Source organism: Halodesulfurarchaeum sp. (assembly GCF_036626455.1).
In the GTDB taxonomy this organism is placed as follows: domain Archaea; phylum Halobacteriota; class Halobacteria; order Halobacteriales; family Halobacteriaceae; genus Halodesulfurarchaeum.
This window is the reverse complement of record NZ_JAZKRK010000003.1, coordinates 56,886-112,018: the sequence shown is the minus strand read 5'-3', so window position 1 is coordinate 112,018 and position 55,133 is coordinate 56,886. Positions and strand designations below refer to the sequence as shown.

Annotated in this window: 54 protein-coding genes (1 of these 54 only partly in view); 27 read left to right on the top strand and 27 right to left on the bottom strand. The window is 60.1% G+C overall.

The features are described 5' to 3' along the window. Positions 1-69: 69 nt before the first annotated feature. A complete protein-coding gene (gene engB / locus V5A26_RS02055; RefSeq protein ID WP_332320384.1) occupies positions 70-690 on the bottom strand; it encodes a GTP-binding protein EngB in 621 nt (206 codons plus the stop codon). A 98-nt stretch (positions 691-788) separates the two neighbouring features. Here engB and V5A26_RS02050 point away from each other — a divergent pair, with 98 nt between their 5' ends. Continuing rightward, entirely contained in the window at positions 789-2,210 is a 1,422-nt protein-coding gene (locus V5A26_RS02050) for a TIGR00341 family protein (RefSeq protein WP_332322191.1), read from the top strand. Here V5A26_RS02050 and V5A26_RS02045 read toward each other — a convergent pair. The 4 genes from V5A26_RS02045 to V5A26_RS02030 form a co-directional block, all read right to left on the bottom strand. Further along, complete coding sequence (locus tag V5A26_RS02045) at positions 2,093-3,073, bottom strand: NOG1 family protein (protein WP_332320382.1); 981 nt, start codon at positions 3,071-3,073, stop codon at positions 2,093-2,095. The two genes, V5A26_RS02050 and V5A26_RS02045, sit on opposite strands and share 118 nt — an antisense overlap. A 67-nt stretch (positions 3,074-3,140) precedes the next feature. Continuing rightward, on the bottom strand, positions 3,141-3,434 hold the full coding sequence (gene hisE / locus V5A26_RS02040) for a phosphoribosyl-ATP diphosphatase (protein WP_332320381.1): 294 nt from the start codon (positions 3,432-3,434) through the stop codon (positions 3,141-3,143). Beyond that, on the bottom strand, positions 3,431-3,880 hold the full coding sequence (locus tag V5A26_RS02035) for a bifunctional nuclease family protein (protein WP_332320380.1): 450 nt from the start codon (positions 3,878-3,880) through the stop codon (positions 3,431-3,433). The genes hisE and V5A26_RS02035 overlap by 4 nt, the downstream gene beginning before the upstream one ends. A gap of 43 nt (positions 3,881-3,923) precedes the next feature. After that, positions 3,924-4,088: a preprotein translocase subunit Sec61beta gene (locus V5A26_RS02030; protein ID WP_332320379.1), complete on the bottom strand. Its 165-nt coding sequence runs from the start codon at positions 4,086-4,088 to the stop codon at positions 3,924-3,926. A gap of 91 nt (positions 4,089-4,179) precedes the next feature. On the opposite strand from V5A26_RS02030, the gene V5A26_RS02025 reads away from it, so the two are divergent. Beyond that, a complete protein-coding gene (locus tag V5A26_RS02025) occupies positions 4,180-4,452 on the top strand; it encodes a thioredoxin family protein (RefSeq protein ID WP_332320378.1) in 273 nt (90 codons plus the stop codon). Here V5A26_RS02025 and npdG read toward each other — a convergent pair. Genes npdG through V5A26_RS02010 form a run of 3 tightly spaced genes read right to left on the bottom strand, consistent with a single transcriptional unit; the run spans position 4,449 to position 6,532 of the window. Continuing rightward, positions 4,449-5,117: an NADPH-dependent F420 reductase gene (gene npdG, locus V5A26_RS02020; RefSeq protein WP_332320377.1), complete on the bottom strand. Its 669-nt coding sequence runs from the start codon at positions 5,115-5,117 to the stop codon at positions 4,449-4,451. The two genes, V5A26_RS02025 and npdG, sit on opposite strands and share 4 nt — an antisense overlap. Before the next feature lie 46 nt (positions 5,118-5,163). Beyond that, positions 5,164-6,069 (bottom strand): TIGR01548 family HAD-type hydrolase, encoded by a 906-nt coding sequence (locus V5A26_RS02015; protein ID WP_332320376.1) that lies wholly within the window; start codon positions 6,067-6,069, stop codon positions 5,164-5,166. 52 nt (positions 6,070-6,121) lie between these two features. Further along, positions 6,122-6,532, bottom strand: coding sequence for a UPF0146 family protein (locus V5A26_RS02010; RefSeq protein WP_332320375.1), 411 nt, complete (start codon positions 6,530-6,532; stop codon positions 6,122-6,124). A 39-nt stretch (positions 6,533-6,571) separates the two neighbouring features. Here V5A26_RS02010 and V5A26_RS02005 point away from each other — a divergent pair, with 39 nt between their 5' ends. Then, positions 6,572-7,093: an archaemetzincin family Zn-dependent metalloprotease gene (locus tag V5A26_RS02005; RefSeq protein ID WP_332320374.1), complete on the top strand. Its 522-nt coding sequence runs from the start codon at positions 6,572-6,574 to the stop codon at positions 7,091-7,093. 145 nt (positions 7,094-7,238) lie between these two features. Continuing rightward, the gene (acs, locus tag V5A26_RS02000) at positions 7,239-9,236 is read left to right on the top strand and encodes an acetate--CoA ligase (protein WP_332320373.1); all 1,998 of its coding nucleotides are present in this window, start codon (positions 7,239-7,241) and stop codon (positions 9,234-9,236) included. Between the two features lie 141 nt (positions 9,237-9,377). Here acs and V5A26_RS01995 read toward each other — a convergent pair whose 3' ends face one another. Then, complete coding sequence (locus tag V5A26_RS01995) at positions 9,378-11,207, bottom strand: ribosome biogenesis/translation initiation ATPase RLI (protein WP_332322190.1); 1,830 nt, start codon at positions 11,205-11,207, stop codon at positions 9,378-9,380. A gap of 1 nt (position 11,208) precedes the next feature. Next, entirely contained in the window at positions 11,209-11,511 is a 303-nt protein-coding gene (locus V5A26_RS01990; RefSeq protein WP_332320371.1) for an EMC6-like membrane protein, read from the bottom strand. A 101-nt stretch (positions 11,512-11,612) separates the two neighbouring features. Between V5A26_RS01990 and V5A26_RS01985 the strand changes: the two genes are divergently transcribed. Then, positions 11,613-11,879 carry a helix-turn-helix domain-containing protein gene (locus V5A26_RS01985; RefSeq protein ID WP_332322189.1) on the top strand — a complete coding sequence of 89 codons (267 nt, stop codon included), beginning with the start codon at positions 11,613-11,615 and terminating at the stop codon, positions 11,877-11,879. Between the two features lie 3 nt (positions 11,880-11,882). Here the strand turns inward: V5A26_RS01985 and V5A26_RS01980 are convergent, their stop codons facing one another. Continuing rightward, complete coding sequence (locus tag V5A26_RS01980) at positions 11,883-13,715, bottom strand: PINc/VapC family ATPase (RefSeq protein WP_332322188.1); 1,833 nt, start codon at positions 13,713-13,715, stop codon at positions 11,883-11,885. Positions 13,716-13,792: 77 nt separating this feature from the next. Here V5A26_RS01980 and V5A26_RS01975 point away from each other — a divergent pair, with 77 nt between their 5' ends. The 5 genes from V5A26_RS01975 (at position 13,793) to V5A26_RS01960 (ending at position 18,511) form a co-directional block, all read left to right on the top strand. Continuing rightward, positions 13,793-15,298 (top strand): carboxypeptidase M32, encoded by a 1,506-nt coding sequence (locus tag V5A26_RS01975; protein WP_332320368.1) that lies wholly within the window; start codon positions 13,793-13,795, stop codon positions 15,296-15,298. A gap of 163 nt (positions 15,299-15,461) precedes the next feature. Continuing rightward, complete coding sequence (locus tag V5A26_RS01970; protein WP_332320367.1) at positions 15,462-15,632, top strand: HVO_0416 family zinc finger protein; 171 nt, start codon at positions 15,462-15,464, stop codon at positions 15,630-15,632. A gap of 189 nt (positions 15,633-15,821) precedes the next feature. After that, positions 15,822-15,980 (top strand): DUF7563 family protein, encoded by a 159-nt coding sequence (locus V5A26_RS11405; RefSeq protein ID WP_442908731.1) that lies wholly within the window; start codon positions 15,822-15,824, stop codon positions 15,978-15,980. Between the two features lie 48 nt (positions 15,981-16,028). After that, positions 16,029-17,861: an ATP-dependent helicase gene (locus tag V5A26_RS01965; RefSeq protein WP_332320366.1), complete on the top strand. Its 1,833-nt coding sequence runs from the start codon at positions 16,029-16,031 to the stop codon at positions 17,859-17,861. A 53-nt stretch (positions 17,862-17,914) separates the two neighbouring features. Then, positions 17,915-18,511 carry a riboflavin synthase gene (locus V5A26_RS01960; RefSeq protein WP_332320365.1) on the top strand — a complete coding sequence of 199 codons (597 nt, stop codon included), beginning with the start codon at positions 17,915-17,917 and terminating at the stop codon, positions 18,509-18,511. 1 nt (position 18,512) lies between these two features. Here the strand turns inward: V5A26_RS01960 and V5A26_RS01955 are convergent, their stop codons facing one another. After that, positions 18,513-19,283, bottom strand: coding sequence for a TrmB family transcriptional regulator (locus V5A26_RS01955; RefSeq protein ID WP_332320364.1), 771 nt, complete (start codon positions 19,281-19,283; stop codon positions 18,513-18,515). 127 nt (positions 19,284-19,410) lie between these two features. Here V5A26_RS01955 and V5A26_RS01950 point away from each other — a divergent pair, with 127 nt between their 5' ends. Together V5A26_RS01950 and V5A26_RS01945 are read left to right on the top strand one after the other, a co-directional pair. Further along, on the top strand, positions 19,411-20,934 hold the full coding sequence (locus V5A26_RS01950; protein ID WP_332322187.1) for a COG1361 S-layer family protein: 1,524 nt from the start codon (positions 19,411-19,413) through the stop codon (positions 20,932-20,934). 3 nt (positions 20,935-20,937) lie between these two features. After that, a complete protein-coding gene (locus tag V5A26_RS01945; RefSeq protein ID WP_332322186.1) occupies positions 20,938-23,478 on the top strand; it encodes an efflux RND transporter permease subunit in 2,541 nt (846 codons plus the stop codon). Between the two features lies 1 nt (position 23,479). Here V5A26_RS01945 and V5A26_RS01940 read toward each other — a convergent pair whose 3' ends face one another. Beyond that, a complete protein-coding gene (locus V5A26_RS01940) occupies positions 23,480-24,481 on the bottom strand; it encodes a PrsW family intramembrane metalloprotease (protein ID WP_332320361.1) in 1,002 nt (333 codons plus the stop codon). A gap of 102 nt (positions 24,482-24,583) precedes the next feature. Here V5A26_RS01940 and V5A26_RS01935 point away from each other — a divergent pair, with 102 nt between their 5' ends. Continuing rightward, on the top strand, positions 24,584-26,050 hold the full coding sequence (locus V5A26_RS01935; protein WP_332322185.1) for a DUF402 domain-containing protein: 1,467 nt from the start codon (positions 24,584-24,586) through the stop codon (positions 26,048-26,050). 11 nt (positions 26,051-26,061) lie between these two features. Here V5A26_RS01935 and V5A26_RS01930 read toward each other — a convergent pair whose 3' ends face one another. Beyond that, positions 26,062-26,421 carry a NifU family protein gene (locus tag V5A26_RS01930; protein WP_332320359.1) on the bottom strand — a complete coding sequence of 120 codons (360 nt, stop codon included), beginning with the start codon at positions 26,419-26,421 and terminating at the stop codon, positions 26,062-26,064. 112 nt (positions 26,422-26,533) lie between these two features. On the opposite strand from V5A26_RS01930, the gene V5A26_RS01925 reads away from it, so the two are divergent. Then, positions 26,534-27,430: a DMT family transporter gene (locus V5A26_RS01925; RefSeq protein WP_332320358.1), complete on the top strand. Its 897-nt coding sequence runs from the start codon at positions 26,534-26,536 to the stop codon at positions 27,428-27,430. 6 nt (positions 27,431-27,436) lie between these two features. On the opposite strand, the gene V5A26_RS01920 is transcribed toward V5A26_RS01925, so the two are convergent. After that, positions 27,437-28,831, bottom strand: a complete 1,395-nt coding sequence (locus V5A26_RS01920; protein WP_332320357.1) for an aminomethyl transferase family protein — start codon at positions 28,829-28,831, stop codon at positions 27,437-27,439. Between the two features lie 361 nt (positions 28,832-29,192). Here V5A26_RS01920 and uvrA point away from each other — a divergent pair, with 361 nt between their 5' ends. Next, positions 29,193-32,141 carry an excinuclease ABC subunit UvrA gene (gene uvrA / locus V5A26_RS01915; protein WP_332320356.1) on the top strand — a complete coding sequence of 983 codons (2,949 nt, stop codon included), beginning with the start codon at positions 29,193-29,195 and terminating at the stop codon, positions 32,139-32,141. On the opposite strand, the gene V5A26_RS01910 is transcribed toward uvrA, so the two are convergent. Continuing rightward, positions 32,138-32,821, bottom strand: a complete 684-nt coding sequence (locus tag V5A26_RS01910) for an RNA ligase partner protein (protein ID WP_332320355.1) — start codon at positions 32,819-32,821, stop codon at positions 32,138-32,140. The two genes, uvrA and V5A26_RS01910, sit on opposite strands and share 4 nt — an antisense overlap. A 75-nt stretch (positions 32,822-32,896) precedes the next feature. Between V5A26_RS01910 and V5A26_RS01905 the strand changes: the two genes are divergently transcribed. The 3 genes from V5A26_RS01905 (at position 32,897) to V5A26_RS01895 (ending at position 35,179) form a co-directional block, all read left to right on the top strand. Continuing rightward, positions 32,897-34,003, top strand: a complete 1,107-nt coding sequence (locus V5A26_RS01905) for an RNA ligase (protein WP_332320354.1) — start codon at positions 32,897-32,899, stop codon at positions 34,001-34,003. Positions 34,004-34,303: 300 nt separating this feature from the next. Next, a complete protein-coding gene (locus V5A26_RS01900; RefSeq protein WP_332320353.1) occupies positions 34,304-34,510 on the top strand; it encodes a hypothetical protein in 207 nt (68 codons plus the stop codon). 198 nt (positions 34,511-34,708) lie between these two features. After that, positions 34,709-35,179 (top strand): FKBP-type peptidyl-prolyl cis-trans isomerase, encoded by a 471-nt coding sequence (locus V5A26_RS01895; protein ID WP_332320352.1) that lies wholly within the window; start codon positions 34,709-34,711, stop codon positions 35,177-35,179. Positions 35,180-35,210: 31 nt separating this feature from the next. Here the strand turns inward: V5A26_RS01895 and V5A26_RS01890 are convergent, their stop codons facing one another. Both V5A26_RS01890 and V5A26_RS01885 read right to left on the bottom strand, forming a co-directional pair. Further along, complete coding sequence (locus V5A26_RS01890) at positions 35,211-36,539, bottom strand: sulfite oxidase (protein WP_332320351.1); 1,329 nt, start codon at positions 36,537-36,539, stop codon at positions 35,211-35,213. 213 nt (positions 36,540-36,752) lie between these two features. After that, on the bottom strand, positions 36,753-37,190 hold the full coding sequence (locus V5A26_RS01885) for a plastocyanin/azurin family copper-binding protein (RefSeq protein WP_332320350.1): 438 nt from the start codon (positions 37,188-37,190) through the stop codon (positions 36,753-36,755). A 176-nt stretch (positions 37,191-37,366) separates the two neighbouring features. On the opposite strand from V5A26_RS01885, the gene V5A26_RS01880 reads away from it, so the two are divergent. Next, positions 37,367-37,813, top strand: coding sequence for a Tfx family DNA-binding protein (locus V5A26_RS01880; protein ID WP_332320349.1), 447 nt, complete (start codon positions 37,367-37,369; stop codon positions 37,811-37,813). Between the two features lie 86 nt (positions 37,814-37,899). Then, positions 37,900-38,910: an aldo/keto reductase gene (locus V5A26_RS01875; RefSeq protein ID WP_332322184.1), complete on the top strand. Its 1,011-nt coding sequence runs from the start codon at positions 37,900-37,902 to the stop codon at positions 38,908-38,910. Between the two features lie 24 nt (positions 38,911-38,934). Here the strand turns inward: V5A26_RS01875 and V5A26_RS01870 are convergent, their stop codons facing one another. Next, positions 38,935-40,686 (bottom strand): DEAD/DEAH box helicase, encoded by a 1,752-nt coding sequence (locus V5A26_RS01870; protein ID WP_332320405.1) that lies wholly within the window; start codon positions 40,684-40,686, stop codon positions 38,935-38,937. Positions 40,687-40,863: 177 nt separating this feature from the next. Here V5A26_RS01870 and V5A26_RS01865 point away from each other — a divergent pair, with 177 nt between their 5' ends. After that, positions 40,864-41,940, top strand: coding sequence for a geranylgeranyl reductase family protein (locus V5A26_RS01865; RefSeq protein WP_332320347.1), 1,077 nt, complete (start codon positions 40,864-40,866; stop codon positions 41,938-41,940). 1 nt (position 41,941) lies between these two features. Here V5A26_RS01865 and V5A26_RS01860 read toward each other — a convergent pair whose 3' ends face one another. Next, positions 41,942-42,238 carry a DUF6432 family protein gene (locus tag V5A26_RS01860; RefSeq protein WP_332320346.1) on the bottom strand — a complete coding sequence of 99 codons (297 nt, stop codon included), beginning with the start codon at positions 42,236-42,238 and terminating at the stop codon, positions 41,942-41,944. Between the two features lie 108 nt (positions 42,239-42,346). On the opposite strand from V5A26_RS01860, the gene V5A26_RS01855 reads away from it, so the two are divergent. Together V5A26_RS01855 and V5A26_RS01850 are read left to right on the top strand one after the other, a co-directional pair. Beyond that, on the top strand, positions 42,347-43,567 hold the full coding sequence (locus V5A26_RS01855) for a DUF7093 family protein (RefSeq protein ID WP_332320345.1): 1,221 nt from the start codon (positions 42,347-42,349) through the stop codon (positions 43,565-43,567). Between the two features lie 37 nt (positions 43,568-43,604). Beyond that, complete coding sequence (locus V5A26_RS01850; RefSeq protein WP_332320344.1) at positions 43,605-43,997, top strand: DUF5611 family protein; 393 nt, start codon at positions 43,605-43,607, stop codon at positions 43,995-43,997. Positions 43,998-44,032: 35 nt separating this feature from the next. Here the strand turns inward: V5A26_RS01850 and V5A26_RS01845 are convergent, their stop codons facing one another. From V5A26_RS01845 to V5A26_RS01835, 3 genes are all read right to left on the bottom strand, one after another. Further along, the gene (locus V5A26_RS01845) at positions 44,033-44,383 is read right to left on the bottom strand and encodes a cell division protein SepF (protein ID WP_332320343.1); all 351 of its coding nucleotides are present in this window, start codon (positions 44,381-44,383) and stop codon (positions 44,033-44,035) included. Between the two features lie 72 nt (positions 44,384-44,455). Then, positions 44,456-46,225: a PAS domain S-box protein gene (locus tag V5A26_RS01840; protein WP_332320342.1), complete on the bottom strand. Its 1,770-nt coding sequence runs from the start codon at positions 46,223-46,225 to the stop codon at positions 44,456-44,458. Between the two features lie 89 nt (positions 46,226-46,314). Beyond that, the gene (locus V5A26_RS01835; RefSeq protein ID WP_332320341.1) at positions 46,315-46,794 is read right to left on the bottom strand and encodes an RNA-binding protein; all 480 of its coding nucleotides are present in this window, start codon (positions 46,792-46,794) and stop codon (positions 46,315-46,317) included. Positions 46,795-46,889: 95 nt separating this feature from the next. Here V5A26_RS01835 and V5A26_RS01830 point away from each other — a divergent pair, with 95 nt between their 5' ends. Next, positions 46,890-48,173 carry a ribonuclease R family protein gene (locus V5A26_RS01830; RefSeq protein WP_332320340.1) on the top strand — a complete coding sequence of 428 codons (1,284 nt, stop codon included), beginning with the start codon at positions 46,890-46,892 and terminating at the stop codon, positions 48,171-48,173. Here the strand turns inward: V5A26_RS01830 and V5A26_RS01825 are convergent, their stop codons facing one another. Then, the gene (locus V5A26_RS01825; RefSeq protein WP_332320339.1) at positions 48,174-49,085 is read right to left on the bottom strand and encodes a prenyltransferase; all 912 of its coding nucleotides are present in this window, start codon (positions 49,083-49,085) and stop codon (positions 48,174-48,176) included. A gap of 237 nt (positions 49,086-49,322) precedes the next feature. Here V5A26_RS01825 and gdhB point away from each other — a divergent pair, with 237 nt between their 5' ends. After that, positions 49,323-50,618 (top strand): glutamate dehydrogenase GdhB, encoded by a 1,296-nt coding sequence (gene gdhB, locus V5A26_RS01820; protein ID WP_332320338.1) that lies wholly within the window; start codon positions 49,323-49,325, stop codon positions 50,616-50,618. 15 nt (positions 50,619-50,633) lie between these two features. Here gdhB and V5A26_RS01815 read toward each other — a convergent pair whose 3' ends face one another. The 3 genes from V5A26_RS01815 to rimI all read right to left on the bottom strand — a co-directional run bounded on the left by V5A26_RS01815 (position 50,634) and on the right by rimI (position 52,153). Continuing rightward, the gene (locus V5A26_RS01815) at positions 50,634-51,167 is read right to left on the bottom strand and encodes an NUDIX hydrolase (RefSeq protein WP_332320337.1); all 534 of its coding nucleotides are present in this window, start codon (positions 51,165-51,167) and stop codon (positions 50,634-50,636) included. Further along, positions 51,164-51,589 carry a DUF5809 family protein gene (locus tag V5A26_RS01810; RefSeq protein WP_332320336.1) on the bottom strand — a complete coding sequence of 142 codons (426 nt, stop codon included), beginning with the start codon at positions 51,587-51,589 and terminating at the stop codon, positions 51,164-51,166. Before V5A26_RS01810 ends, V5A26_RS01815 begins: the two co-directional genes overlap by 4 nt. 63 nt (positions 51,590-51,652) lie before the next feature. Continuing rightward, positions 51,653-52,153: a ribosomal protein S18-alanine N-acetyltransferase gene (gene rimI / locus V5A26_RS01805; protein ID WP_332320335.1), complete on the bottom strand. Its 501-nt coding sequence runs from the start codon at positions 52,151-52,153 to the stop codon at positions 51,653-51,655. Positions 52,154-52,269: 116 nt separating this feature from the next. Here rimI and V5A26_RS01800 point away from each other — a divergent pair, with 116 nt between their 5' ends. After that, entirely contained in the window at positions 52,270-52,773 is a 504-nt protein-coding gene (locus V5A26_RS01800) for a deoxyuridine 5'-triphosphate nucleotidohydrolase (protein WP_332320334.1), read from the top strand. A gap of 65 nt (positions 52,774-52,838) precedes the next feature. Continuing rightward, a protein-coding gene (locus V5A26_RS01795; protein ID WP_332320333.1) for a right-handed parallel beta-helix repeat-containing protein crosses the window boundary here: on the top strand, positions 52,839-55,133 show its 5' portion. Its footprint extends 153 nt past the window's final position; 2,295 of the gene's 2,448 nt are visible here — the first part of the coding sequence; its start codon is at positions 52,839-52,841; its stop codon lies beyond the right edge, outside the window.

The window sequence follows — 55,133 nt, the reverse complement described above, 5'->3', positions numbered from 1 at the left end:
GGCGACAGTGACGAGGAGTTACCCCCTCCGAGCCCCTTGTGACGAGGTTTTCTCCCGAGTCGCCCGCTCTTAGGTGAAAAACTGCTTGAGTTCTTCGACCCGTTCGGCTTCGAGATGCGTACAGACAGCCTCCTCCAGGGCCTTGATCCGTCCCTGTTTGGCCGAGATCGGGGCGATGACATCCTGCCACTGGGTCCACGGTGGCATCATCCCCAGTCGCTCAGCGATTTCGTCCAGTCGTTTGTCAGTAGTATCGACCTTGTCGATCTTGTTCACGGCCACGACGGGCTGAATCCCGAACTCCTCCAGGAGCGAGAAGAACTCCACGACGTGGGGGAGGTTTCCAGCCTCCGTGTGGCGGTCAATGATGTCGACTGCAGCTTTGCCATCCAGGACTAAAACCCCGACAAGGATCTGGTCGGCGTAGGCCTCCAGATACTGGACGACGTCGGTTTTGATCTGCTCGCGGGTCTCTTCGGCCACCCCGGACATGAATCCGAAACCCGGCAGATCGCTGATCATGAAGTCCTCGCTGGCCCAGTCGTAGTGGTTGGGCGAGCGGGTGACACCCGGGCTCCGGCCGGTATTGAAGGAGTGTCCGGTGAGCTCCCGCATGAGCGTGGACTTCCCGACGTTGGACCGGCCCACGAGAACCACTTCCCTGGAACGGTCCGGACGCGTGTCGAACATGCCCTCACTTGTCGGTCCGTCGATATACGGGTTGTGACCCTGCGGACAGTCCAGAGGCTGCGCCAATGCTTATGTCCCTGACCGTCGAAATCCGGTGCATGCGGCTGGTTCAAGTCACAGTACCGACTGGCAAACAGCAGGCGGTCCTCGAGACTCTCGACTCCTTTGACGTGGACTACGTGGTTTCAGAGGAAACCAGCAACCGTGCAGTCGCAGCGGTGGTTTCGTTTCCGCTCCCGACCGAGGCCGTCGAAGACGTTCTTTCCGCGCTGCGTGAGGCCGGGGTTGACGAACAATCCACCACTGTCGTTCTCGACGCCCAAACCATCGTCTCCCGAAAATTCGACGCCCTCCAGGAGCAGTACGCAGAAGAGACGAATGAGGACCCGGCGAAAATCGCCCGGGAGGAACTCGTGACGACTGTCGAGGACCTCGCTCCCAACCTCGAGAATTACGTGGTGCTGTCGGTCATCAGCGCCGTGGTCGCCACGGCGGGGATCCTGCTTGACTCGCCGGCTATCGTGGTCGGGTCGATGGTTATTGCACCGCTCATTGGTCCCGCGATGGCAACGAGTGTCGGGTCAGTTGTCGCCGATCAGGACCTGTTCGTCGAAGGGGTGACTCGGCAGGCGATCGGATTCGCCGTGGCAATCGCTGCGGCAGCGATCTTTGCGATGTTCGCCAGAGCCGTGAACCTCGTCCCACCGGGGATCGATCTGCTGGCGATCGAACAGGTGAGCGGTCGCCTCTCCCCCGATTTCCTCGCGTTGGCGGTCGCGCTCGGCGCGGGCGTCGCAGGGGCTTTGAGCCTTTCCACGGGGGTTTCGACCGCCCTCGTGGGCGTCATGATCGCAGCGGCGTTGGTCCCGCCGACGGCCGTCATCGGCATCGGGATCGCGTGGGCAATGCCACAGGCGGTGGTCGGTGCGTCAGTGCTCGTGCTGGTGAACGTCCTCTCGATCAACCTCGCCGCGCTCCTCGTCCTGTGGTACGAAGGCTACCAACCCGAGGAGTGGTTTCAACTCTCGGAGGCCCGCAGTGCGACGCTCAAACGGGTCGCAGTTCTGGCCGTCGCGATCGCTGCCCTCTCAGTGTTTCTCGGGGCGACGACCTATGCGGCGTATCAGACATCGACCTTCGAAGAACAGGCCCAAATGACGGTTGAGGGGACCCTTGCGGAGTACGGGGAGGCCGAACTCCTCGAGGTCGACTTTCAGTACCAACAGACGATGCTCTACCGGGACGTCGACCGCGTCGTCGTGACTGTTGGGGTTGCGAAGGGCGTCACGAAACCATCGGACCTTGCTGCCGTGCTCGAATCCCAGATAGCCGAGGCTGCAGCGGGTTCGGCCGACGTCGAAGTTCGGTATCTGACTGTCGACGTGAGCGAGGCCGACCGGAGTTACTCCTCAAAGGGGAGTTCGATCTCTACGTCGAGGGTCTCGATCGCTGCTTCGATGACGACGTCCGGCGTGTCGCCGACGACCTCCGTTTCGGTTTCTGACGGAATCGTCATGTAAAAGTCCGCCTCGATCTCCTGTGACACGTCGGCTTTACTACAGACGATCAGCATCGGGGCGTCGAGGGTCGCTTCGATATCCGCCCGCAAGGACTCCTGTGCCGTGAGTTGGTAGCCACAGGTTTCGCTCGGGTCGAAGAAATACAATACAAGATCGGCGACGTGTGAGAGTGCACTGGTCGCCTGGGACTCGATCTCGTTTCGCTCTTCTGTGGGTCTGTCGAGGAGCCCCGGCGTATCCACGACCTGGTACGTGATGTGGTCGCGTTCGAGATGGCCCACATTGATTCCGGTCGTCGTGAACGGATAGGCGGCTGTTTCGTTGTGGGCTCGAGTGACCGCATTGACGAAGGCTGTTTTCCCGACGTTGGGGTAGCCAGCTACGACGATGGTGGGTGCGTCCGGGTCGATGTCGGGGAGGGTTTTGAGTGTGTCACGGGCCTCGCTGATGGCCTCGAGATCCTCGGCCACCTCGTTCAAGACTGATCCCATGCGGGCAAAGCCCTGTTTGCGGATCTTCCGGGCCGCGTCGGCGTCCCCTTTGGGGAGCCGTCCGATATATTCCCGGCCCAGTTCGTGGGTCTTGTGGCCCGCCCAGGAGACTTCGGAGAGGTGCTGGCGGAGGTCATCGACACCGACGAGCGCATCTGCGAGTTCGTAATAGAAGGGATCGACCGTCTCGAAGTCCGGCCAGTCCCGAACGACGTACTCGAGGTTGTCGCTGAGGACGTTCGAGGCCGTTTGAAGCATCGACTGTTGTGCCTCGACGCCGTGTTTGGACCGGCCGGCTCTGGCCGCTCGCGAGAACGCGGTGTCGAGGAGCTCCGGGGCGGTGGGCGTGGTCTGGAGATCCTCAAAAATCATATCCTTCGGTAGTTTGTGGGCACGTAAAAGGCCGTTTATCGGCGTCGGGCGCGGCCTCGACTCCTTCTCACTCGCCGTGTCGGGCTTCGAGTTCCGCCAGCAGGTCATCGACCTCCATGTCCTGCATGGCAAGGAGAACGAGGAGATGATAGACTAGATCCGCCGCTTCGTGGGCTACCTCTTCCCCTTGGTCGTCTTTTGCGGCCAGAACGAGTTCGGTCGTTTCCTCACCGAGTTTCTCCAAGACCGCGTTTTCCCCCTTCTCGTGGGTCAAAAGATCTGCCGTGTAGGAGTCCTCGGGGAGCGTTTCCTTGCGGGATTCGATCGTCTCGAATAGGTCAACCAGGATATCCTCACTCATAGCTCCGTGACCTCCCTGATGTCCTCGAGGTCCTCGAATTCCTCGCCTGGCCGACCGCCTTCTTCAAACACGTCCTCGACGACGGCGATGGAGGCATTGGTTCGGGACGCGAGGGCCAGCGAGTCGCTCGGGCGGGCATCGATGACGGCCCCGGAGCGTGGGGTATCGAGGTGGAGGTCGGCCACGAAGGTCCCCTCCTCGAGGCCGCTCACGACGACCTGATCGATCCGGCCACCAAGTTCCTCGATGATGTCCAGCATGAGGTCGTGTGTCAGCGGCCGACCGATGTCCCTGGCGTCCAAGCCACGGGCGATGCTCACCGCTTCGTCGAAGCCAATGAAAATTGGGAGGAGGCGCGAATCCTTATCGTTGACCCCGATGAGGACCACGGGTACGGGGCCGTCGGTGGTGCCGGCCACCCGGACTCCGTCGATATATGCGTCCATACTACCGCTGGGAGTTGCAGGTAGAAAGGATGCCCGCTCCTGGTTAGAAGGAGACGATGGTCAGGATACGCACGAGGATGCCAAAGAGCCCACCGAACGCGATCACCGTCTTCGGATCCATAGTGAGTGCGTTCGTGCTCTCCGAGTCGAAGTACCGGACAAGGCCGGCACTGGACATCAGCCCGCCCGAGTTCTTGCCGCTGCTCATGTTCGACCGAAGGATGGAGACGCGCCTAAACCTTTCGGGCGAGCCCCGAGAGCAACCCTTATGCGAGACGCGGGGGTAACCTGCGTACGCGATGACTGACGTCACTCTCATCGACTTTCACGCGGACTGGTGTGGGCCCTGCAAGACACAGGACCCGATAATCGAGGAAATCGAGGACGATTACGAGGAGGAGGTCACCTTCGAGTTCATCGATGTGGACACGAACCCCGACATGGCAAACGAGTATTCGGTTCGTTCGATTCCGACCGTCATCGTCACGGCCGGCGACGAGGTCGTCGAACGGTTTGTCGGCGTGACCCAGCGCGAACCTATCGAAGCGGCCCTGGAAACGGCCGGCGCCTAATCTGTTAGTTTGAGCCCGAGTCCCGTGGTGTTGTTTTGTTGCCCGAGTGTCAGCAAAAGCGGCGTGATTGACTCCACCGCCGGGGCGTTTTCGAGCGGGCCAGCCAGGAGTGTTTCGAGCCCCGTGATTTCCCCAGCAAGCGATCGGACCCGTTCTATCGCCGCTTCGTCGTCGCCGAAAACGAGTGTGTGCATGTCGAGTGACTCTTCGAGGGACTGCAGACGATCGGCCGGAAGGGTGTGAAATGCCCCGACGACTGGATTCCTCGCGGGTGTTTCCTCCCGGACGAGGGCCGCGACGCTCCCCTGTGGTGGTGGCTCGTAGGTCATTCCGTTCTCTCCGTCCCCAATACTGACAGCCGGCGTCACGACGATGGCATCGCTGGGAAGTCGCGGCCCGATGTCCCCAAACACGTCCGAGAGGTGACACGGAGCGACGGCAAGCACGACGACGTCGCCGCGCTCTGCTGCCATGCCATTCTCGAACCCGGTGATTGACCGTTCGACCCCGTGAGCATCGAGGATTGCTTCATACGTCCCAGCCGCTTTGCGGGCTCGCTTGGGATCCCGTGAGCCGATGACCAGGTCGTGCTGAGAGTCACGCCCCCATCGGAGGGCAAGCCCGCCACCAAGGGCACCGGTGCCACCGAGAAGTGCAATTCGCATGGCCACTGAGAGGGTCCGGCGGGCGTTAAGGATTGTGCGGGGAGCCTCAGAGCGGGTGCAATCGGTCCGGGAGTTCGGTGACCGACTCGAGGACTAGTTCCGCTCCGACAGCCTCGAAGGCCGTCCTCCCCTCCTCATCTGAGAGCCCGCCCGTGAGAACACCGATCCCCTCGTACCGTCGCTCCGAATCGTTCGAGTCGGCGTTTGTGGCAGTCCGAATGTCATCTTGGGTGTCTCCAGCGAAGGCGACCGCTGTGCCACCTGCCCGCTCTGTAACAGTGATTAGCCCGGCTGGATCCGGCTTTCCGGGCCAGTCCCCCATCGCGAAGAGCCGCTCGGGCGGGACCGGGAGGCCTACTCGGTCAATGGCGAGTTTTGCTTCGGCCCGTGGACGTCCGGTGACGACTCCGAGTTCGAAGTTCTCATCCAGCGCCTCGATCGTGTCGTGATCGATGAGCACTGGTTCGTTTGCCATGTACCCGTCGGGTGGCAACTCGATACTGGTGTCCCTCCCCGATTCGTCATACAAGTCCGGCTCTCCGCCTTCCAGGTCACGGTAGGCCTTTGGCCCGAGATAGAGTTGCTGAAAGACCGTTCGCAGCCGGTCGGGCTCCCACCTATCGAGTACAGTCGCTGCCGTTTCGGCATCGAGTCGCTCCCGGACCACCGATTTGGCCCCCTCGAGTCCGCCTCCGGCGTGTTCGATTGCCGCGGTGAACGCCTCAAGTTTCGAATCAAGACTGGCGGACCGTGCCAGAACGAACAGCGCTACCGCGTCCGTCACGAGCCAGTCGTTGTTAAATCCGCCTGCATCTTTGAACAACTGGACCCGGGCCTTTGGGATCGTCTTACCGTAGACCACCTGAACGCTATCGACGATTGCGCGTCGATAGGAGTTCGAGACGTCCACGAGCACCCCGTCGATGTCGAGAACCACAGTGTCGACCTCCATAGTTGCCTAGCCCGGCCCCGCCCCAATGAAACGTGTGTTGTTCTGGCCAGGGTCACTGATCGGGGCCCGAACCACCGCGGTCGCTGAGAACATAAAGTGCCCCCTCCTGAATCGTCCGAATCTCGGTCGGGACGACCGACGGATCGGCGCCGAGCGTCGTGAAATACAGCGGGACCGAGAGTGTCTTTGCCAAGTCGGCAACCGGCACCTGGAGATCCGGCGGCAGTCGTAGCGCGTAAATCGCATCGACGTCATCGTAGCGCTCTGGATCTGGATCGGTCACGTCCTCGATCAGAAATCTGACCGCAGCGGGGACATCTCGCTCGGTGACGTCGAGTGCGGTTACATCGGCGTCAGCCGCTGCCAGAGTCGCTGCGACGTTAGTTCGGTGCCCGATCCCCACCTCGAGGAGCTGCTCGTAGGGTGCAAGCACCTCGAGAAGGCTGGGTGGCGAGCGGTTCACGGCGAGATGTTTATGCCCGATGGGACGAAAAGGTGTCTCATGCGCGTCGACCTGGTTCCGATCGGGGACATCCCTCCACCGGTCAAACGCGAAGCCTCTGCCGTGCTTCGTTCCGTCTATGATGCCGAGGTGTCTGTCGCCCACGATCAGGACCTCCCACAAGATGCCTATGACTCCGGTCGCGGCCAATATCATGCGGAGTCATTTATCGAACTCGCTGCCGATATCACCCGCGGCGCGAAATCGATCGGTTTGACCACTGCGGACCTGTATTACCGCCGCCGGAACTACGTCTTCGGACTCGCGTATCTCGACGGGCGGAGTTGTGTCGTATCCACGAATCGTCTCAGCACCTCTTCTGATGGTGGGTTCTCGCGTCTTTCGGCCGAAGAGGTGTTCACGGACCGCCTGCGGAAAGAGGTCATCCACGAAGCGGGACACATGCTCGGGCTGGATCACTGTGAGAACAATCGATGTGCGATGAGTTTCTCCCCGACGGTCCAAGAAGTCGACCGAAAGGAAGAGACCCTGTGTGGCTCCTGTCAGCGCGAACTGTTCTGACCTGACCCAAACTGTTGGTTAGCCCGACCTCCGAACTGTTGGTTAGCGGGTTTTCCGAACTGTTGGTGCCCTACTTTTTCCGGTGGCGAGTCTTGGCTCGGGCAACAAGACCTAAATGATCGCCTCGAATCAATGAGAGAGAAGCATGTCTGAGGAAGCGGATACGGGCGACATCGAAGCCCGACTGGACGAACAGGAGTACTTCCGACCGCCACCCCAGTTTGTCGGGCAGGCCAACGAGACCAACCCCGACGTCTACGACCGATTCGAGGACCAGTATCCCGAGGCCTACGAGGAGTGGGCCGAGCTGCTGGACTGGGACTCTCGATGGGACACCGTTCTCGACGATTCGGACCCCCCCTTCTACAAGTGGTTCACGGGCGGGACGCTCAACGCCTCGGCCAACGCCGTCGACCGCCATCTCCCCGAGCGCAAGGACCAGACGGCCCTGCTATGGGAAGGCGAACCCGGTGATACCGAGCGAATCGCCTATCAAGACCTCTACCGCCGCATCAACGAGATGGCGGCGGTGTATCGTGAGGTCGGGGTCCGAGAAGACGACATCGTCTCCCTGCACCTCCCAATGGTTCCGGCGCTGCCGGTATCGATGTTGGGGGCGGCCAGGATCGGTGCCCCACATTCCGCCGTCTTCGGAGGCTTTTCGGCCCAGGCGCTCGCGGATCGGATCGACGACGCCGACTCCAAGGTTGTCGTCACGATAGATGGCTACTACCGCCGGGGCGAGTTTCTCGATCACAAAGCCAAAGCTGACGAGGCGCTGGAACTCGCCGAGACCGACGTCGAGACAGTTTTGCTGTTCAAACGGAACGACGAACTTCATCCGGATGTGGAGATCACGAGTGAGGATCCCTACGTCCTCGTCGACGAGGTCAAAGAGCAGAAGAAGGGCGCGGAGGTGGACCCGGTCGAACGGTCCGCCGAAGACCCGCTCTTTTTGATGTATACGTCAGGAACCACCGGCCAGCCGAAGGGGACCCAGCACCGCACGGGCGGGTACCTGGCCCACGCAGCGGCTACCTCGAAATACGTTCTCGACATCGAACCCGAGGACACCTACTGGTGTTCGGCGGATATCGGGTGGATAACGGGCCACTCCTACATCGTCTATGGCCCGCTGGCTCTCGGGACGACCAGTGTCATGTTCGAAGGGGCTCCCGACGCCCCGCACAAGGGTCGAATCTGGGAGATCGCGGAGAAATACGATGTGGATATCTTCCACACGTCACCAACCGCCGTGCGCATGTTCATGAAGTGGGGCGAAGACATTCCCGCGCAGTACGATTTTGACTTCCGGCACATGACGACGGTCGGCGAACCGATCCAACCCGAGGCCTGGCTCTGGTACTACGAACATATCGGTGGGGGTGACGCGGTAATCGTCGACACGTGGTGGCAGACCGAAACCGGCGGGCATCTCATCACTAACTTGCCGGCGCTGGAAGAGATGAAACCGGGTTCGGCTGGCCGACCGGTACCGGGTGTCAAACCTGCCATCTATGATGACCAGGGACACACAATCGAGGCAGGCACGGCCAGGGCCGGCAATCTTGTAATCGAGCGCCCGTGGCCTGGGATGCTCCAGACTGTCCACGGGGACGATGATCGGTTCATTGAGGAGTATTGGCGGGAGTTCTCAGATATCGACAGTGATGACCCCGAGGATTGGGTCTATAAGGCGGGCGATGGGGCCGTGGAAGCTGATGACGGCTATTTCCGGATTCTCGGACGGCTCGACGACGTCATGAACGTCGCGGGTCATCGGCTCGGGACGATGGAACTGGAAAGTGCTGTCGCTGAGGTCGAGTCCGTTGCCAAAACCGCGGTCGCGGGCCGCGAAGACCCACAAAAGGGGACCGTTCCGGACGTGTATGTCACGTTGCGTGACGGCTATGAGCAAAGCGAGGAGCTTGAGGACGCGGTCGTCACGGCCATCGAGGAGCAGATCGGGAAATTCGCTCGCCCGGCAAACGTCTGGTTCGTCGACGAACTACCCCAGACCAGGTCGGGCAAGATCATGCGGCGGCTCCTTGAGGACATATCGAATGACGAGGAACTGGGTAACACCACCACGCTTCGAGATCCGAGTGTTCCCGAGCGGATTCGGGAACACATCGATCACTGAGCCTGGCAAAACACCCAAAAACGACCGTATTCTCCGTTTTATCAGCGGCCAAGGCGAATACCCCGGGGTCGTACGGCAATCAAAGATTTCCGTGATGACGAAAGGCCGAAGGCCTTTCGAACCACATGACCCCGAGGTGATTCACTGTGTGTAGTAGTATTCGCCGTCCCGGCGCTGTTGCCGGTCGAGCTGACTGCCTGGTTTGTTGATCCGGGGACGTCCCATCCGTTCGTCACGACGGAAGGTTACGCCGAGGTTCTGGAGGAACTCGTTCATCCCGTCCCGCATGCTCATCGCGGGACTGGCGTGACCCTTGACCGCGGGTTCGCCGTCGAAGACCAGGAGCCGATCGGCCAGCAGGTCGATCACGTAGATGTCGTGGTCGATGACCATGACCGTCGTTTCGTGGTTCTCGGCGTAACGACGGATCGCTCGTGTCGCGAGCACCCGCTGTTCTACATCGAGGTGGGCTGATGGCTCATCGAGCAGGTAGAGATCAGCATCTCTCGAGAGCGTGGCCGCGATGGCGACCCGCTGGCGCTCCCCGCCCGAGAGGTCCGTGAGCAACTGGTCCATGATGTCACCGAGTTTGAGTGGCTCGCCGATCTCGGTCTGCCAGTAGGAGGTGCCGACGTCCTTCGAGATGTCCCGGAGGAACGTTTCGACCGGGAGGGCTTGCTCGGCCTCGACGTACTGGGGTTTGTACGCGATTTCGAGACCGAGATCCACGTGCCCGCCATCGGGTTCGAGCTGTCCGGCTAGCAACTTGGCAAAGGTCGATTTTCCGATGCCGTTCGGGCCGAGGATTCCTAAGACCTCGTTCTGGTGGACCGCACCACCTTCGACTTGGAGTGAGAACTCCCCGTCGCCGTAGGACTTCTCGATCTCGGGGTACTCCACGAGCACGTCCGCGTTCGTCACCGGACGAGGCGCGTGGGACTCGAATTCGATGGCCTCCGGCCGGATTCGCATGTTCTCGTTCTCCAAATAGCCCTCCAGATATTCGTTGATCCCGTTTCGGACGGGTTTGGGCGGTGTCACCACCCCGAAGACGGCGGGTTCGCCGTACGCTACATGAAGATTATCACCCAGCAGGTCGAGGACGGCCAGATCGTGTTCGACCACGAGAACGGCCCGGCCCTCCTCCTCAGCCAGTTCCCGAACCAGTCGGGCCACCGCGATACGCTGTGTGATGTCGAGATAGGGCGTGATCTCGTCGAGGAAGTAGAAATCCGCGTCCCGAAGCAGTGCCGCGGCGATTGCCACCCGCTGGAGTTCACCCCCAGAGATGTCCCCGATCGGCTGGTCGAGCACCGGTTCGATGGAGAGCCGTTTGGCCATCGATTCGAGGGCATCCCGTTCGTCCGTCGTCGCGAGGAGGTCTCGGGTTGTTCCCTCGAACTGCTCCGGGATACGGTCGATATACTGGGGTTTGCGGGAAACCGAAAGCTCGCCATCCCGCACAGCAACGAGATAATCCTGGAGTGCAGTCCCGCGATACTCGTCGATGACGGCGTCCCAGTCCGGTGGGTCAGTTGTGCGGCCCAAATTCGGGGTAATCTCCCCGGCCAGTGCCTTCACGGCGGTCGACTTTCCGATCCCGTTAGGACCGAGGAGGCCGGTTACCGTCCCTGATTCGGGCATCGGCAGGCCATAGAGTGCGAAGGCGTTTTCGCCGTATCGGTGGGTCGGTTCATCGGAGAGTTCCTGTGGGAGGTTGATGATCTCGATCGCATCGAAGGGACACTTCTGCACGCAGATGCCACAGGTCTCACCCAGACAGATCTCCTCGGAGATCCAGACCTGATCGAGAGCGCCGTCGAACGGTTCGTCCTCGTCGTAGCGATCCTCCCGCGGGATGATACAATCCTTTCCGGTGCGGTTCGGGGGACAGTAATTGATGCACTCGTAGTTGCACCGGTCGGGCTGACATCGCTCGAGATCGACGGTAGCGATACTATCGTCGGCCATTTTACAAGGTGACGCCGGTGGTCAGCAGTACCCCCCAGGTTACATACCAAAGCGAGAACGTCATGAACGCGTTGAACAGGTGATCTTTCGCCCCAAAGTCGGAGATGTCGATGCCGATCGCTCGCAAGATCGCGAGATTGACCAACAGCATCCCGACCATAATCGCCAGGCCGAGTTGGTCCGTGGCGCTGACGGTGATCCGTGCTGACGCCACGCCTGCGACCACGCCGCCCAGCGCGGTCACTGACGTGATCGCGACAGACCTGACGTGCCCGGTCAAACCACTGTCCGTCTCGGTTGCCATGTCTGTGTTCTCGGTGTGGCGGCCCAAAAGCCGTTCGTTCCCGCTTGATACCCAACTGATTGCCCCTGTTACTTACCCTCAAAAGGCGGGTTCGGTTTAGTATGTCACCACCAAGCTGCCTCGACGACATGCCCCCAAGTGCCAAGCTCATTTACAAAGTCCTGGAACACGACGGTCCGCTCACCCAGAAACGCATCGTTGAGGAGTCGATGCTCTCGGCTCGGACGGTCCGATATGCCCTTGATCGGCTTGACGAGTGTGAAATCCTCAAGGAACAGGTGTACTTCCAAGACGCCAGACAGAGCCTCTACCGTCTCCAGACCCCAGCCGAAGAGACGGCGGAGGAGCCAGGCGTGGAAGCGGCCTGAGGCTTATCGGATTGTAATCATCGATTCGCGATCGATCGCTCGCTCCAATTCCTCCGCGATAGCGCTGCCACGCGAGACCTGAACTTCCCCGCCTCGGCCGACTGTGGCCGTGAAGAGATACTCCCCGTTTGCTTGCACTTCGACGGTTTCCCCGGCCCGTTCCTCTTCGACCGGCACGATGATATGCTGGGTCGTAATTTCGGGAGTGACGATCTCACCCTGTTCTTGGGTCTCCGATTGGGACTGTTCGTTTTGGGGACGGTCCTCCAGGGTTCGGACGTCGATGTCGATCCCCAACTGATCCTCGATCTGCCTGATGCGCTCCCCGTTTCGCCCGATAACATGCGAAATATCCTCGGAGTCGACGTAGACAATCGCCGTGTTCGGGCCCTGAACGTCGACCTCGACTGCTCCCTTCGCGGCCGACCTGACTTCTCGTTTGATCTCGGCCTCGGCGAGTTGATCGACGCCTGAGTCCACGCTTTCCGAGCCGTCAAGGGGGACCGTGACGACCTGCCGATTGAAGGTGTAGATCTCGTAGGCCGGGGTGCCGGTTTCGAAGTCACGGATCATAATGACGGGCCGGGCGAGATCCTGTTCCATCAACCCTTCGGGTACTTTGACCTCCGTCGTTACGTCATAAACCGTTTCGATAGCACCGGCCTCGATGAACACGACGGTGTCCACGACTTGCGGGATCATCCCGAGTTCCACGCGCCCAACCAGTCGCTGGAGCGCATCGATGGCCCGGGTGGCGTGAACGACCCCGACCATGCCAACGCCCGCCAGTCGCATGTCGGCAAAGACCTCGAAATCCTCGGTCTTTCGTACTTCGTCATAGATCGTGTAATCCGGTCGGACCATTAACAACGAGTCCGCGGTCGCGGCCATGTCGCCGTCCAGGGCCGTATATTGGGTAATCTCCGGCCCGACCTGGAGGTCACGGGGCCGTTCCATGGTCTTAACGGCGTTGTCATTATCGACCAAAAACTCAGCGATCGCCTGGGCGAACGTCGACTTTCCGGCTCCCGGGGCACCAGCCACCAGCATTCCTCGCTGTTTTTCGAGCAGGCGGGATTTGAGTTCCTCGGAGTGTTCATACTCCTCCAGTGCGGTTTTCACGATCGGTCGGACTGCTGTGATTTCCCAGCCGTCCGCAAAGGGGGGTCGGGCCAGAGCGATCCGGTAATCGCGGTATTGGACGATCTTCATCCCGATCTCGTCGATTTCGATGAACCCCTCGGGACTGGCTCGGGCGGTCTCTTCGACGTCGTGGCTCCACTCCTTGAGTTCCGTTTCGGTCGCCTCCTCCTCTCGGATGACCTCGTAATGCATGTCACCGATGTCGCCTCGTTTGGCCATCGGTTTGGCCCCTGCCTTGAGGTGGACTGACATCGTTTCGTCTGTGAACAACGACTCGATTGCGAGAGCGTCGGTGTCTCGTCCCTTGGGCTCGACGTACTCAGCGTCGATACCTTTGGCCTTGGCTACCTCGGCCTGAACCAGGTCGGAGGTGAACAACTTCCCATCCCGATCCTGGGCAACATCCCGGATGATCGCGTCGATGGCACCCGCCCCGGCCCGTTTGATGTCTGACTCCGCGGCTCGGTCACCCACGTACTCCACGTCGATCGTTTCCTCGTCCGCGAGTTCGACCAGTGTTTCGAGCTCCCTGAGGCCTTCCCAGCCTGTATCACGGCCGCTGTTGGCTTGGCTCTCAAGTTCTCCGACGACTGCCTCCGGGACGACGATCGTTGCCCCGGCGTACTCCCCAGAGCGAACCCGCTCGGAGACCCGTCCGTCGATAATCACGCTCGTATCCGGGACGATTTCCATACTAGCCGATATCGGCGGCGCGTTGAAAAGGATGTCCAACCCCGGTTTTTGATATGATCGCCGCGTGTTTGTAGCCCATGGACGAACCAGGGAGTGCGGCCTACGAGGATCTCTGTGAGCAGTACGGGCAGGTCGTTGCACTCCAGGATGCTGGGGAGGTTCTTGGCTGGGATCAGCAGGTCATGATGCCACCTGCTGGAACACCGGCCCGAACCAAACAACGATCGACGTTGTCCACACTCGAACACGACCTGTTGACCGATCCACAGCTCGAGGACTGGTTGGAGACGCTGGAACGCGAGAACCTGTCCGAGGAGCGAGCAGCTGAAGTTCGTGAAATCCGACGGGTGCAAACCAGACAAGCGGCTGTTCCTCGCGATCTCGTCGAAGCCCGGTCAGAGACGAGTTCGGAAGCACTGGACGTCTGGCAAGAAGCGCGCAGTGAAGAGGATTTTTCGATTTTCGAACCCGTTTTGGAACGGCAGGTCGAGCTGGCTCGCGAGTACGCCGCCCAGATAGATCCAGACCGGGACCCGTACGCGGTGCTTTTCGAGGAGTACGAACCGTATCTTGGTCTGGAGACCGCCGAACAAATTCTGACGCGGCTGCGTGAGGCTCTCGTCCCCCGTATCGAGGCCATACGGGAAAGCGATGTGACACTTCCTGATCCCTTTACAGAGCCAGTCGATGCGGCCACACAGGAAGCTCTCGCCAGGGATGCGCTCGACGTGTTGGGGTATGACTGGGATCGGGGACGACTCGACACCGCGCCCCACCCATTCTCGACAGGGACGCAGTTTGACGCCCGGGTTACGACCCGGTTCGACGAAGCTGAGCCGCTCAGTTCGTTGCTGAGCACGATTCACGAGTTCGGGCACGCACGGTACACACTGGGACTGCCGGATGATGCCTACGGCTCTCCACTCGGTCAAGACCGTGGGTTGACCGTCCACGAATCTCAGTCACGGCTCTGGGAGAACCACGTCGGCCGATCACGTTCGTTCTGGCAGCATTTTGCCGAGCGGGTGGCGGACCGGGTTCAGGCTATCGATCCTGATGAAGGGGAGACGCTGTACCGAGCCGTCAATCGCGTCGAGCCGGACTCGCTGATCCGTGTCGAGGCCGACGAACTTACCTATCATCTTCACATCGTGTTGCGCTTCGAGATCGAGCGGGACCTGATCGCTGGCGAACTCGACGTCGCGGACGTGCCGGCGGTCTGGAACGAAAAGATGGAGCACTATCTCGGCGTTCGCCCCGAGCAGCCGTCAGAAGGTGCTTTGCAGGACATTCATTGGAGCCATGGCAACTTCGGGTATTTCCCCACCTACTCACTAGGGAGTGTCCTCGCGGCCCAACTTCACGGCGCGGCCACGGCCGATATACCTGACATGGGGGCGTCGATTGCGAGCGGTGAGTCGGAACCCTTGGCGGAGTGGCTCGAAACAGCGATTCATCGTCACGGGCGACACTACCGGACTGGCGCGCTCATTGAACAGGCGACCGGTCGTGCATTCACCGTCGATCCGTTCATCGAGTATGTGGACGGGAAGTTCGGGGACCTGTACGGCATCGAGGTCTGACTTTCAGGGCTCTGTTCGGCAGAGAATCGAAGAATCGGCCGGTTTTCGACGCGAACATCGCAATTCATGAACCGACTGAAAAACCCCTTGTTTGGCCTGCTACCGGCATTTTTGTCCGAGGCCCGGTACAGTTAAGTGGATGGTAGACCTTAACACACCTTGTATGTCGAAGGCAGCGGCTCCCGACGACAGTCTCATTGACCAGTTCCTAGAATCTCGCGGTCACGAAACGGCAACCTGGGACCAGAGCTATAACAAGAAGCAGTGCCCGAAGTGTGGGGGCCTTCACGACGTATCGGCGACAGAGTGTTCGGTTTGTGGTTGGTCGCCGTAACCAGCCTGGCGGTTGACGCGAACTCCGTTCTTCGTTTCCGTCGGTCGAAATCTCGAGTGACCAGCCAGTCCGTTTTGGAGAACCAAACAGAGTGGTGCTTGAGAGCGCCGATCGGGTTGGTTCGCTTCGAAAACCGGTCAAATAGTCGGCACATCTAAGTCAAGAGATTCACAATACTTCCATGAACACATGCCCCAGTGCCAAAACTGTGGATCCTTCGTAACCGAGGCGTATGTGCGGGTATTTACTCCCGACGAAGTGGCCCAACCACGTGTCTGTCCGAACTGTGAGGACAAGATACGGGACGGGGCGGAGGTGCGCGAGGCTCGTTCGACGCGGCGGTCATAACGATTGAAGTCAGGACACTTATAGGGCTCTCGGCCGTGTTATTGTGTGATGAGTCATACGGAACCGGTGGTCACCCGTCTCTTCGGTGGCCCCGGGAGCGGTAAGACGACGGCACTCCTTGACCGGGTGGAAGACCTGCTCGAGCGAGACGATGTAACAATGCGGGATATTCTCGTGGTTTCGTACACCCGAGCGGCCGCCGCCGAAGTTCGGGAACGACTGGCCGAACGACTGGACGAGAACCCCAGGGCCCTCCGTGGAAACGTCTCGACGATGCACGCGAAAGCCTACGACCTTCTCAACCTGTCCCGTGGGGACGTCGTGGGCGAATCCGAGAAGGAGGAGTTCTGTGAGGACTACGGCCTCCCCTACGAGGACGAGTATTCCTCGGGCTCGCGTCGGACGGCCCGATCGACAACGCTTGGGAACAAGATCATCGCGACGAGTCAGTGGCTCCAGCGCACTCAGCGTGAGGTCGCTGACTGGTACGACATCCCGTTTCAGTGGAACGAGGACGAAGTTCGCCTGCCGCCGGACATCGATTCCACCGCCCAGGTCGGGAACAAGTACACGCCGACATGGCCGACTGACGATGACCGGATCGATATTCCCGAAGCGATACGAGGTTGGCGTTCCTACAAGGGATCTGAGGGGAAGGTCGGCTTTGCCGACATGCTCGAACGCGTGTCAGACCGATCCCTCCTTCCGAACGTGGACCATCTGGTCATCGACGAATTTCAGGACATTACCCAACTCCAGTATGCGGTCTATGACGAGTGGAAACCCCACATGGAGACGGTGTTCATCGCCGGCGACGACGACCAGGTCGTCTACGCCTGGCAAGGCGCGGACCCGAAACTCCTCCTCGAAGAAGAGGGCGAGGACGTCATTCTCGACACCTCCCACCGCCTCCCCTCGAACGTGCTGGAGGTTGTCCAACAGGAAGTCGAACATATCTCGGAGCGCCAGGAGAAGAACCTGCTCCCTCGCACAGAAGGCGGCTCCGTCGAGGCTATCGAGAGTCCCTCGGTGTTGGATTTAGTCCGAAACGTCAGAGGGGCCGTCGACTCCACCGAGGACGAGACTGTGATGGTTCTGTTTCGGGCCCGGTACCAACTCTTCGAGTTCGTCGAAGAGTTCATTGACGAGGGCATCCCGTTCAAGGCGCTGACGGACCAGCGCCTCTGGACTGATCGACTGTCCGATTACGTCCGGGCCGTCGAAGCCCTGAACGAAGACGATCCTATTGATGGGTTACAGGCCAGACGACTCGTGGATATGCTGCAAGATTCGGCCTTTGGCACGAGTGATCGGAACGAGATGCGAGATGCGCTCGACGAGCGCGAGGAGGAGGCCGGGGTTGAGGACATCAAAACCCTCGACATCGAACCCGGATTCGTCAGCGAATACGCCCCGTTCATGCCCCAACCGCCGGCTGCCGCTGACATGCTTCGGAAGGTCACGCGATTACAGCGCCAGTCAATTGATGCCTACTTCCAGGGGGACTACCTCGGCGCTGATCCGAACCGCGTTCGGGTGGGGACTATTCACAGCGCTAAGGGACGCGAGGCAGATCACGTCTACGTGGCGACGGACCTCACGGAGAAGGTCGTCGAGCAGATGGCCGCGAGTGTGGGCGATGACTTGCCTGAAGGGTTGGAGTTCCCGAACCGAGGTGGAACGGTTCCATACCTCACTGATAACGAGCGACGGGTCTTTTACGTCGGGATGAGCCGGGCGCGAAACCGCTTGGTGATGCTGCAGAACCTCATCGGCGGGGCTCCGACACTTCCGATAGACGTCCTCCTTCACGGCCAACCAACCGAAGAGACCCTCGAGGACGCGATGCAGGAAGCCTCGACGGTCACGTTGACCCAGTAGCGATTTCATCGAGAAAGGACAGGGCTTTGGTTCTGACAATTTCATATTTTCGTATGTTCACAGGGATCGTTGCAGCGACTGGGACGGTCACGGACGTCACCACGAACGAAGACGGTCGCCGCATTCGGGTCGAGACGACCGATTTCGGGTCCTTCGAAAAGGGCGAAAGCATCGCCGTCAATGGCGTTTGTCTCACGGTCGAGGAGTACGGTGCCGATTGGTTTACGCTGTTTACCGCGAGCGAAACCCTAGATAAAACGACACTCGACGCGGTCGCGGTTGGGGACCGGATGAATCTCGAAAGACCGCTGCCAGCCGATGGGAGCTTTGACGGACACATCGTTCAGGGGCACGTCGACACGACGACCACCGTCGAAGCCATCGAGCAGGTTGGGGAGGATTGGACGTTTACCGTCGCCCAGCCCGAGGGCTATGAACAGTACATTGCGGAAAAAGGCTCAGTGAGTATCGACGGCGTGAGCCTGACCGTCGCAGACTTGGACGATGAGGCCAGGACCTTCGACATCGCCATCATCCCGACGACCTACGATGAGACTCGCTTTGGCGAGTATGTGGTCGGTGACCGGGTCAACGTCGAAGTGGACGTGATCGCGAAGTACGTCGAACGGCTCGCCGAGATCGGGGAGTAACTCAGCCGGGTGGCTCCTGCCCCTCTATTCCCGACTGCATCCCGGATTTCATGAACTGGGCAAGGATATGCCCGAGTGTCGTTCCGGCCGTCCAGAGGGCCTGCTCTGAATCGTTTTCATCGGTCGGTTCGACGGCCAGTAAGACGGTGGACCCGTCGACCATCACGCCTCGTCCCGCGAAATCGGCCGGGTTGTCCTCGTCCATCACGTAGACCTCGATCGGATCGTCGGCGAACGTGTCGGCAATCGACGGCTCGGCGGTCATCACCCGAACTGTCACACCTTTGTGCCCCCGATCGCGCAGGGCTTGAACGATCGATTCGGACAGCGCTGTATTCGCCGGAGCAGCCATCGCGATGATGTGGTCCGCGGTTTCGATCAAATCGGTCGTCCGATCGGTAATCGGTGCCCGACCCCGGACCGTCGAGATCGCCTCGTTCGAATCATCTCGAGTAGGCGTTGACTTGCGCAACATTTCGAGGTGCTCGAAGGCCCGCTCTTGCTCGCGTTCGAGACGGGACCGAAGCTGTTCGCGTGCGGCCTCGAGCCCGACTGGCCGGTACGCTTTTGGTGAGGACTCGATCACTTCGACGAGGCCACGGTCAGCGAGTGCCTCGGCTGCACCGTAGACTTGCGATCGTGGGACCGACGACTGCTCGTTCACGGTTTTTGCGGTGGCCCGTCCAAGTTCTTGGAGCGCGACGAAGACCTGTGCCTCGTAATTCGAGAGGCCGAGTCGTTTCAACGCCGCGACCGCATCTGAGTCATCCATAGCAATTTGTTCAGTCCTGTGTTCGCTTTAGTGGTACATGACTGTCACGGAACCAGCGAAGTAGTACTATAATACAATTCTTTATAATCCCTCCGTCCATCCGTCATTTTAACACAACCGGATCCCGATGAATCACCACACTCTCATCGTTCTCGTCGTCGTTTTTGGCGTACTGTTCGTGCCAGTCGCCCCGGCTGGCGCGGCTGAGGACCCACGATTTGTCACGACCGTTACTGAGCCCACCGTAAACCCTGGCGACACGCAATCAGTGACCATCCATCTTGAAAACGACGCTGAGGACGTGGATGACGAGGTCGAAACCGTCTACAACGTTCGAGCGACCCTTTCCGAGGGCGATTTGCCATTTGAAGTGCGATCCGGAACGCAGTTTGTCGGCCCGCTTTCAGATGGTGACCCGACTCCTGTGACGTTTACCATCGTCACGCCCGAGCAAATCGATCCGGGGACATACCAGCTTCCGATCGAACTTGATTACGAACACGACGACGAGCAAAAGTCCACGACCGTTCGAGCCACGGTTCGAGTCCCGAACCAGCCGTACTTCTCCATTGAACCCATCGAGACGAGCATTCAACCGGGCAGTACCGAAACGACGACAGTTGCGGTGACGAACGTGGGTTCCGAGACCGCCGTTGGGGCAGCGGTCACGCTCCAGGGCAGTGATTCGGTACGGATCGGTGACGGAACCGCGAGCACCTTCCTGGGCGAAATGGCGCCGAACGAAACCCGGTCGTTCACCGTCGAGGCGTCCGTGGGAGAATCGGTAACAACCGGGGAGAAACCGCTCCAGGCGACCTTCAAGTTCCGGAACGAGTTGGGTCACCAGGCAACCCCCCTCCAGATCACCGGCTCGTTGCCGGTGGGGGACTCCCAATCTTTTGCTGTCGAGTCCGTCTCTGATACGCTTCGCGTGGGTTTCGATGGCACAATCTCGGGAGAACTCGTCAACGAGGGCCCGAAACGAGTGGATGATGCAGTCCTCGTCGTCGAGCCCCGAACCGATTCGCTCTATGTGGAAGATACACGCTATGCGCTTCCATCGATCGGGTCGGGTGAGCGCATGGCGTTCGAGTATCCGACTGATGTGAGCGGTGATGCGGATGCCGGTCCCCGGCAGTTACAGTTCACAGTCGAGTATCAGGACAACGATGTCATCCGCACGAGTTCGGCCCTTTCCGCTCGTGTCGAAATCGATCCCTACCGGGACGCCTTTACTGTCGACGGGGTCGAGACGGCCTTGACCGCCGGCGAATCGTCGACGGTCGTTCTGCAGGTGACCAACCAGCGCAGCGTCACGGTGCAAAACATCGACTCGCTTGTGTACACTGAAAGTCCGCTCGAAGCGCCAGGGGATGAAGCCTTCATCCCCGAATTGGCACCGAACGAGTCGGCGGAGGTGACCTTCGAAATCGAGGCCACAAGCGATGCCAGACCGGTCACCTACCCGATCGAACTGGACTTCGAATACGAGACACCTGATGGCTCGACCGATGTCTCCGATACGTTTCAGGTCCCGGTGGATGTAGCGGAACCCGAAACTGAGGAGGGTGTCGGCACGCAAACCCTGCTGATCGGTGGTGCGGTTGTGCTCGCTCTCATTGTGGGCGTGGTACTCTGGTGGCGTTACTAAGCGATGAACGGCCCCAAACCGTCGATCGGTACTGACCCGGCATCCGAGGAGGGCGAAGACGACCAAGACCAAAATCCAGTGGTCGCGCTCGCGGACCATTTCATCATCGACCGGCCGTGGCTTGTCGTCCTGGCCTTCGTCGTCGCAACGGCTATTATGCTCCCGGCAGCACCGACAGCGTTTGAGGATACCCAAACCGGAGCTGGGCAGTTCCAGGAGGACGTGCCGGAATACGACGAATACGAGGCGATGCAGGAGGACTTTGAACGGAGCAGTCGGGCGGATGGGGGTGTCACCGGGCAACTATTTCTCGATCCGAAGCGGAACGTCCTCTCCAGACAGAGCCTGCTTTCGATGGTCGCGGCCCAGGAGCATCTCGAATCGTCCACCCGACTTCGGATTGCCTCGAGTACGTCACCTGGGTCGGTGATCGCGATGCATCTCGACCCGACTGCCATGCCCCCCGAGGCCCAGTACCGGGTCCTCGAGGGTGCCACTGACCAGCAACTCACCTCGGCGATCGAGGCGACAGGTGACCGGCTTATGGTTGACGTCGGATTCACGCCCGAATCGGCGTCTGCTGACGTGGCCCAGGTGGGAATCACCTACGACCTCCCCCCAGAGGCGAGCACGGAGCAAGCCGCCAACGTGCAGTTCGACACTCTCGACGCGGTCGATCAATTGGATGCATATACTGTCGGGGAGAACGTCGTGATGTTCGCGAACGGCGTGTTTGACGAGGAAGTCGGACAACTCCTCGGTGACTCCTCGGCGGTGGTCTTTCCGGCAGCGATCGTTCTCATCTTGCTGTTCCTCATCGTCGCCTATCGTGATCCCATCGACCTGGTGATCGGGCTGGTCGCTCTGGCGATGGTCCTGATCTGGACGTTCGGCTTCATGGGATATGTGGGTATTCCGTACTCGGATTCGATTTTCACGGTGTTCCCACTGTTGCTGGCAGTCGGAATCGACTTCGGCATTCACACTATCAACCGGTATCGCGAGGAACGAGCGGGTGATTTGGGTATCGGGGCGGCCATGGATGAGACGGGAAATCAACTCGGGACGGCCTTCGTGATCGTGACGCTCACGACGATGTTCAGTTTCGCGGCCAACCTGACGAGCCCCCTCGCGGGAATCCGGGATTTCGGTATCGTGGCGGGTGTCGGGATCATCTTTACCTTCGTGCTCTTTGGCGTCTTCCTCCCGGCAGCGAAAGTCGGAATCGACCGACTTCGGCAGGATTCCTGGTTCCCCGGTTTTGGCTCCAAACCGATCGGTCGGGAGGGATCGCTGATCGGTCGGGGCCTCGCTCTCGGGACGAAACTCGCCATGGTCGCTCCCGTTATCGTTCTGGTCTCCGCATTGGTGCTTGGAGCCGGTGGTGCAGCGTACGGATCGGGGGTCGACGTCGAGTTTAGCGAGGAGGTCTTCTTCCCGAACGAGGAACGGATCGAGACGTTCAACCAGTTACCAGGACCGCTGGCGCCTGGGCAGTACAACTTCGTGCCGGCACGGAACTATCTCGAGGAGGATTTCGAGATACCCTTCGTTCAGACGGTGACGATCTATGTCGATGATCGGGATGTTCGCTCGGATTTCGCCCTCCGGGATATCGATCGAGCAACCTCGAACCCGCCTGACGCCTTCGAATCGACCGACCGTCGCCGGGGTGACGCCGAGAACGTCCTCGACGTTATCCAAACCCAGGCCGTGCTTGACCGGGCCTTTGCCGATGTTATCGATCGCTACGACGAGACTGGCAATGGGGTCCCCGACCGCGAAGTCGATCAGGTGTATGACGCCTTGTTTGAATCATCGGCCGGGGGCGAGGCCACCAATTATCTGACCAGGGACCGCGGATCGACCCGGATCCAGTTCAGCCCGGCCGTCGACGCGTCGAACGAGGAGGTGGTGACGGGCGCCGAGCGGATCGCGTCGAACATGCGATTGGATGCGACCGCGACGGGCGATTACATCATTTCGGAGTCGGTCAACGACCGGATTACCACCTCGGCAGTCAATAGCCTGGTTGTTGCCTTCGTATTGGTGCTGATCGTGTTATTGCTCGCGTACTGGCGACTGGAGGGGCGAGCCGTTTACGGCATCATCAATCTGGTGCCGATCTTGCTTACGGTCGCAATGCTCGTGGCCTCGATGCGGTTTTTCGGCATCGCCCTTTCGCCGGTCAACGCCCCACTTCTTGGGGTTACGATCGGTCTCGGAGTGGACTATACCGTGCACTTCATGCACCGGTACGTCGACGAGGTCTCGGCCGGAAAGACCGTCTCCGATGCGCTGTCCGAAGCCGTCCACGGGACCGGCGGCGCGATGACTGGGAGCATGCTGACGACCGTGAGTGGGCTCGGTGTGTTGTATCTCGCACTGATTCCGGTGATTGCCGAGTTCGGCCTGCTCCTTGCTCTCGGGGTATTATACGCCTATTTGTCAGCAATCTTGGTCCTCCCCTCGGTCATCGTTCTTTGGGAGCGCGTGGAGACGGTGTGGCGCTCAAACAATGAGCGTGGCCGCCTCGACATCTGAGTCAGTCCTTCGATTCGTAGAACCGAGCCCCATCCACGGCTTCGAACGTGTCCCGGTACCGACTGATTTTCGCGTATAACACGGCGAAGAAGAACCCGTCAAAGATAATCACGAACACCATAAAGGCAATCGCTGGCGGGAGCCCGCTGAGGTAGGGGACGAACCCAGCGACCACATCGAGATTCGATACGAGCGAATTGTACGTGGCGTGGATGGCCGCGGCCACGAGCAACCCCTTGATGATGATCGGCCCGCGGTTGTCTGAATTGAATTTCGCCAGCCCGAGGTAGTATCCGGCAAAAGCAGAATAAATCACGTGGCCCGGCCCTGCGAAACTTCTCACTGCGGCCGTCTGGGCGGTCGGGACCAGGACGCCACCGACGTCAGTTCCGGCCACCTCCATGTACTGTTGGGTGATGTACAGCATGTTCTCGATAGCGGCAAAGCCCAGTCCCGCGACGGCCCCATAGATGACGCCATCGATGACCGCGTCGAAATGCGAAGCGCGGTAAGCGTGAAGCCGAACAGCCAACAGTTTGACCGACTCCTCGATCGGGCCGACGACCAGGAAGAAATAGAGGATCAGGCCGAGTGCACCCAAGCCGACGAACAACTCCCGGAGCATTGAGTTGAAGACTGCGGCGAATCCCGCGAAGAGAAGGCCGAGGAGGAAAGTCATTGCGATGGTCTCGATCGGTTCGTACCGGACCACGTCGGTCCGCCAGAGAACCACGACGAGTATGAGCGCGGGAACGACAGAGAGGGCGATGTAGACTGCCAGTATCGGATCTTCAAGGGTCACGACGGCCGTGATAGCGAACTGTCCAATAGCGATCGCGAGTGCAAGCCCGATGATAACGGCTCGGCTTCCGGCCAAAAGCGCGCCGTAGACCACCGTTGCCAGTCGGTCGACTACCGTTCGTGGCTCCCAGGTCGCGATTTCCTGGAGGTCTCGATCGTCGTCGCTTGCCCACTGAATCGGGTCCTGGTCCCCGCGATTCATGCTCGGTAGTTCAGGGGGCGTTGCCAAGATGCTTCCGCCAAATTCACCCCTTTCGGCACGGCGGAACCGGGGAGTGAAATCCCCCGGCGTCCAACGTGGCCTATGGCAGACGGCGAGGACGGCCCACCCGTCCGGATTCGAGGGATCTACGCGACCGCGCTGACGGAGTGGCTTCAGTCGGCGGATGGACCACGCGTGGTCGATCCGTCCCCACCGATTTCGGACCGGTTCGAGGCCGAGTTTCCGACGGGCGATCCAGCCGTTCGCATCGGGATGACTGCGGATCGGTTGGGCCTCTCGATCACGGGTGAACCTGTGGCAACAGCTACTATCACTGATCGCGTTACGGATATCGACATTGACACGTTCGCTTGGACCGACCCGACGCCCCAGGGGGCGATTTTCGACGGCCGGGTCGATCGAACTGATGGCCGGGGCATGATTGTGGACATTGCAGGAACGGAGGCCTATCTCCCCGATCGAAACGCGGATGGCGATCTGTCGGAGGGTGAGACGATTCGCGTACAAGTTCGGGACCCTGTCCCGCCGTGGATTGAGTCGCGCCCTCATCTCGAGACGGCGATTCGGGTCCTGGGTGGGATAGCGTCGCTTCGTCGCGGCGTCGAGGCGACAGTTGCGGACACGCCTGCTGGGGACGCGGGCCACGAACTCGCTCGCACGACGGATCTGCTCTCCGTGTCGATTCCGGACCGGTGGGGTGTCGAATGGAACGCAGCCGCCACCGAGGTGGATATGGCAACACTTGAAGCGGCGCTCGCCCGGGTCGTGGAACAGGCCACAGAGATCGAGAACGCACTTGAGACCGACGGATCTGCAGCGGGTTCAGCCGAAGCCGGGACGGCGGATGATGCGACCGATGCGCTGCTTGCACAACCACTGGAAACGAACTGGGTTCGGTTCGGTCGGGAGTCACGGTTTGCCCTGGACGAGCAACGAGCGGCCGTCACCCAGACGATTCCAGGACACCACCGACTCAAAGCTGGCAGCGAGGACGCAGGGACAGCCGTCGATCTCGTGGAGGCGTTGGGTTCAGAAATCGATTCGTTCCCGTTTGGGGCCGCGACTGAATCCTTCGGACCGACGGTCGATGATTCCGTTCGAATCGTCCATAGCAAGCCGACGGGTGAGGAGTTCGCTCTTGGACGCGGCACGGTGACGGACCGAACCGTCTCGAAACAGCGTATCACCGTAACAAGAGAGCTGTCCAGTTCGGGTCGTTACGATGCAATTGGAACGCGCCGCGAGCCAGGCGACACGGCCACGACCCGCTTCGCTGAGGGGCGGTGGTGGTATCCGACCGTGTACCGGGGGGAATCAGGAACGCCGAAGGGAACGTATGTCAACATCGCAACTCCAGTGGAGGTCTTCCCCACGGAGATCCGGTATATGGACCTTTACATTGACGTGATCAAACGCCCTGATGGCACCGTCAACATCGTCGATCAGGACGAACTGGGCGCAGCGATCGATGCTGGCCACGTGCCGGAGGTTGTCGCCGACCGAGCGACTGGGGTCGCCCAAAAGGTCGCCGATGTCTTGCGGTCCTAATCTACCGCTGTTCAGAAGAAATCGGTCGTCGGCCGACTCTTTCCGTGGCCCCCACGCCCACCCTGATTTCGGTCGATGCCCATGTAGTTTTCCGGCTGGTCGCTGGCCCAGCCTTCGTCACCGTGGTACTGGACCGTGACCGTCGTGATCGCCTCGAACTGACTCGTGAGTTCCTCCTCGAGTGTTTGTTCTGTCGTCTGGCTAATGCCACACCCTGAACAGGCACCGCCGAGTTCCACGACGACTGTTCCCGTCTCGGTGTCGACGTCCCGGACTGCGCTCGTCCCGCCATGGGCCTGAATCCGTGGCATCTGGATCGAAAGCCAGGACTCGATTCGATCCTGCAATTTAGCGTCCGGATCCTCGGTCATTATTTCGTCTTACCGATGCAGATACGGAAAGGTTGTGCTCACGGCGGGACCGACTGGGGATGTCATAACACAATGGAAAACCGTTTCACGGTCCCCCGGGCATTCCGAATTGATGCAACCGGCGACCCGTGGGGTACTTCTCGCGCTGATTTCCGCGTTAGGGTTCAGTACGCTGGCCATTTTCGGCCGGTTCGCAGATTTGGTGGGGATGTCTCTCCCCTCGCTGCTTGCCTTTCGGTTCGGGTTGGCGACTCCACTCGTCTGGGCCCCGCTGGTTTACCATGGCCGATTCCAGCGGCTCACAGGCCGCGATTTGGGAATTGCCGTCTTCCTTGGGGCTGGTGGCTACGCTGCGATGAGCTTTCTCTTTCTCTCCGGCGTCAATATCGTCGGGGCGGGACTGGGCGGGATCTTACTGTACGTCTATCCGGCAATCGTGGTGTTGCTGGCCGCGGTCTTCCTGGACGAACCGATCACGAAGCTTATCGTCGCTGCCGTCACGCTCGCCATCTTCGGGGTGGGGCTGGTGGTGACTGGGCAACCGGCCCACGTCGATTTCATTGGAATTGTAACGGTTCTTCTGGCAGCGGTCGTCTATTCGGGCTATATCACATTGAGCGGCACCATCCTTGAGCGGGTCTCGGCCATGGTGTTGACGGCCCACGTCATTCCGGCGGCCGGTCTGACGTTTCTCGCTCACGGGCTGCTCACCGGATCGACACAGGTTCCCGCCACCCCGGAACAGTGGGGTGTCGCGGTGGGGATCGCCGTGTTCGCAACAGCTATTCCGATCCTCACGTTTTTCGCCGCGGTGACTGACATCGGGGCGAGTCGGACGAGCGTTGTGAGCACACTCGAACCTGTTTTCACGGTGATCTTGGGTGTGATCCTCCTCGGTGAGTCACTGTCGACTCTCTCTATTATCGGCGGTGGCGCCGTACTCCTCGGTGTCTTTCTCGTGCAGTACGAGCGGGCCAGGGTGGCCGAACCGGACGAATCAGCTCGATGAGATTTGTTACTCGTCGTTCGCGTCAGTTCTCGCGTTTAGCTTTGCCTGCTCTCGGGCGCTCGGATTGACAGAGGGTTGGAAGGGGACCTCAGAGACCGTCGCATAGACGGGCTCGCCCGGCTCCTCGGCGTATTCGTCGGGGAGATGGACGGCAAACTCGACATCCCAATCTTCCTCGTAGATCTGATCGTCGAGGGGAACGTCTAGCTCCTCGAGCGTTGCCGCCGGAACGTGGGCCAGCGCGATGTTCGTCTCCAGTTCGGAGTTCCACCACGGGGAGGTGACGTAGCCGACTTCCTGGCCCGTCTCGGGATCGGAAACGAGCCAGAAGTCCGGTGCATAGTCCGTGATGGGCTCGCCGGCCATCTTCAGCCCGACCATCTTTTGAGTGAACGGGTACTCGCCGTTTTCGATCAGCTCCTTCTGGCGTTCAAGTTCCGCCTTCCCGACGTAGTCGCCGTCCTTGTCCTCCGGGACGTGATACCCGAGGTTGACCTGAAATGGGGAGGTTTCGTGGTCCATGTCCTGGCCCCACGAGAGGATCCCCGCGGCGATCCGGCGCTGGTGGCCTACCGCGATTTGCATGCCCCCGTGCTCTTTGACGCTCGCCAATACCGGGTCCCACACGTGCTCGGCGTTTTTCGAGGCGTCTTTCACATAAATCTCGAAGCCTTTCTCGCCCGAGAACCCAGTCTGGCTTACCAGGATGTCGCTGCCGTTGATCCTAGCCTCTAGCAGGCCGTAATACGGCATCTCCTTGACTTTTTCTCCCACAAGGTCGACGAGAACCGCCTCGGACCGTGGGCCCTGGATCTGCATCGGCGCGACGTCGATCTCGTCGATCTCTGCGTCGAAGTCCATCCCGACATTCACCCCCTGGATCCATTGCATGAGGTCCGAATCCGGGATGGAAAACCAGAACTCGTCTTCTTCGACTCGGAGCAGCACGGGGTCATTGAGGATCCCGCCGTCCTCGGTACAGACGATGACGTATTTTCCCTTCATCGGCTCGATTTCGGTGGCGTCACGCGTGACGACGTAATCCACGAGGGCCTCAGCTTCCGGGCCTTTCACGCGAATTTGGCGCTGGACCGCGACGTCCCAGAGCGTGACTGTATGTACCAGCGCCTCGTGTTCCGCAGACGTTCCGCCGTCCTCGGGGTCCACGAATGCTCGCGGATGATACATTCGGTTGTACGTTGTCGCTTGCCAGGCCCCCTCTTCGTTGAACGACTTATCGAAAAACGGGGACTTGCGGATCCGCGTCGAGACGAGCATCTCGATGTCAGGGGCCCCAGTTTGCCTGAGATTTCGAGGGAGGACTCGATCTGATTGATCGACCTGCGGGTGGTTCGGGTGCCCTGTGACATCCGTTTCGGGGGATTTTCCATTTTTTGCCATACGGATGAAAGGCGTCAGTGATGTATAAGGTAGTAGGTGGCGGAAAAACCCATTTTGGCAACGATTGGGTCCCCAGTTCCGGGGGACGTCGCTGTCTTTCGGGGCAGTAGCCGGGGCGAGCTCCGTTCTGACCTGTCGCCTCGCACGCGAGACTGCCAATGAAAACGAGAGAAACTTGGCCCGTATTCGGACCCGAACCAGACGGATGGTCGGGATGTGAACCCTGGCGATCAAACTGACTCCCAAGACAGATTGCACCGAATACATATTCGGTAACGATTCGGAACCCTTTGGGCCGTATCGAGGGTCTCTATCACCGCGACCGACAGACCTACCCTCAACGGTCCGTTATTCCGGTTCGATGAGTGAGGATTTTATCGAGGTCCGAGGGGCTGAGGCACATAACCTCAAAGACCTCGACGTTTCTATCCCGCGGGAGACGCTGACCGTCGTGACGGGGCTCTCCGGCTCGGGGAAGTCCTCGTTGGCCTTCGATACGATCTACGCCGAGGGCCAACGACGGTACATCGAGTCGCTTTCCGCGTACGCCCGGAACTTCCTGGGGCAGATGGACAAACCACAAGTCGAATCGGTCGAAGGACTGTCACCGGCGATCTCGATCGACCAGAAGAACGCCGCGAACAACCCCCGGTCGACGGTCGGGACAGTGACCGAGCTGCACGACTACCTTCGCCTGCTGTACGCGCGGGTCGGGACGCCACATTGTCCTGAATGTGGCCGGGAGGTCGGTGAACAAAGTCCCCAGCAGATGGTCCGGCGGATTTTCGAGTTCCCCGAGGGGACCAAGGCAAAAATCGCCGCCCCGATCGTGCGAGATCAGAAGGGGGCCTTCGAGGACCTGTTCGAGGACCTGTTGAGCGAGGGGTACGCTCGGGTCGAGGTCGACGGGAAGTCCTACGATCTCGCCCAGGACACGCCGGACCTGGACGAGAATTACGATCACACTGTAGACGTCGTCGTGGACCGGGTGACCGTCCGCGAGGACGCCAGATCACGGATTACGGACTCCGTCGAAACGGCCCTCCAGGAAGCGGAAGGGGTTCTGAAAGTCATTCTTCCTGACCCACCCGAAGACGCGGATGTCACCTCGACGGCTCGCTCGACTGGTGACCTGGCTGCCAAAGACGAAGAGGAAGCGGTCGCGGTCGAATACTCGGAGGATCTGGCGTGCACCCACTGTGGTATCGACCTACCGGAGATCGAGACCCGTTCGTTCTCCTTCAACAGCCCGCATGGTGCCTGTCCCGAGTGTGAAGGCATCGGTGAGACCAAAGAGGTCAGCGCCGATCTGGTCGTCACCGATCCGGAGAAACCACTGCGTTCAGTCTTCGAAGCCTGGAGTTACGACCGGTCGTACTACCGGACCCGGATCGACAACGTGGCCGATCACTTCGGCGTCAGTGTCGAAACGCCTTTCGAGGAGCTTGCGGAGTCAGTTCAGGATGCATTCCTCTGGGGAACCGAAGAAACGGTCTCCTTTGAGACCAAGACGAAAAACGGTGTCCGTCGGAAGCAAGAGCGCTTCGAAGGAGTGGTTCCGAACCTCGAGCGGCGGTACGTGGAAACCGACTCGGACCGGGTACGAAACCACATTGAGGACTACATGTCGGTGACCACCTGCCCCGTCTGTGAAGGGACCCGTCTCAAAGCAGAAAGCCGGGCTGTGCTGGTCGATGGAACCTCGATCACCGACGTGAATCAAAAGAGCGTGGCGGACGCTCGTGAGCATTTCGAGGGGATGGAATCCGATCTTTCAGACAGGGACCGGAAAATCGCGGAGGAGATCCTCAAGGAGATCCGTGCGCGACTCGGGTTCATGGAAGAAGTCGGATTAGATTATCTCACCCTCAATCGGGAGGCCTCGACCCTCTCCGGCGGTGAGAGCCAACGGATCCGGCTGGCCACCCAGATCGGTTCGGGACTCGTCGGCGTTCTCTACGTTCTCGACGAACCGTCGATCGGGCTCCATCAGCGGGACAACGACCGGCTTTTGAACACGCTCGCGGAACTCCGCGATCTCGGGAACACCCTGATCGTCGTCGAACACGACGAGGAGACGATGTTGCGGGCCGACGAGATCGTTGATTTGGGCCCAGGTCCTGGCCGCCACGGTGGCGAGGTCGTTGCCAAGGGAGACCCTGAGGAGATCATGTCGGTCCCCGAGTCGGTCACCGGCGATTACCTCGCTGGGCGCAAACAGATCCCCGTGCCGGAAACCCGTCGGGAGCCGGATGGTGCGTTTACGATTCGTGGGGCTCGCCAGCACAACCTCGCTGACCTCGACGTGGAGATTCCACTTGGCGTGTTCACCGCGATTACCGGGGTCTCGGGGTCAGGGAAGTCGACTTTGATGCACGACGTGCTCTACAAAGGCCTCGCTCGTCGGATGAACAACAACACGTCGGTCGATCCAGGCGCCCACGACGATATCGAGGGGCTGGAGCAGATCGAATCGGTCCGGATGATCGATCAGTCCCCGATCGGTCGAACCCCCCGATCGAACCCCGCGACCTACACGGGTGTCTTCGATTACGTTCGCAAGCGCTTCGCGGAGACGAAACTCGCCAAACAGCGGGGCTACGAGAAGGGCCGCTTTTCCTTCAACGTGAAAGGTGGCCGATGCGAAGCCTGTGGGGGCCAGGGAACGGTTACGATAGAGATGAACTTCTTGTCGGACGTCCAGGTCCCCTGTGAGGAGTGTGGTGGGGACCGGTACAACGACGAGACGCTGGATGTGGACCTCCGGGGCAAAACCATCGCTGACGTGCTGGACATGACCGTCGAGGAGGCACTGGCTTTCTTCGAGTCTGATTCCCGCATCAGTCGCCGGCTCCAATTACTCTCCGATGTTGGGCTGGACTACATGCGACTGGGCCAACCCTCGACGACCCTTTCAGGTGGCGAAGCCCAGCGAGTCAAACTCGCGGAGGAACTGGGCAAACGGGACTCGGGTGAGACGCTCTATCTCCTCGATGAACCCACCACTGGATTGCACAAGGCTGACGAGCGGAAACTCATTGACGTGTTGCACCGTTTAGCTGAGCACGGGAACTCCGTCGTGGTCATCGAACACGAACTGGACCTCGTGAAAAACGCGGATCACGTGATCGATCTCGGTCCCGAGGGTGGCGAACGTGGCGGCGAGGTTGTCGCCGCTGGTACCCCCGAGGACGTCGCCGAGGCCGAACAGTCGTATACGGGCCAGTACCTCCGCGACAAACTCCCAGCCATCGATCTTGACGGGCCACGCGCGGGCGAGCGACCGACTAGTCGCGCGAGCGGAGACTAGGCGCTCTCGTCGCTGGCCACAGAATCGCTCCGTTCAGCGGCGGCTAAGTATTCCTCGAGCAACGCTGGGAACTCACGACCGCGCAAGTAGCGGAGACCGAACTCCTCGGCCCAGTTGATGATACCGGCGTCTTCGGTAACGACTCCCGCCTCGAGTTCGCGGGCCAGGACGAGCAGGTCAAAATCCTCACGTGAATCGAGAATCCCCTGTCTGAGTGCCCGTCGGTACTTATCACGCAGGTCGGAGATCACCTCGTCCGTCGGGGTCTTGTACTCGTGTTCCTCGAGGGACTCGGCGTCCGCCTCTTGGGCGTCTCGCACGGCCCGTTCTGAGACCCTGAGTCCCCGGTCGACCCGGTCGGACATCTCTTGGACGAATTCGAAGACGACCTCGGCCGGGATCATGACCTCGTAGTGGGCCGGGTTCTTCCTGATGATCCAGGTATTGAGCCGAGATTGAAGTGCCTGGTCGACCCCTCTGTCTTCGAGCATTCGCAGGAGTTCCTCCTGGATCGACGGCGGCATGTAACAGGAGATTCCCAGTTCGAGTTTCGCCTCCGCGATGAGCGTGACGAACCGCTCGAGTGCGGCCTCGAGGTCTTCGTCGTCCCGACGGATCTCCTCGGTCAGGAATGCGGAGGTGTCGACAACGAAGCGTTGTTTGAGGGGTTCATCGGCCATACTGTTCATTTCAGTGGCCGGGGGTAAAATACAACCGGCGGACGGCTTTTTGCACCTGCCCACGTAGGTGTTTGTATGGACGAGGCCGCCCGTTTGGGCGTCGATCCCGGGGACCTCGAGGAGGTCCGCTCACACTTTACGAGCGCGGCGTACCGCGGTCTGGAGTACGAATACCTCGGGAGTCCCGTTCGCGGAATCGAGCGTGGCACTGTCCGGATGGCGGACACGCTGGTCAGAGGCTATCCCACCACCCCTCGGGTCCTCATGACCGACCCAGGGGTCCCGATGTTTTTCGACGGGCCGCTGGCAATCGAGGAGAAACTCAACGGCTACAACGTTCGTATCGCCCACGTGGGCGAACCGCTGGCGTTCACCCGGGGCGGGCATATCTGTCCGTATACAACACACGTTGCCCGGGAAGAACTGAACTTGGAGGCGTTTTTCGGAACACATCCGGAGCAGATGCTTTGTACGGAGTTCATCGGCCCTGAAAACCCCTACACGGCCCACCACGTGTACGATGTGGCGTCGATCGAGCCACGGGTGTTCGACGTGCGCCACCGAGAAACCGGTCGGCCGATGCCAGTCGAACGGCGTCGCTCGGTCATCGACAGGTTCGGGTTTCCACAACCGGAGTTCTACGGTGTCTTCGAACCTGAACCGGCTGTCGACGCCGTTCGAGAGGTAATTCAGGAGCTCGATGCCAGTGGGCGAGAAGGGGTGGTCATGCAATCCGTTGACGGACGGGACCAACTCAAATACACGACCGGTTCGACACATCGCTCGGACCTTGAAATGGCCTTTTCGTTGCCGTTTGATTACGGTCAAGACTTCCTCTTCTCCAGACTGATCCGGGAAGCCTTCCAGGCCGTGGAATTTGAGGAGGACAAGACGACGGTTCGCGAGCGGGCCCACCGAATCGGCGAATCGATTCTAAAACCGATGGTCGAGACGATCAGGGCCGTCGATGCGGGGGAGACTGTCGGAGAATTCCACACGGTCCGGGGGAGTCCCAGTGCCATTACGGAACTGTTGAGCCACTTCGAGGAGCAGGGCCTGGAACTGGAAATCGAACGCGACGACCAGGAGGGTGACCAACGGGTGGTGGCACTCCGCAAAGTGTCGAATCAGACTCGGGATAAAGTCGAACACTTCCTGAACGGCGGGACTATCGACCAGTGAAATCCCCAGCGAGTTGAGGGTTTGTCGCCACGGAGACGAATATATACAGACGGCGTTGTGGCTGATTCGGAAGTATGGGTAAGATAGTGTATAGGTCAGTGAGACTTAGAAAAATTCATTATGACGTCTGTCATACGTTTACATCCCCCTTGAAACGGCACGGGGGTACACTGGACGCCCACGCTCCGAATCGAACCATCGAGACGGAGCGGGGTAGAGGCCACAACCAAAGCGCCTGTAACAGGGCGGCGAGGTCACAGGTCTCGAAGGAGAACCACACCGACCCGCCGTCGGACCGCCATGGCGGTCGGAAGGAAAGGCCAAGTACCGGAGCACGCGCAAGCGGACTTCGCGAACATGGTCGGCAACGCCGGTGATAATCCGGCTCACGTCAACTCAGTCGGGCACGGCCGGGAGACGGCTAGACCCGTCCGTTTGGCGGATGGAAACCCGGTGGGAATCCGGGCAACGCCCCGAGTTGACAAGACCCGGTGGGAATCCGGGTAACGCCGTCACAGGCCGTAAGGGTCGTGGAAAACGTCTCCCGTCCAGGCCTCAACCGTGTCGTTCCAATTTTGGGGTCAGGATCTTTTGAGCGAAGGCATTCCTTCCGCTACCCAAACTGTGACATTGAGCCGCACAGCTTTTCGGCGACGTGTTGTATGACCCCAATTCTCAAAGCGTGGAAATGCCAACCACTTCCATATGGTTGAGCCTGGACAGACCGCGGTGATCCATTATACTGCCCGAATGGTGACCGGGGCGGAAGCCGGTGAAATCGTGGATACGACGGTTGTCGACGTGGCGCTGGAAAGCGACGTCTATGAAGGGCATCGCGATTACGAACCGCTTTCCTTCGAGGTCGGAGCCGGTGAGGTGCTACAAGGACTCGACGAAGCGGTCCAGGAGATGGAACCGGGCGAGGAGCGGACGGTCGAACTCTCACCCGAGATGGCCTATGGCTATCACGACGCGGATCAGATCGTTTCACTCCCTCGATCGGACATCGAGGCCCGAAGCGAGACGAAGGCGGCTGAAGGGGAACTTGTTACCACCGATACCGGGGATTCGGGCTGGATTACTACTGTCACTGAGGACACCGTTGAAATCGATTTCAATCACGAACTCGCTGGCGAGCCCATCGAATGTGACATCCACCTTCTTGACGTCCGATAGCAGGGGCGAACTCAAAAAACAGCCCCGGTTTTCAGATGACCGTCACATCGACGCCGTGGGGCATGTACGCGTTATTTCCATATCCCTTCTGATTCCACGGATACGTGTCGTTCATGATCCGTGCCTTATTCGCGGCGTCTGCGTCTTGATCCGAAATCGTCGCTGGCTGGGTAAATTCATTGTCGTCGGTGGCTCGTGAGACAATGGTGTAATCGCCCGGTTCGGGGTCCCACATGTACCTGAAGAGGCGCCAGGAGTAGGGCCCGATGGTCGGGCGCATGAATTCGGCCTCGTTCCAGGTGTCTCCGCCGTCGGTCGAGACCTCCACTGACTCCACGTCGTCGTCGCCGCCCCACGCCACCCCGATAATTTCGATGGAGCCATCGACACCGTGAGTGACTGTTTCGCCATCAGTTGGGAACCCGACAATCGATTTGACCAATTGATCGTAGAGATACGGGTGATCGATCTCCGCACTTTCCATCTGGCCCTGGGTATCGAACTCCGAAATCTCCTCGTTGAAGTTCGGCCCCTCGACGTTGTTGCCGAATATGCGGTAGGAATACTGCTGCCAGTGGGTGTACAGTCGGCCGTCGTTGGGCTCCCAGGTCTCGTTCGGATAGACCATTTTGTCCATCACGTGCATCCGGGAGACCCACTTCACGTTGTTATTCCCGTACCACCCGGGCACGATGAACCGGACCGGGAACCCGTGATCCGGTGGGATCGGGCGCCCGTTCATTTCGAACGCCAGCATGGCGTCCTCCATGACCTTCTCCATCGGGATCGACCGAGTGAAGATGTCTTCACCGTCCGGTGCTTCCCCACCCATCACGGTGAGCCACTTGTCTTCCCCTGTCTCTGCCCCGTAGGCGTCCAGGACTGCGCTTACTGGGACGCCGGTCCACTCGGCGTTGCCAACGGCACCGAATGACCACTGGTTCCCACCCACTTGGGGATCGAAGTAGGACCGTCCGTTCCCCGAACACTGCATCGTATGGAACACTGTCTCCGTGGGGAACTCTCGTTTCAGCTCGTCCATCGACAGTTCGACATCACTATCGACGAGGCCGTCCAGGGTAACCGACCACTCGTCCTCGTCGATCTCCGGCGTGGGGTAGTGGTTCCGGATGTAGAACTCCTCTTCCTGGGTGACCATGTTGGTATATGTCGAGTGGGAGGCGGCCTCGGCGTTTTCTGGTTCAGGAGAGAGGATTCGCAGCCCAGGATACTGTTCTTCCAAGCTCGGCTCAGTGTCGGGCTCCGTTGTCGTCGTGGTGGGGGCTGGTTCTTCTGTTGTCGTGGCCTCGCTATCAGCTCCGTTCCCGGCACAACCGGCCAGGAGGCCCGCGACTGACATCCCCCCGGCTGCTCGGAGGAACTTCCGCCGTTTGAGATATTTGTCACGACTGGAGGGTGATTCGCCTTGGTTTTGGGAAGTTGTGTCACCACGACTCATGTTACATTTTACCATACTATTGCCCAGCATATTAAGGTTTTTCTTATAGGCCCCCATTTATGGGGTCAATCACGTCTCACGAACGAGGAGTAATCGGAGAACCGCCGAAGCTATCTATTCGCTGACGATAACTGTCCCGACCATCCCTTGACCGGCATGTGGGGTGCAAACGTACACGTATTCACCCGGCACATCGAAGGTATTGGAAAAGACCGTGCCCACCTCATTGAGCGAGAAGTGGCTGTCGCCCTCGTAGGATGCAAACGGTTCTGCACCGTCCGGATTTTCGCATTTTGGGGACGCTTCTGGCTTGCTGGTAACGTTGTGACCTTCGGATTCGAACTCCCATTCGACCGTTTCGCCAACGCTAATTTCGACTGTTTCCGGTTCGTATCGGAGCTTTTTCTCGGGGCCGACGGCCACTGTGGGGGTTTCCGACTTCGATTCGTCCGTCGTGGGTTCTGCATCCGACGATCCGCCGGAACACCCGGCGATCGGGACAAGTGCTGCCCCTGCGCCGACGCCTTTGAGGAACTGCCTGCGATTAACCATACACATATTTTTTCAGTGACACTGATACCTGTTCTGGCGGGTGCGAACGTTTCCCCATCTTACCATGGGTCGAGTGCCGACATATGCTCTGCGTTTACGTGGTAATTGGAGTGCTACCGGTTTCCCGGTAAAACGTATTCCAAAAATACATGCGTATGTCTCCCACACTTTTGTGCATGGTTGAGGTCTCCCAGGACGTGTCCGGCACCTTTTTGACTGAGCGGCAGGTCGCGGTCATTCGCCGGCGCGAAGATGGAGCAACGGACGAGGAGATCGCCACGGCCCTCGATACGACTGTCGCTGGGGTCGAACAACTCGAAGAAACCGCGCTCGAAAACATCCAGCGGGCATATCGGACGGTCAGGGTGGCCGAATCGCTTCGGTCCGACGTCCGCGTGCAGGCCGAGGCCGGGATGGCGCTTCTCGACGTGGTTCGGGAACTCCGGTCAGCAGGGGACCTCGCCGGAATACAACTCGGGACGACCGAGTCCCGGTTACACGACGAACTCGCAGAAATCCTGGAACCGGTTCGGCAGAACAACACGCTTACCGAGGACGTCGAGTTGGCTATCGACAACGACGGAGCAGTAAGCCTGGCGAAACGGAGCCAATCCGTTTCTTAAACCCGTCGTTCAAGAGCCCCATTCCGTTTGCAAACCGACTGTTCGGAAATGCATATTTTTGGCGTTCGGGACCAATTACTTAATGTATGACAACCCTGTCTGACATTGACCTTGGATACGTCGCACTCGGACGGACCGGAATTCAGACGAGCGAACTCCAGTTCGGGACCTGGCGATTCGGGAAAGAGACGGCCGAAGGAAACATCGAAATTGGCGAGGACAGAGCCTACGAACTGCTCAATGGCTATGAAAGGGCCGGGGGTCGGTACATCGACACCGCCGACATTTACGGTGGTGGCCAAAGCGAGGAGTGGATCGGCCATTGGCTCGAAGACAGGGAGCGGGAGCGATTCACCATCGCCTCGAAGATCTACTGGCAGATCCGGGACGGTGATCCCAACAGTCGCGGGACGAACCGGAAGAACGTTCGTCATCGCATCGACGAAATCCTCGACAGACTTGGTACGGACTATATCGACGTCCTCTATATCCACCGGTGGGACGACGCGACGACGGCACGCGAGATGATGAAGACGCTTAACGGTCTCGTGGAGGCGGGCAAAGTCAATTACCTCGGGGCTTCGACGCTGCGCCCGAACGCCTGGAAAGTCATTCGCGCGAACGACATCGCCCGGGAGCAAGGGTGGGAGCCGTTTACCGTGGTCCAACCCCGGTATAATCTCGTCGACCGGGAGATAGAGGGTGATTACCTTGAAATGGCACGCCACGATGAACTGGCAGTCTGTCCCTGGAGCCCGCTCGGACAGGGGTTCCTCACCGGCAAGTACACTCGCGATGCGGGTGCAACGGCCGAATCCCGAGCCGCTGAGGCAAGTCACTTCGAGAACTCCTACCTTACGGAGACGAACTTTCTCGTCCACGACGAACTCGACGCCGTGGCGGAGGAGGTTGCTCGGACCCCCGCCCAAACGGCTCTTGCATGGCTGATGCACCTGGACGGCGTCACGGCCCCGATCGTCGGGGCCCGAACGGTTGACCAACTCGAAGAGAACCTGGGAGCGGCGTCGATCGATCTGGCATCGGACCAGGTCAACCGGCTGTCCGAGGCTAAACCGGGTCCCTACGACGATTTGTAGACCGGAGACCGGTTTTCTCTTCCCCTAATCCGAGAGCGATCGTTCGGTGACCGGGATACCTTTGCTGGAAAGGTGATGCATTTGCTGGAGCGCGAAGTCCGCCTCCCGGGATCCCTCCGTTGCGAGGACGACCACCTCCGCGTCCCCCGAGGGCCGCATCAGGCGTCCGGCCCGTTGGGTCCCTTGGCGGCGGGACCCGCCTAACCCAGATGCAATCACGGCGAGTTCCGCATCAGGCAGATCGATGCCCTCGTCACCCACCCGAGAGACGATGACGGTTCGTTCATCACCCCGGCGGAACGCCTGAAAGAGTCGCGCCCGTTCAGCATGCGGCGTATCGCCGCTAATGAACGGCACGTCGAGTTCTGCGGTGAGGTCACTGCCCTGGTCGAGGTATTCCACGAAGACGAGGGCTTGGGAATCGGGCCGTTCGTCAAGCACGTCGCGAACAGCCTCAATCTTCGCTGGATTCGTCGCTGCGGCCTGATTCTTCTGGTGGGTACTTGTTTCCGCGTACTCCCGTTTAGCCTGTTCGTCCCGCCATGGGACGTATCTGATTTCGACGCTGGGCTGTTCGACGAATCCTTCGTCAAAAAGGGTGTCCCAGTCGGTCCCGATTGGTGGCCCGATCAGTGTGTAGATGTCCCGTTCGCGGTCGTCCTCTCTGAGCGGTGAGGCGGTGAGCCCCAACCGGTGACGACCCTGGAGGTTGGCCGTCGACCGGTGGATCGGGGCGGGCACCCGATGGGCTTCGTCGTAGATGATAAGTCCCCAGCGACGACTGTCGAAGAGTTCCCGGTGGCGATCCATGCTCGCAATCTGGTAGGTTGCAATAGTGACCTGGCGTATCTGTTTTTCCCCGCCATGAAACTCGCCGATCTGGTCGGGTTCGAGATCGGTATGCCGGAGCAATTCGTCGCGCCACTGGCCGGCCAGTTCACGCGTTGGCACGAGAACCAGTGTTTCTGCTTCCAGGGCAGCGAGAATTCCGATTGCAGCGACCGTTTTACCGCTCCCGGCCGGGCCGACCAGCACGCCCGATCCGGCGTCTAGAAATCGTTCGAGCCAGTCCTCTTGATACCCTCGAAGTTTCACCTCACGCGAGACGTCGAGTTGATCACCCTCGTCCAAGTCACGTTCGTCCTTTACGGGGTAGCCGGCGTCATAGAGGACGCGTTTGATTTCGGCTTCGGCACCCTCTACGACCCAACTCGTGGCGTCGTCGATCGGGCCGTGGAGGTGTTCGTCGCCGAGTTCCTCGCGGGCTACGTTGCCCATGAGCGAGTCACTCGCTGCTTCGAGGACCGTGTATCCCTCATGGTGTGTGTGGAGGAGGAACTGTCTGGCGCGCTTCCACTGGGATTCGATCCACTCCTCGAGTTCAGGTTCTTTCCCGCCGAGAACCTCGCGGACAGTCGAGCGCAACGAGGTATACGAATCGTGTGGAGCGGCCCAAACGTCTTCCCGCCGGATTTCGTACCGATAGCCAGCCTGCCCATTCGTATCGGCCAGCCTGGCGAACTGGGAGAGTTGTGCGCGGGTGAACTGCTTGGGCTGATCGACGACGATTTCGTGGCGATCCGGAAACGGAATCACACGCTCGCGGGTGCTTGATTTGGCCCACTCGTGGGCGAAAAACACGACTGGGTCCCCTTCCACGGAGTGTTTCGAGACCTGCGACCGATTGACGAGCGTTTCCAGCAGGTCGGCGGCTTCGGCCTGCGAACAGTCGATGGCCAGCGCGACATCACTCGCTGTGAGGACGGGTCGTTCCATTGCCTCCACGGCGTCTCGAAACGCCTCCAAAGCCTGGTCCGGGTCGTTCACGGGGATGTCGTCAGAGTCTGACCGAGTCACTGTCCCAGCCTTGACGGTCAGGCTAAATAAGCCCGTTACTCGGACCGGCCGTGACGAGCACAAGGGCTATTTCCGGTGGTCCAATACCTTGGACCGATGATTGACGTTGTCGTTGTTGGGGCCGGCCCCGTCGGTGCGCACTTCGCCCGCCGAGCCGCAGAACAGGGCCACGACGTGGTGGCCTTTGAGCGTGGGAAAGTGGGCGAACCCCTGGCTTGTTCAGGGCACGTGAGCCGCGACCTGTGGGAGTTTCTACCTGAGGGGGCGACGGCGGACCTGCGACAACACGAGATCCGAGGCGCCCGCTTCCATCTCCGTGAGGAGAGTGAGCGATCGTATCCGTTCTATCGGGACGAACCGATCTCCAACGTCATCGACCGCGTGGCACTTGATAGGAAGCTGGCCGATCTGGCGAGCGCGGCAGGGGCATCGATCCGAACGAACCACACGGTCACCGCAGTGACGGAGCATCCGGATTCGGTCTCGCTCAAGGTCCAGGGTCCGGATGGGGCAACACAGGTCGAGGCTCGAGTGGTCGTCGGAGCGGACGGTCCCAAATCGACCGTGGGACGGGAATTAGGGCTTCCTGCTCCCAACGAATTGCTGGTGGGAGCACTCCAGCACGTTCCCGAACCCGATCATAGCGATTTCGTCGATGTTATGTTAGACATTCCGAGGTTTTTCGGCTGGCGGATTCCCCGTGGGGAGGCTGGCGTGGAGTACGGGCTCGCAGCTCCACCTGACTACGACGTCGTGGGTCGTCTTGAGGGTTGGTTGGAGCGTGAGGATGCAACCGCGGGACCCAGGTTTAGCGGACACGTCCCCATCGGGCCCCCAAAGCGTGTCCATACGGACCGGGCGATTCTGCTCGGGGACGCTGCGGCCCAGACGAAACCGTTCACGGGAGGTGGAATTCTCTACGGGTTGCGTGCCGCTGAAATCGCGGCCGAAGTCCTCGACCCGCTTGCTCCGGACACTGCGGCCTACGAACACGCCTGGCGAGCGGAACTCGGAACAGAAATCCGGCTGGGGACGTGGATCAGACGGGGATACTCGTTTCCGGATCCGCTCGCACGGCTCGGTTTGCGTGCCTTTTCCGGGGAAATCGGCGTGCACATGGACGAGCCGACGTCGCTGTTCTCCCGCGAGGCGGTTGCAGCGCTGTTCCGGTGAGTTAGAATCCGAGCAACCCTTTCAGCCAGCCGAAAAAACTCTCGTCCGTTTCGGGTTCGTGTTCGGGTTCGATCGCGGAGGATGCGATGAGGAAGACGGTTCGGTTACCGTCCTCATCGACGGTGACGAGCCCCGAGTGCTGAAGGCCTGAAAGCGCACGCTCCAGGCCGTCGATGTCGGTGTTCACCATCGACCGCAACTCGAAGAGCGTCATTCCGTCTTCGTGCCGATCTGCAAGGGCTTGAAGAACCGCGACCTCGGTCTTATCCCGGTCACGGTGCTCCTGGCGGAGCCTCATGTTCCTGGGTATGCTATCCGTCCCCTTATACGGTTTGTCAGTGGGTGGCCCGCCTTTGGGTCCCTCCGAGCGGTACCCTTTTGCGGATGGGCCGGAAATCACGCGCTAATGGGTCTCAGGTGTACACTGCTCGGGCACGCCTACGGTGAGCCGGTGACCGAGCGGGATCGCGAACAGCGGGGTGATGAGGAGGTGGTGACGACCCGAAAAATACGGACCTGTAGTCGGTGTGGCACCGAGACGGTGCTTTCGGAGAACACCGAGGTTCGGTATTTGGAGCCGGAGGGCGGTGAGGGTGTCGCCGAGCGACCGGCGGCGGAACCGGAATCAGAGCGGGTACCTGCCCAAGAGCCAACAGCGGGAGAGCCAGAGCCAGGGACAGAGTCGGCCACAACAACCGGCCAACCAGCCGATTCAGAACCAGATGTCGCAGATTTGGTCGAGTCCGCCGAGGGGGAAACGCCGCCAACAGGGACAGTGCAGGAAACCGAGGCCTCCGAACCGGAAACACAGGAGGGCCTTGAACCGGAAACACAGAAGACCCCTGAACCGGAGGCAACCGAGGTTTCTGAACCTGAGCCAGTCGAAGCCTCCGAATCTGATACACCTGCGGCCCCCGCGAACGAGCCCCCGGAATCCGACCCCGAGACCCCGGACACCGAGGCCGACGAAGGGATTATTCTCGACGAAACAACGGACAGGGATCCGACTCCAGAAACCGGCGGACTCGAAGAGAGTGAGGAATACTCGGCCAGGTCGACGACCGATGAGGCAGCCACGTCGGCGGACCAGGCGAATGAGGCTGACGCGGTCGACGACATCGAGGACCTGTACGAGTCCGAATCACATTCAAGCGGGCCCACAGGCCCCGCCGGGGACACGAACGCCGATGATCCGGTAGACGAGACACAGCCCACGGCAGCGCCCGAATCGATGTTTGGCGAGGGAACGGACCAAAATGACAGGACCTCTGGGTCACCGTCAGCGGAAACTGGCACTGACTCCCAGTCCGACCCCTGGAAAGAACGGCCCCCGACACAGGAAAGCGACGAGTCCGCCCAAGCGGAGCCTGAGCGGGATGACCCGGCGTTTCAATTTGGCCTCCAGGAAGAAGCCAGTGGAAGTGGGACCGAATCGGCAGAGCAGGCGACTCGCGGCCCAGCGGGCATCAAAAGCGAAGGGCCGCTCGACGTGGACTCGGAGCCCGATTCGGCGTTCCAGTCCCTGGAATGTCCGGAATGTGGGTTTTCGGAGTCCGCTCAAACCTCGTTGCGGGCCGGTGACATCTGTCCGGACTGTCATCGTGGATACCTGGCCGGGCGGCGGTGACGAAGGCGTTTTACCCATCAAAGCGTTTTCTGGGTGTATGAAGGAGTACAAGATGCGTCGGGGAGAGTACCTCGAAGACCGCGTGTCGGACCTTCGGGCCCTGATCGAGGAGTATTTCGGGACAGTCGAGGGGACAGCGGAAATGGACGGGATCGAGATGTACGAAGTTTGGGATCCCGATAATCCCGTCTTCGATCGGATTCTTGCAGGCAAATCGCCGTACGGGTCCAAGAAGGACCAAATCGCCGTTCATTTCGAGGAGCGACCGGCCGAAGAGGTCATCGCTGCTGGAGAAGCCGATGCGGCCGCGGAAGCGGTCGATTTGAAAAACGACTTCCTCCTGGAGGTCACCGGTCGGGACGCAAAATCACGTCGCGAGTCCTTGAAGCGGACCGTCGAGGACTCGGATGACGTCCCGGAAGACGTCTAAACCTGGGTTCTGCCTCGACACGTATCGGAGGAGACCTATCGGTTCAGCTTTTCGCGTCTGATTCCGACCCCGGTCGGCGTGATGAGGATCTGATCGTCCCCTTTTTTCACGATATCTCCGCCGACCTCCTTCGCTGTCTCCCGAAGCTCGTCGATCGCGTGATCGACGGTTGGGTCCTCCGTGCGCAAGCGCGTGATGTCCGCGACGACCAGATCGCCATCGTAGACGGCGTCCTTGATCGCTATCACGTCTTCTTGGCCGTCAATTTCGGCGATATGCAACTCCATTTTCGTCTCAGCGTCGGCGGCCACGTCATCGAGGTCCAGTTCGACGTAGTCCCCGGTGCTTCGGTTTTCGCCCCCGAGGATACGATCCATGAATCCCATGTTCAGTGGATGCTTCCCGCTCGGCAATAGTGTTTCCCCTAAGACCCTGAGTTGTCGCGACTGCTCCCGTGGTCAACAATCGACGAATTCGACACCGGTGACCTCGAATCGGGCTCCACCAGCCTCGCTCTCGGTGAGCGTGAGTTCCCACTCGTGGGCCTCGACGATCTGTTCCACGATACTCAGTCCGAACCCAGTCCCCTCCTCGGCGGTCGAGTAGCCCGCTTCGAAGATGTCCTCTTGCTTCGACTTGGGGATTCCAGAGCCATCGTCTTCGACGAAAAATCCCGCTGGCAGTTCTCCAACCGTCACGGCCACATCGGGCCCATTGTGTTCGATCGCGTTTCGCATGAGGTTCTCGAAGACCCGTCGGAGCCGACCTCTGTCCGCTTGAATAACACGGTCCAGATCGGCCACCAGGGTTGTCGTCGGGGTCTCCACACTGGCCCAGGATTCCCTGGCAAGTGTTTCGAGTGCCACTGGTTCCGTTTCGGTCACTGGTTCGTCTTCACGAGCAAGTGAGAGCAGGTCCTCGATCAGCGTTTGCATGCGACTGTGGGCCCGTTCGACGGCGTCGAGGTGCTCGCTCTCACAGCTTTCTTGGGCGAGTTCGAGTCGTCCCTGGGCAACGTTGAGGGGATTGCGGAGGTCGTGACTGACCACCGAGGCGAACTGCTCCAGACGTTGTTCGCGTTCTTTCCGGGAGGAGACATCACGTCCGATGCTCAGAATCGCCGGTTCGTCCCGGTAGGTGATCAAACTCGAGCTGATTTCGACCGGGATCTCAGTTCCGTCTTTGGTCTTGTGGACCGTTTCGAAGACCTGGATTTCGTCTGCGGGCATCATCTCGATGAGCTGACGGATGTCCTCCGGATAGAGGCGGTCGTCAATATCCTGTGGCCGCATCGAGAGTAACTCCTCACGGGAGTATCCCAGCCGCTCGACAGCGGCGTCGTTGACTGCCAAAAAGTCCCCATCAGTGTCGAGGACCCATGCCATGTCGTTCATTCCGTTGAACAGGTCCCGGTACTCCTCGAAGGCCTGCTCTAACTCTTCCCTGCGCCGTGTCCGTTCAGTAATATCTCTGGTGACTCCGACAACGCCTTCGATCGAACCGTTGACTCGAAGCGGGCTGAGTTTGTATTCCAGAACGGCCCCTCCGTGACCAGGAAAGTCCCCTTCGAGTTCCCCCTCGAGTTTTGACCGCCTCCCCTCGTACAAGTCCTCATATGGGTCGCCCTCGAATTGGTCCCGGATCTGGTGGACCAAATTGCTTTGCGTTCCTTCGAGTTCTTCCCGTGATGCGCCGTACCACTCCGCGAGGTTCTCGTTGACGATCTCGAACCGGGCGTCTTCGTCGTAAATACAGGCCGACTCCACCATCGAGTGCACCATCGCCTCGTAGGTTTGCAACTTTTCTCGGCGTTTTTCGAGGGCCGCCTGTGATCGGTGAAGTTCGACCGCGTTCCGGATTCGGTTGGACAAGACGGCCCATTGATCGGCCTGTCGGCGTTTCCGGAAGTAATCGGTGACTCCGTTGGTGATCGCCTCACTGGCGATCTCTTCTGAGCCTTTTCCCGTGTAGAGGATGAACGGCAGGTCCGCGTCGTCCTCACGCACGGCCTGCAAAAAGTCGATCCCGTCCTGGCCTGGGAGGTCGTAATCTGCGACGATGCAATCGACTGGCTCTCCCTCCAAGAGAGATTGAGCGTCCTTGACGGTTCGGGCGGTCACCACCTGCAAGCGGTCATCCCCGGCTTCCAGGTTCCGAGCAGCGAGTTTCGGGAGACCCGGCTCGTCGTCGACGAACAGGACCATGATTTCCCCCATTGTTTCGCTCATTCACACATCCCCGTTGCCCCCTTTTCGGGCCGGGCTTTCTTAATATGTGCCTCAATTGGGGGGTTTTCTGGTTGTTCCATGAGTTTGTGTTACACTGAAAACTCGAACAGTTCATCCCCCACGTGGTGGAGTGATTTAACGACTTTTCCCTCGGACCCGGTCATGTCTGCACCGTTGGTCAACGCCGTTCCGATCGCGAGGGCTTTTCCATGGCTCTCCTCAACGACAATGACCAGGTCCCCTTCCTCAATGACGGGATCGGCCTCGGTGATCCCTGGGCGCATGATGTCGGCCCCGTCGCTCACGAAGGAGATCGCGCCGGTGTCGACAGTCACGACGTGATTCGTCGGATCGTATGTATTCGCCCCCGAGACCGTGAGAAACGGTCCGTCCTCGGGGTACCAGACATGGGCCTCGCCGTCGATGAGCCCGATTTGGAAGTCTTCGTCCGCGAATTCGACGAGTTCGAAGGCCTCAGCGTGGATATCGATCCCGAGTCGATCGGCCAATGTCTCCTCGATGGCCCGGACTTCGTCACTCCGGAGGTGATGGCGGGAGGAAACGTCCATGTGTCCCGTCGCACGGGTCGGCAGTTAAATCGCCCGGCTCTCCGGCTCCAGGCTCGGCCAATAGGCCTAACTGCGGGTCCCCTCTATACGGAGCTATGACGACGGATGAGCAGGCCGCAGCGGGGACCGCAGAGGGGCAGGGACCGGTCGAGATCAGCCCGGACCTCGCGGACCGACTGGCAGCCAAACGTGAGGACCTTTTCGAGAAGTTCGAGATCCCCGAAGCCTTCCCCGAAGAAGTTCGGGAGGAGGCTGCAGAGATCACCACGGATGTCCAGCCCGAGGTCGACTCCGAACTCGATTCGCGGCGGGACCTCCGGGACAAATCCACATGGACGACCGACCCGATCGACGCCCAAGACTTCGACGACGCCCTCTCCATCGAGGAACATGATGAGGAGTTCGTCCTCTGGGTTCACATTGCCGACGTAACCCATTACGTTCGACCGGGAACGGCCATGTGGGACGAAGCGCTCCAGCGGGGGAACACAGTGTATCTTCCAGGGCACACGGTCCACATGCTCCCACCGATCCTCGCCGAGACGGTCTGCTCACTTGTGGCAGACGAGGACCGCCTCGCTCACACCGTCGAGATGCATCTGGACAAGGAGACCCTCTCCTTCGAGCACATCGACATCTACAAATCCGTCATCCAAAGTGACGCCCGACTCAGCTATACCGACGCCGTGGACCAGTTGGACGACCCCGATGCACCGTTACATGACAAGATCAACCTGGTCTGGGAGGTCGCCGATCAGTTACACGAACAGCGCAAAGCGGACGGCTCGCTCGTATTGAACCCGCGTCGTGACAAAGCCCACACGATCATCGAGGAATCGATGCTCAAAGCGAACAAAGCGGTCACCCACGAGTTGATGTGGGACCGGGGACTGGAGGCTGTTTATCGAGTGCATCCGCAACCGTCACCGGATGAGTGGGACGAAGCACTCAGAGAAATCCAGGACCTCGAAGGGGTTTCGATCCCCGGGGACTCCTGGGACGACCCCCGGAAGGCAGTTAATGCAACGTTGGAGGAGGCCCCGGGCCGTCAACTGGGCAAGATCCAATGGGCGGTGATGAAGGTGATGCCCCGGGCCAAGTACATGAACGACCCCTTCGGGGGGCATCACGCACTCAACTTCGAGATTTACGGCCACTTCACCAGCCCGATTCGGCGGATGAGCGACCTGGTCAATCACTGGATCGTCTACCAAAACGACGTGCCAGAAAACCTCATCGAGCTCTGTGATCGGGCCTCGGAGCGCCAGAAAGCGGCCGAGCAGTGCGAACGGGAGTACGAGAACTTCCTCGAGGAGGTCGGACTCAACCCAGACGCGGTGACCAATCGAAGCATCGAGATCGTCGAAGCCGACGATTGATTAGAGGAACCCGGGCAGAACGAGGCCGGCAGCGAGCAGGCTGTTTGTTCCGAGAATCCAGAGGACGTTGTCACGTTGGGCGTCGAGCGGCAGTGAGTTTCCCGGCGCGCCGAGGGCCCACATAACCGGTCTGGCCAGAAGCAGGGATGGAAGCACTCCAAGCAGCGCCCAGACCGGAAACAGTCCGATTACCCACCCTCCACCTACCGAAAGTGAAACGCCAACTCCCGCCCCGACGTACACCTTTGCGGCTGCGGACCGGCCCAGACGATGGATGAGGTTCCGCCGATCCCCTCGACGATCGGCTTCCTGATCCGGAAACTCGTTGAGCAGGAGCAAATTGAACGTTAAGAGCGTCGGTGGCACGCTGCCGACGACCATCGCAGGGGTGATCGAGCCGACTTGGACGACTCCCGTGCCCAGAACGGCCAGTCCACCCAGCCCCAGCCCGGCAAATAGTTCGCCCAGGCCGAATCGAGTGAGGTGGCTCGTGTAGAACAACACGCTCACTGCGCCGAGGATCGTGATCGGCACCAACACCAGCCCCACGTCAATGATGAAGTAGCCACCGATGATCGCGCCGAGTCCGGCGGTGGCGGTTGCGAGCCGTTTTGCCGCGATCGGTTCGATGTCTCCCTCCGGAAGTGTCTTGCTCCCGCCGCTGAATGGTGTCGGTTCGGTCTCGAAGTCGACGCCGGATTGGTAATCTCTGTACTCGTTTCGGGCATTAATCGAGACGTGCAAGGAGAGGAGCCCGACGAATGCGAGACTCGCGGCCAGCAGATCAAAGCCATCAGCGACCCACGCCGTTGCCGACCCGAGAAGGACCAACGTTACTGGCAACGTGAGAAACGGGGCTCTTGCGACCTTGCTGTAGGCCCCGATTCGATTCCGTAGCGCATACTCGTTCATGTTTCGTGATGGGTGGTGGGGCGATTAACTGTTGGCGACGTCGGAAAACGGTGGGGGTCGAGGGCCGACAATCCGCCGAACGACATGATTAATTATGTGGCACACGGCTCTTCGAGCATGCCACAGGGCAGTTACGAGCGTTATCGCTGTGGGAGTGGAGTCATAGATCCGTCCAGTCACAGCTGTTCCGAGCGCTCGGGCCCACGCAACAACAGCGCCCGGCAGGTCGAGTAATCGATGTCCTCGGATACTGTCGACATGGCGACTCCAGACGAGGGCAAAGTCGAATCCGAAGCAACGACTCCACAGGATAACGCCCTGGCCCAACTCAGCCGGGCGGCCGAGGAGATCGAGGTCTCGGAATACGTCATCGAGCGGCTTTCCCATCCACACAAGGTCCACGAAGTGACTGTTCCGATGAAACACGATGACGGGAGCCATTCGATGTACACTGGCTATCGGGTCCAGCACAACGCGGTGCGGGGGCCGTACAAAGGGGGAATCCGCTATCATCCCGAGGTAAGTCGGGAGGAATCGATCGGGTTAGCGATGTGGATGACCTGGAAATGTGCGGTCATGGACCTGCCCTTCGGCGGTGCCAAAGGCGGCGTGGCCGTCGACCCGAAGACGCTCTCGGAGACCGAACGGGAACGGTTGACCCGTCGGTTCACAGAAGAAATCCGGGACGTTATCGGTCCGACGAAGGATATCCCGGCGCCGGACATGGGCACAAATCCCCAGACGATGGCTTGGGTCATGGATGCCTATAGTATGCAAGAAGGGGAGACAATCCCAGGGGTCGTTACCGGGAAACCCCCAGTCGTTGGTGGAAGCGAGGGTCGCGAGGGCGCCCCAGGCCGGAGTGTCGCCATCATCACCCGCGAGGCTCTGGACTACTACGAGACCCCCCTCGAATCGGCGACAATCGCGGTTCAGGGTTATGGAAGCGTCGGCGCGAACGCAGCCCGGCTTTTGGATGACTGGGGCGCAACTGTCGTGGCCGTGAGCGACGTGAACGGGGCGGCCTACGACGACACGGGACTGGACCCACACGAGATTCCATCACACGACGAGGTTCCTGAAGCGGTCACACGTGATGCAGAGACCGTCATCACGAACGACGACCTCCTGGGCCTCGACGTGGACGTGTTGATACCCGCAGCCATCAGCAACGTGCTCACCGCGGAGACTGTCGAATACGTGCAGGCTGACCTCATCGTCGAAGGTGCGAACGGGCCGACCTCCGCCCCAGCGGATGAATTACTCGAGGCTCGGGGAATTCCGGTCATTCCGGATATCCTGGCCAACGCGGGTGGGGTGACGGTAAGTTACTACGAGTGGCTGCAGGACATCAACCGGCGGTCCTGGTCGCTGGACCGCGTGACGCGGGAACTCGAATCTGATATGCTCGAGGCGTGGGAGGCGGTCCGGGAGGCCCACGAAACCCACGGGGTGACCTGGCGGATTGCAGCATACGCGGTTGCACTCAAGCGGTTAGAGGCTGCTCACGAAGCGCGCGGACTCTGGCCCTGAACGCGGGCGATTTTCCTACAGATATCCGTCGTGTTCGGCCAAGAGCAGGCCTTCGAGAGTGGCGTCATTCGCCGGGGCCCCTCTCGCGAGATCGATTGCGTCGGTTTTGGGGACCCGCTTCACGGAGAGGAACTCGTTTGAATCGAGGTCTTGAACTCCCTCGCCAAGGTCGCTTGCGAGAACGATCCCCCGCTCGTGTCGCAGGACACCAGTGGCGACGTCGAAGGTCTCGAGTCGCTCTGTCTTTTCTGGAACACGACCTGTTTCCTCTTCGAGTTCTCGACTGGCCGCAGTGCAATAGTCTTCCCCGTCATCGACGATTCCGGCGACCAGTTCGAGACACTGTTTGCGGATCGTCGGCCGGTACTGCTCCACGAACAACACCGAGTCGCCCTCGATAGCCACGACGATAACGGCAGGTGGGAGTTCCGCCCAATAGTAGCGTTTGGTGGTGCCATCGGGTTGCTCGACGAGGTCGTAGCCGCCGTCGTACCACCCGGTCACGTACTCGGTTTCGGACTTCTTGACCGGCCACTTCTCGCCCGTCATGCAAGCTCCAGTATTGCCCGGTAGTGTTGGCCGAAGGCCTGTCGGCGCACGGTTGCGATTGCTGCCTCAGGGCTGTTCTGGTAAGAGACTGCGGTGACCTGGTCTCTCGGCCAGACTGGATGCCAGGCCCGCCATGGAACGGTCTCTGTGCCTGCCAGGCTTGCTTCGAGAGAGTCGTGGTCGGTGAGCCATGCTTCGTATTCGTCAACCGATCCGACGTGGACTTCGAGCAACGATGCGAAGAGCGTTTGCTGGGCTGTTTCGATCACTGACTCCTCGACGAGCGCCTGATAGCCCCCACTGGTGTCGGTCCCCGCCTCAGCGATCTCCTTCGTGACTGTTTTGGCGACCAGTGCCAGGTCATCGAACTGCGCGCTGGCAGCAGTCTCGGTCCGTGGTGCGAAGTGCCCCTGTGTTTCCATGGTCAGGACTTTGCGACGGACCGCCTACACGTTTGTGGCTCGGACAACGGGAGCCTAGAACACTCAGGACTTCGAGAACCCCTCCAACGATCGCGCCAGTAATAGGGCGTCTTCTCCGTCAGGATAATACTGCTCCTGTCGCGCGAGGATTTCGAAGCCTGCATTTTTATAGAGTGAGAGTGCCCGGGTGTTGCTTGGTCGGACTTCGAGGCGAACGCGTTTCGCGCCGTGGCTCGCAAGCAACCGAAGCGCGCCTTCGAGTAATTGTCGCCCCCGACCTGCGCCCTGTCGTGCTGGCTTGACGGCTAGGTCTTTCACATGGCCGAACTGGCTGCCCCGCACCGTCACGAGTTCGGCGACGACGTACCCGGCGATTGCCTCACCTAGAGCTTCTCCTTCCGGATCCTCAAGGACAATAAATCCCTGGGCGTCTAGAAACTTCTCGAAGGTCGAGAGCGTCCAGGGCCGCTCGAAGGTCTGCTCTTCGATGCGGACGACCGCGAGCAGATCTGCTCGCTCGACGGGCCGTAACCGGCCTCGGGGTTGGGGTTCCTCGACCGTCACATTTCAACCGAGGGAGGCCGTTGAAAAGAGGGTCACGGTGCCGGTCTCGAAACCTCACCGTCAATCCACCTACTCGAACGGAAAGGATGATACCCGGGCCCGACGCGAATACGAGCATGTTCAGAAGCGGCGCGTTCGTCGCCGACCATCTCGGTGACCTCGACGCGGAACAGGTACAGCCAAACGGTGTCGATTTACGACTCGAAACCGTCCTCGAACCGGTGTCGGCTGGATCGATCACCCGGTATGGCACCGAAATCGCAGACCGGGAACCGCTCACAGCGGTCGAGCTTCCGGATGGTTCTGGTGACGCTGCCGAGCGGGCCGGCTATCGGCTCGAACCGGGCGGATACATCCTGCAGTATGCGGACCCGATTTCGATCCCGGAAGACCACGTCGGCTTCGTGCTGCCACGCTCTTCACTGATGCGGAACGGCGCGATGTTGAACACGGCTGTCTGGGACGCCGGATATTCTGGCCGGGGCGAAGGGTTGTTGCAAGTTCACAACGATCTCACCCTGGAACGCGGAGCTCGGGTCGCACAGCTCGTTCTTGCGGCGGCCGATCACGAGGATGTCTATGACGGTTCGTATCAGGGCGAGCGCCTCGATCGATCTTGAACCGGGAATAGCATCGACCTACCCGGTGCTGAAACTTATAAATGGTCCCGCTCCGAGGATTAGGCATGCCGGTGACCGCGCCACGAATGCTTGCACTGCTGGTCGTCGTTGGGGCGATCGCACTCGTGGCCGCTCCTGGGCCCGCTGCGGGGCAATCTACCGTAACGTTCGTCGATTCGAATATTTCAGCGGACACAACGTGGAGTGCCGCGGAGAGCCCCTACCGCGTCGTTTCGAACGTTTCGGTTGCACCGGACGCCACGCTCACGATCGAGCCGGGAACGACCGTCGAATTCGCAGAGGGGGTCACACTCGACGTCGCCGGTTCACTTCGGGCAAACGGGACAAGTGAGTCACCCATCACCATCACCGCTTCGAGAGCGCTATCCACGCCGGGAGCGTGGGGCTCGATTCGGACGACGGGAACGGACACGGCCACCGTTTCGCTCACGCATACCGAGCTTTCGTATGCGACTACGGGGGTCACTGTCTCGAATTCGGACTCGATGGTGCAGTTCTTGAACGTGTCGCTCAACCAGCTCGCAAAATCCGGCATCGACGTGAAAACCGCCGCCGGTGACACCACGATTGACGTCCGAGAGAGTCGGTTTCAGGACCTCGATGGAACGGGAATCGCCGCCGCCAGAACTGACATTCTCCCAGTCGAGACGGCATCGGATTGGGATATCAGGGACACGACTTTCGAGGCTGTCGCCGAGGCCGGGATTTACCTGGATACCCGCCGGACGACCGGGCTGACGGTCCGAGGGAACCACTTCGAAGGGATCGACGGCCCGGCAGTTCGGATCGCTGCAGACCGGGTGCGAGCGACGAGTATCCGCTCCAACAGAGTTGTTACTTCCGATCAGGCCCTTGTCGTCGAAACGGCGGATGCAAGTTCCCTGTCGGTGGTGAAAAACGAGATCGAAGTCACGGGGACAGCCCTCGACATCGCACTAGAGGGGAACGTCCACGCCCTCGAATTCCACAATAATCGAATCGAAGGGGGGCAGACAGGGCTGTCCATCACGCATGATCCCCGAAGCGGCGGCTACTTCTCGTTTGACCTGTCCGTTACCGACAACGAGATTCGAAACCAATCCCGAACCGGGTTTGGCCTTCGGACTTCGCTGTTCTCGGACTCGGAAATCGGGGTCCGGAACAATACTGTCGCTGACAACGGGCGTGATGGCGTCTCACTATCGGTTGGGGGCTTCCGGAACGCGGTCATCGCGGACAATCGCCTGACCGACAACGGGCGAAATGGCCTCTCAATGATCGCTCGGCACGTCAGAAACAGCCGGATCGAACGGAACGTGATCCGAGAGAACGGAGCCGCAGGGGTCGAACTAACGGCTCGGCAGGTGATGGAACGGGTCAGCGTCACCGGGAACGAACTTCTCGATAACGCCGGGGAGGGCCTGGCCATCTCGAACGGCGAGCCTACCGACTCGAATTATACTGTCACCGACAATGTCGTCGCGGCGAACGCGTACGGGATCGCGCTTGCGGGGCCACAGACTGGCCAACTGACGAAAAACGCCGTGGTCTACAATACAGTGACCATCGGCGAAACAGACGACCGGTCCGATGCAGATACGGGTATTGGGGTCTTGGTAACCGCCGGCGCAACAGACATCGAACTCGCGACGAACGATATCTACGGGAACCGAGTCGGTCTGCAGACGGATATCAACGGTACTGTGTCTGCAGTGACGAATTATTGGGGGGCCGAATCAGGTCCGTACCATCGGTCGATTAATCCTGAAGGTGCGGGGAACGCAGTACTCACTACGCAGGGATGGGTCGACTTTGTCGAGGTTCGGGCCGAGCGAGTGACCGAGGCATATTTTCGGCCGACGGCTACAGTGACCGTCGATCCCCAAACTGTGAATGAGGCCCAGCCAGTGACGGTATCGGCGGCCGGGTCCTCGGACCCCGATGGCGAAGTCCGAAACTATCGGTTCACGATTGCGGGACAATCCACCGTTACCCACCAGGCCGGGCAAACGGTCAGCTTCGAGGATGTCGGGACGTATCCCGTGGCACTCTGGGTCGAAGATGACATGGGCATCGAAAGTTCCGATCCCGCGACTGCCTCTGTCCAAGTACTGGCCGCTCCGGAAACAACGACTGCACCTGAAACGACGATAGCCCCCGAAACGACGACGCCAGGGACGAAAACCCCGAGACCCACGACGGAAATTCCCGTTACGATTCCACAACCGGTGGATGGTGATCCCGGTCTAGTCGGGTGGTTCGGTGGCCTCCTTGGTGCTGTGTTCTTTGGAACGGCGCTCGTGTTTGGGGGTCGGGGAATGTATCAGACCTTTACTGGGCTTCCGCTTACGGTGAGGGGC

Excerpts from the sequence above, each read along its gene's own strand:
- V5A26_RS01860 (WP_332320346.1), bottom strand. The coding sequence starts at position 42,238 with ATGAGGCTCCGCCAGGAGCACCGTGACCGGGATAAGACCGAGGTCGCG.
- V5A26_RS01995 (WP_332322190.1), bottom strand. The coding sequence starts at position 11,207 with ATGGCCGACGATAGTATCGCTACCGTCGATCTCGAGCGATGTCAGCCC.
- V5A26_RS02045 (WP_332320382.1), bottom strand. The coding sequence starts at position 3,073 with ATGATTTTTGAGGATCTCCAGACCACGCCCACCGCCCCGGAGCTCCTC.
- hisE (WP_332320381.1), bottom strand. The coding sequence starts at position 3,434 with ATGAGTGAGGATATCCTGGTTGACCTATTCGAGACGATCGAATCCCGC.
- V5A26_RS01855 (WP_332320345.1), top strand. The coding sequence starts at position 42,347 with ATGGGTCTCAGGTGTACACTGCTCGGGCACGCCTACGGTGAGCCGGTG.
- gdhB (WP_332320338.1), top strand. The coding sequence starts at position 49,323 with ATGTCCTCGGATACTGTCGACATGGCGACTCCAGACGAGGGCAAAGTC.
- V5A26_RS01840 (WP_332320342.1), bottom strand. The coding sequence starts at position 46,225 with ATGAGCGAAACAATGGGGGAAATCATGGTCCTGTTCGTCGACGACGAG.
- V5A26_RS02035 (WP_332320380.1), bottom strand. The coding sequence starts at position 3,880 with ATGGACGCATATATCGACGGAGTCCGGGTGGCCGGCACCACCGACGGC.
- V5A26_RS01880 (WP_332320349.1), top strand. The coding sequence starts at position 37,367 with ATGGTTGAGGTCTCCCAGGACGTGTCCGGCACCTTTTTGACTGAGCGG.
- V5A26_RS01920 (WP_332320357.1), bottom strand. The coding sequence starts at position 28,831 with ATGGCAAAAAATGGAAAATCCCCCGAAACGGATGTCACAGGGCACCCG.
- V5A26_RS01910 (WP_332320355.1), bottom strand. The coding sequence starts at position 32,821 with ATGGCCGATGAACCCCTCAAACAACGCTTCGTTGTCGACACCTCCGCA.
- V5A26_RS01990 (WP_332320371.1), bottom strand. The coding sequence starts at position 11,511 with ATGGCAACCGAGACGGACAGTGGTTTGACCGGGCACGTCAGGTCTGTC.
- V5A26_RS01895 (WP_332320352.1), top strand. The coding sequence starts at position 34,709 with ATGGTTGAGCCTGGACAGACCGCGGTGATCCATTATACTGCCCGAATG.
- V5A26_RS01965 (WP_332320366.1), top strand. The coding sequence starts at position 16,029 with ATGAGTCATACGGAACCGGTGGTCACCCGTCTCTTCGGTGGCCCCGGG.
- V5A26_RS01800 (WP_332320334.1), top strand. The coding sequence starts at position 52,270 with ATGTTCAGAAGCGGCGCGTTCGTCGCCGACCATCTCGGTGACCTCGAC.
- V5A26_RS01970 (WP_332320367.1), top strand. The coding sequence starts at position 15,462 with ATGTCGAAGGCAGCGGCTCCCGACGACAGTCTCATTGACCAGTTCCTA.
- acs (WP_332320373.1), top strand. The coding sequence starts at position 7,239 with ATGTCTGAGGAAGCGGATACGGGCGACATCGAAGCCCGACTGGACGAA.
- V5A26_RS01935 (WP_332322185.1), top strand. The coding sequence starts at position 24,584 with ATGGCAGACGGCGAGGACGGCCCACCCGTCCGGATTCGAGGGATCTAC.
- V5A26_RS01950 (WP_332322187.1), top strand. The coding sequence starts at position 19,411 with ATGAATCACCACACTCTCATCGTTCTCGTCGTCGTTTTTGGCGTACTG.
- V5A26_RS01845 (WP_332320343.1), bottom strand. The coding sequence starts at position 44,383 with ATGGGATTCATGGATCGTATCCTCGGGGGCGAAAACCGAAGCACCGGG.
- V5A26_RS02050 (WP_332322191.1), top strand. The coding sequence starts at position 789 with ATGCGGCTGGTTCAAGTCACAGTACCGACTGGCAAACAGCAGGCGGTC.
- V5A26_RS01875 (WP_332322184.1), top strand. The coding sequence starts at position 37,900 with ATGACAACCCTGTCTGACATTGACCTTGGATACGTCGCACTCGGACGG.
- V5A26_RS01955 (WP_332320364.1), bottom strand. The coding sequence starts at position 19,283 with ATGGATGACTCAGATGCGGTCGCGGCGTTGAAACGACTCGGCCTCTCG.
- V5A26_RS01940 (WP_332320361.1), bottom strand. The coding sequence starts at position 24,481 with ATGAATCGCGGGGACCAGGACCCGATTCAGTGGGCAAGCGACGACGAT.
- V5A26_RS02025 (WP_332320378.1), top strand. The coding sequence starts at position 4,180 with ATGACTGACGTCACTCTCATCGACTTTCACGCGGACTGGTGTGGGCCC.
- V5A26_RS02005 (WP_332320374.1), top strand. The coding sequence starts at position 6,572 with ATGCGCGTCGACCTGGTTCCGATCGGGGACATCCCTCCACCGGTCAAA.
- V5A26_RS01930 (WP_332320359.1), bottom strand. The coding sequence starts at position 26,421 with ATGACCGAGGATCCGGACGCTAAATTGCAGGATCGAATCGAGTCCTGG.
- V5A26_RS01960 (WP_332320365.1), top strand. The coding sequence starts at position 17,915 with ATGTTCACAGGGATCGTTGCAGCGACTGGGACGGTCACGGACGTCACC.
- V5A26_RS01885 (WP_332320350.1), bottom strand. The coding sequence starts at position 37,190 with ATGGTTAATCGCAGGCAGTTCCTCAAAGGCGTCGGCGCAGGGGCAGCA.
- V5A26_RS01985 (WP_332322189.1), top strand. The coding sequence starts at position 11,613 with ATGTCACCACCAAGCTGCCTCGACGACATGCCCCCAAGTGCCAAGCTC.
- V5A26_RS01890 (WP_332320351.1), bottom strand. The coding sequence starts at position 36,539 with ATGTCAGTCGCGGGCCTCCTGGCCGGTTGTGCCGGGAACGGAGCTGAT.
- V5A26_RS02030 (WP_332320379.1), bottom strand. The coding sequence starts at position 4,088 with ATGAGCAGCGGCAAGAACTCGGGCGGGCTGATGTCCAGTGCCGGCCTT.
- V5A26_RS01870 (WP_332320405.1), bottom strand. The coding sequence starts at position 40,686 with ATGGAACGACCCGTCCTCACAGCGAGTGATGTCGCGCTGGCCATCGAC.
- V5A26_RS01835 (WP_332320341.1), bottom strand. The coding sequence starts at position 46,794 with ATGGACGTTTCCTCCCGCCATCACCTCCGGAGTGACGAAGTCCGGGCC.
- V5A26_RS02015 (WP_332320376.1), bottom strand. The coding sequence starts at position 6,069 with ATGGAGGTCGACACTGTGGTTCTCGACATCGACGGGGTGCTCGTGGAC.
- V5A26_RS01900 (WP_332320353.1), top strand. The coding sequence starts at position 34,304 with ATGGCGGTCGGAAGGAAAGGCCAAGTACCGGAGCACGCGCAAGCGGAC.
- V5A26_RS01810 (WP_332320336.1), bottom strand. The coding sequence starts at position 51,589 with ATGGAAACACAGGGGCACTTCGCACCACGGACCGAGACTGCTGCCAGC.
- uvrA (WP_332320356.1), top strand. The coding sequence starts at position 29,193 with ATGAGTGAGGATTTTATCGAGGTCCGAGGGGCTGAGGCACATAACCTC.
- V5A26_RS01825 (WP_332320339.1), bottom strand. The coding sequence starts at position 49,085 with ATGAACGAGTATGCGCTACGGAATCGAATCGGGGCCTACAGCAAGGTC.
- V5A26_RS11405 (WP_442908731.1), top strand. The coding sequence starts at position 15,822 with ATGCCCCAGTGCCAAAACTGTGGATCCTTCGTAACCGAGGCGTATGTG.
- V5A26_RS01850 (WP_332320344.1), top strand. The coding sequence starts at position 43,605 with ATGAAGGAGTACAAGATGCGTCGGGGAGAGTACCTCGAAGACCGCGTG.
- engB (WP_332320384.1), bottom strand. The coding sequence starts at position 690 with ATGTTCGACACGCGTCCGGACCGTTCCAGGGAAGTGGTTCTCGTGGGC.
- npdG (WP_332320377.1), bottom strand. The coding sequence starts at position 5,117 with ATGCGAATTGCACTTCTCGGTGGCACCGGTGCCCTTGGTGGCGGGCTT.
- V5A26_RS01815 (WP_332320337.1), bottom strand. The coding sequence starts at position 51,167 with ATGACGGGCGAGAAGTGGCCGGTCAAGAAGTCCGAAACCGAGTACGTG.
- V5A26_RS01980 (WP_332322188.1), bottom strand. The coding sequence starts at position 13,715 with ATGGAAATCGTCCCGGATACGAGCGTGATTATCGACGGACGGGTCTCC.
- V5A26_RS01865 (WP_332320347.1), top strand. The coding sequence starts at position 40,864 with ATGATTGACGTTGTCGTTGTTGGGGCCGGCCCCGTCGGTGCGCACTTC.
- V5A26_RS01905 (WP_332320354.1), top strand. The coding sequence starts at position 32,897 with ATGGACGAGGCCGCCCGTTTGGGCGTCGATCCCGGGGACCTCGAGGAG.
- V5A26_RS01830 (WP_332320340.1), top strand. The coding sequence starts at position 46,890 with ATGACGACGGATGAGCAGGCCGCAGCGGGGACCGCAGAGGGGCAGGGA.
- V5A26_RS01975 (WP_332320368.1), top strand. The coding sequence starts at position 13,793 with ATGGACGAACCAGGGAGTGCGGCCTACGAGGATCTCTGTGAGCAGTAC.
- V5A26_RS01925 (WP_332320358.1), top strand. The coding sequence starts at position 26,534 with ATGCAACCGGCGACCCGTGGGGTACTTCTCGCGCTGATTTCCGCGTTA.
- V5A26_RS01945 (WP_332322186.1), top strand. The coding sequence starts at position 20,938 with ATGAACGGCCCCAAACCGTCGATCGGTACTGACCCGGCATCCGAGGAG.